The 56,785-nt window shown below is 43.3% G+C and carries 56 protein-coding genes (1 of these 56 cut by a window edge); 47 read left to right on the top strand and 9 right to left on the bottom strand.

Going from position 1 to position 56,785, the window contains the following annotated elements; all coding sequences use genetic code 11:
* A protein-coding gene (locus H7T92_RS06245) for a rhodanese-like domain-containing protein (protein ID WP_023917445.1) crosses the window boundary here: on the top strand, positions 1 to 173 show its end. The gene continues 211 nt to the left of window position 1, outside the view; the window shows 173 of its 384 coding nt (coding positions 212-384); the start codon falls outside the window, past its left edge; it ends in the stop codon at positions 171 to 173.
* Between the two features lie 182 nt (positions 174 to 355).
* Here the strand turns inward: H7T92_RS06245 and H7T92_RS06240 are convergent, their stop codons facing one another.
* Positions 356 to 1,081, bottom strand: coding sequence for a 16S rRNA pseudouridine(516) synthase (locus H7T92_RS06240; protein ID WP_201037352.1), 726 nt, complete (start codon positions 1,079 to 1,081; stop codon positions 356 to 358).
* Between the two features lie 178 nt (positions 1,082 to 1,259).
* Here H7T92_RS06240 and typA point away from each other — a divergent pair, with 178 nt between their 5' ends.
* The 14 genes from typA (at position 1,260) to H7T92_RS06170 (ending at position 16,669) form a co-directional block, all read left to right on the top strand.
* On the top strand, positions 1,260 to 3,107 hold the full coding sequence (gene typA, locus H7T92_RS06235; protein WP_070465406.1) for a translational GTPase TypA: 1,848 nt from the start codon (positions 1,260 to 1,262) through the stop codon (positions 3,105 to 3,107).
* A 23-nt stretch (positions 3,108 to 3,130) separates the two neighbouring features.
* Complete coding sequence (locus H7T92_RS06230) at positions 3,131 to 3,379, top strand: DUF3165 family protein (protein ID WP_049507003.1); 249 nt, start codon at positions 3,131 to 3,133, stop codon at positions 3,377 to 3,379.
* A 90-nt stretch (positions 3,380 to 3,469) separates the two neighbouring features.
* Complete coding sequence (murD, locus tag H7T92_RS06225) at positions 3,470 to 4,819, top strand: UDP-N-acetylmuramoyl-L-alanine--D-glutamate ligase (protein ID WP_201037351.1); 1,350 nt, start codon at positions 3,470 to 3,472, stop codon at positions 4,817 to 4,819.
* Position 4,820: 1 nt separating this feature from the next.
* Positions 4,821 to 5,903: a UDP-N-acetylglucosamine--N-acetylmuramyl-(pentapeptide) pyrophosphoryl-undecaprenol N-acetylglucosamine transferase gene (locus H7T92_RS06220; protein ID WP_155200235.1), complete on the top strand. Its 1,083-nt coding sequence runs from the start codon at positions 4,821 to 4,823 to the stop codon at positions 5,901 to 5,903.
* Positions 5,887 to 7,098 carry a cell division protein FtsQ/DivIB gene (locus tag H7T92_RS06215; protein WP_155200234.1) on the top strand — a complete coding sequence of 404 codons (1,212 nt, stop codon included), beginning with the start codon at positions 5,887 to 5,889 and terminating at the stop codon, positions 7,096 to 7,098. The genes H7T92_RS06220 and H7T92_RS06215 overlap by 17 nt, the downstream gene beginning before the upstream one ends.
* Positions 7,099 to 7,240: 142 nt before the next feature.
* Positions 7,241 to 8,629: a cell division protein FtsA gene (gene ftsA / locus H7T92_RS06210; protein ID WP_155200233.1), complete on the top strand. Its 1,389-nt coding sequence runs from the start codon at positions 7,241 to 7,243 to the stop codon at positions 8,627 to 8,629.
* Between the two features lie 15 nt (positions 8,630 to 8,644).
* Positions 8,645 to 9,910 (top strand): cell division protein FtsZ, encoded by a 1,266-nt coding sequence (gene ftsZ, locus H7T92_RS06205; protein WP_049474213.1) that lies wholly within the window; start codon positions 8,645 to 8,647, stop codon positions 9,908 to 9,910.
* 2 nt (positions 9,911 to 9,912) lie between these two features.
* On the top strand, positions 9,913 to 10,581 hold the full coding sequence (locus H7T92_RS06200) for a YggS family pyridoxal phosphate-dependent enzyme (protein ID WP_155200232.1): 669 nt from the start codon (positions 9,913 to 9,915) through the stop codon (positions 10,579 to 10,581).
* 9 nt (positions 10,582 to 10,590) lie between these two features.
* Entirely contained in the window at positions 10,591 to 11,226 is a 636-nt protein-coding gene (locus H7T92_RS06195) for a cell division protein SepF (RefSeq protein ID WP_049483056.1), read from the top strand.
* A gap of 1 nt (position 11,227) precedes the next feature.
* Entirely contained in the window at positions 11,228 to 11,491 is a 264-nt protein-coding gene (locus H7T92_RS06190; RefSeq protein ID WP_024055397.1) for a YggT family protein, read from the top strand.
* A gap of 6 nt (positions 11,492 to 11,497) precedes the next feature.
* Positions 11,498 to 12,289 (top strand): YlmH family RNA-binding protein, encoded by a 792-nt coding sequence (locus H7T92_RS06185; protein ID WP_155200231.1) that lies wholly within the window; start codon positions 11,498 to 11,500, stop codon positions 12,287 to 12,289.
* A gap of 9 nt (positions 12,290 to 12,298) precedes the next feature.
* Positions 12,299 to 13,126 carry a DivIVA domain-containing protein gene (locus H7T92_RS06180; RefSeq protein ID WP_155200230.1) on the top strand — a complete coding sequence of 276 codons (828 nt, stop codon included), beginning with the start codon at positions 12,299 to 12,301 and terminating at the stop codon, positions 13,124 to 13,126.
* A 255-nt stretch (positions 13,127 to 13,381) separates the two neighbouring features.
* The gene (ileS, locus tag H7T92_RS06175) at positions 13,382 to 16,174 is read left to right on the top strand and encodes an isoleucine--tRNA ligase (RefSeq protein ID WP_201037350.1); all 2,793 of its coding nucleotides are present in this window, start codon (positions 13,382 to 13,384) and stop codon (positions 16,172 to 16,174) included.
* A gap of 60 nt (positions 16,175 to 16,234) precedes the next feature.
* Positions 16,235 to 16,669: a GNAT family N-acetyltransferase gene (locus H7T92_RS06170; protein ID WP_155200228.1), complete on the top strand. Its 435-nt coding sequence runs from the start codon at positions 16,235 to 16,237 to the stop codon at positions 16,667 to 16,669.
* A gap of 81 nt (positions 16,670 to 16,750) precedes the next feature.
* Here H7T92_RS06170 and H7T92_RS06165 read toward each other — a convergent pair whose 3' ends face one another.
* On the bottom strand, positions 16,751 to 17,053 hold the full coding sequence (locus H7T92_RS06165) for a DUF1827 family protein (protein ID WP_021152773.1): 303 nt from the start codon (positions 17,051 to 17,053) through the stop codon (positions 16,751 to 16,753).
* A gap of 67 nt (positions 17,054 to 17,120) precedes the next feature.
* The gene (locus tag H7T92_RS06160) at positions 17,121 to 17,570 is read right to left on the bottom strand and encodes an NUDIX hydrolase (RefSeq protein WP_201037349.1); all 450 of its coding nucleotides are present in this window, start codon (positions 17,568 to 17,570) and stop codon (positions 17,121 to 17,123) included.
* A 177-nt stretch (positions 17,571 to 17,747) separates the two neighbouring features.
* Between H7T92_RS06160 and H7T92_RS06155 the strand changes: the two genes are divergently transcribed.
* Positions 17,748 to 18,650 (top strand): helix-turn-helix transcriptional regulator, encoded by a 903-nt coding sequence (locus H7T92_RS06155; protein WP_201037348.1) that lies wholly within the window; start codon positions 17,748 to 17,750, stop codon positions 18,648 to 18,650.
* A gap of 54 nt (positions 18,651 to 18,704) precedes the next feature.
* Positions 18,705 to 19,319 (top strand): GyrI-like domain-containing protein, encoded by a 615-nt coding sequence (locus H7T92_RS06150; protein ID WP_049472952.1) that lies wholly within the window; start codon positions 18,705 to 18,707, stop codon positions 19,317 to 19,319.
* A gap of 48 nt (positions 19,320 to 19,367) precedes the next feature.
* On the opposite strand, the gene H7T92_RS06145 is transcribed toward H7T92_RS06150, so the two are convergent.
* On the bottom strand, positions 19,368 to 21,632 hold the full coding sequence (locus H7T92_RS06145) for an ATP-dependent Clp protease ATP-binding subunit (protein ID WP_201037347.1): 2,265 nt from the start codon (positions 21,630 to 21,632) through the stop codon (positions 19,368 to 19,370).
* A 247-nt stretch (positions 21,633 to 21,879) separates the two neighbouring features.
* On the opposite strand from H7T92_RS06145, the gene H7T92_RS06140 reads away from it, so the two are divergent.
* The 5 genes from H7T92_RS06140 (at position 21,880) to H7T92_RS06120 (ending at position 26,308) form a co-directional block, all read left to right on the top strand.
* The gene (locus H7T92_RS06140) at positions 21,880 to 22,110 is read left to right on the top strand and encodes a DUF1797 family protein (RefSeq protein ID WP_003005989.1); all 231 of its coding nucleotides are present in this window, start codon (positions 21,880 to 21,882) and stop codon (positions 22,108 to 22,110) included.
* A 165-nt stretch (positions 22,111 to 22,275) separates the two neighbouring features.
* Positions 22,276 to 23,130: a bifunctional methylenetetrahydrofolate dehydrogenase/methenyltetrahydrofolate cyclohydrolase gene (locus H7T92_RS06135; RefSeq protein ID WP_041826248.1), complete on the top strand. Its 855-nt coding sequence runs from the start codon at positions 22,276 to 22,278 to the stop codon at positions 23,128 to 23,130.
* 13 nt (positions 23,131 to 23,143) lie between these two features.
* Positions 23,144 to 23,917: an HAD-IIB family hydrolase gene (locus H7T92_RS06130; RefSeq protein ID WP_201037346.1), complete on the top strand. Its 774-nt coding sequence runs from the start codon at positions 23,144 to 23,146 to the stop codon at positions 23,915 to 23,917.
* A 52-nt stretch (positions 23,918 to 23,969) separates the two neighbouring features.
* Complete coding sequence (locus H7T92_RS06125; RefSeq protein ID WP_070673765.1) at positions 23,970 to 24,845, top strand: NAD(P)H-hydrate dehydratase; 876 nt, start codon at positions 23,970 to 23,972, stop codon at positions 24,843 to 24,845.
* Between the two features lie 8 nt (positions 24,846 to 24,853).
* The gene (locus tag H7T92_RS06120) at positions 24,854 to 26,308 is read left to right on the top strand and encodes a glycoside hydrolase family 32 protein (protein ID WP_201037345.1); all 1,455 of its coding nucleotides are present in this window, start codon (positions 24,854 to 24,856) and stop codon (positions 26,306 to 26,308) included.
* A gap of 59 nt (positions 26,309 to 26,367) precedes the next feature.
* Here H7T92_RS06120 and H7T92_RS06115 read toward each other — a convergent pair whose 3' ends face one another.
* Positions 26,368 to 27,642: a 2-hydroxycarboxylate transporter family protein gene (locus H7T92_RS06115; protein ID WP_201037344.1), complete on the bottom strand. Its 1,275-nt coding sequence runs from the start codon at positions 27,640 to 27,642 to the stop codon at positions 26,368 to 26,370.
* 21 nt (positions 27,643 to 27,663) lie between these two features.
* Positions 27,664 to 29,286 (bottom strand): malolactic enzyme, encoded by a 1,623-nt coding sequence (locus H7T92_RS06110; RefSeq protein ID WP_201037343.1) that lies wholly within the window; start codon positions 29,284 to 29,286, stop codon positions 27,664 to 27,666.
* Between the two features lie 172 nt (positions 29,287 to 29,458).
* Here H7T92_RS06110 and H7T92_RS06105 point away from each other — a divergent pair, with 172 nt between their 5' ends.
* The 17 genes from H7T92_RS06105 (at position 29,459) to metG (ending at position 43,391) form a co-directional block, all read left to right on the top strand.
* A complete protein-coding gene (locus H7T92_RS06105) occupies positions 29,459 to 30,343 on the top strand; it encodes a LysR family transcriptional regulator (protein WP_201037342.1) in 885 nt (294 codons plus the stop codon).
* Positions 30,344 to 30,495: 152 nt separating this feature from the next.
* On the top strand, positions 30,496 to 31,836 hold the full coding sequence (gene xseA, locus H7T92_RS06100) for an exodeoxyribonuclease VII large subunit (RefSeq protein ID WP_201037341.1): 1,341 nt from the start codon (positions 30,496 to 30,498) through the stop codon (positions 31,834 to 31,836).
* Positions 31,814 to 32,026 carry an exodeoxyribonuclease VII small subunit gene (locus H7T92_RS06095; protein ID WP_003006013.1) on the top strand — a complete coding sequence of 71 codons (213 nt, stop codon included), beginning with the start codon at positions 31,814 to 31,816 and terminating at the stop codon, positions 32,024 to 32,026. Before xseA ends, H7T92_RS06095 begins: the two co-directional genes overlap by 23 nt.
* A complete protein-coding gene (locus H7T92_RS06090) occupies positions 32,023 to 32,898 on the top strand; it encodes a polyprenyl synthetase family protein (RefSeq protein ID WP_201037340.1) in 876 nt (291 codons plus the stop codon). Before H7T92_RS06095 ends, H7T92_RS06090 begins: the two co-directional genes overlap by 4 nt.
* The gene (locus H7T92_RS06085) at positions 32,891 to 33,709 is read left to right on the top strand and encodes a TlyA family RNA methyltransferase (RefSeq protein WP_155198947.1); all 819 of its coding nucleotides are present in this window, start codon (positions 32,891 to 32,893) and stop codon (positions 33,707 to 33,709) included. Before H7T92_RS06090 ends, H7T92_RS06085 begins: the two co-directional genes overlap by 8 nt.
* Complete coding sequence (locus tag H7T92_RS06080; RefSeq protein ID WP_003006022.1) at positions 33,699 to 34,133, top strand: arginine repressor; 435 nt, start codon at positions 33,699 to 33,701, stop codon at positions 34,131 to 34,133. The genes H7T92_RS06085 and H7T92_RS06080 overlap by 11 nt, the downstream gene beginning before the upstream one ends.
* A gap of 6 nt (positions 34,134 to 34,139) precedes the next feature.
* A complete protein-coding gene (recN, locus tag H7T92_RS06075) occupies positions 34,140 to 35,798 on the top strand; it encodes a DNA repair protein RecN (protein ID WP_155198948.1) in 1,659 nt (552 codons plus the stop codon).
* A gap of 20 nt (positions 35,799 to 35,818) precedes the next feature.
* On the top strand, positions 35,819 to 36,547 hold the full coding sequence (locus tag H7T92_RS06070) for a metallophosphoesterase (RefSeq protein WP_049498165.1): 729 nt from the start codon (positions 35,819 to 35,821) through the stop codon (positions 36,545 to 36,547).
* Positions 36,548 to 36,636: 89 nt separating this feature from the next.
* Positions 36,637 to 37,470: a DegV family protein gene (locus H7T92_RS06065; RefSeq protein WP_201037339.1), complete on the top strand. Its 834-nt coding sequence runs from the start codon at positions 36,637 to 36,639 to the stop codon at positions 37,468 to 37,470.
* Positions 37,471 to 37,580: 110 nt separating this feature from the next.
* A complete protein-coding gene (locus tag H7T92_RS06060) occupies positions 37,581 to 37,856 on the top strand; it encodes an HU family DNA-binding protein (protein WP_003006038.1) in 276 nt (91 codons plus the stop codon).
* Positions 37,857 to 37,959: 103 nt separating this feature from the next.
* The gene (locus H7T92_RS06055; protein ID WP_004219735.1) at positions 37,960 to 38,115 is read left to right on the top strand and encodes a hypothetical protein; all 156 of its coding nucleotides are present in this window, start codon (positions 37,960 to 37,962) and stop codon (positions 38,113 to 38,115) included.
* Positions 38,116 to 38,311: 196 nt separating this feature from the next.
* A complete protein-coding gene (locus H7T92_RS06050) occupies positions 38,312 to 38,758 on the top strand; it encodes a Fur family transcriptional regulator (protein ID WP_003006041.1) in 447 nt (148 codons plus the stop codon).
* Between the two features lie 129 nt (positions 38,759 to 38,887).
* On the top strand, positions 38,888 to 39,016 hold the full coding sequence (locus tag H7T92_RS10450) for a hypothetical protein (RefSeq protein ID WP_003006046.1): 129 nt from the start codon (positions 38,888 to 38,890) through the stop codon (positions 39,014 to 39,016).
* A 45-nt stretch (positions 39,017 to 39,061) separates the two neighbouring features.
* The gene (locus H7T92_RS06045; protein ID WP_201037338.1) at positions 39,062 to 39,862 is read left to right on the top strand and encodes a hypothetical protein; all 801 of its coding nucleotides are present in this window, start codon (positions 39,062 to 39,064) and stop codon (positions 39,860 to 39,862) included.
* A gap of 2 nt (positions 39,863 to 39,864) precedes the next feature.
* Complete coding sequence (locus H7T92_RS06040) at positions 39,865 to 40,374, top strand: hypothetical protein (RefSeq protein WP_049498167.1); 510 nt, start codon at positions 39,865 to 39,867, stop codon at positions 40,372 to 40,374.
* A gap of 172 nt (positions 40,375 to 40,546) precedes the next feature.
* Positions 40,547 to 41,239: a phosphoglycerate mutase gene (locus tag H7T92_RS06035; protein ID WP_003012031.1), complete on the top strand. Its 693-nt coding sequence runs from the start codon at positions 40,547 to 40,549 to the stop codon at positions 41,237 to 41,239.
* A gap of 160 nt (positions 41,240 to 41,399) precedes the next feature.
* On the top strand, positions 41,400 to 43,391 hold the full coding sequence (metG, locus tag H7T92_RS06030; RefSeq protein ID WP_201037337.1) for a methionine--tRNA ligase: 1,992 nt from the start codon (positions 41,400 to 41,402) through the stop codon (positions 43,389 to 43,391).
* A 260-nt stretch (positions 43,392 to 43,651) separates the two neighbouring features.
* Here metG and H7T92_RS06025 read toward each other — a convergent pair whose 3' ends face one another.
* Both H7T92_RS06025 and H7T92_RS06020 read right to left on the bottom strand, forming a co-directional pair.
* On the bottom strand, positions 43,652 to 43,858 hold the full coding sequence (locus H7T92_RS06025) for a helix-turn-helix domain-containing protein (protein ID WP_003006064.1): 207 nt from the start codon (positions 43,856 to 43,858) through the stop codon (positions 43,652 to 43,654).
* A gap of 10 nt (positions 43,859 to 43,868) precedes the next feature.
* Positions 43,869 to 44,390 carry a DUF2975 domain-containing protein gene (locus tag H7T92_RS06020; protein ID WP_201037336.1) on the bottom strand — a complete coding sequence of 174 codons (522 nt, stop codon included), beginning with the start codon at positions 44,388 to 44,390 and terminating at the stop codon, positions 43,869 to 43,871.
* Positions 44,391 to 44,638: 248 nt separating this feature from the next.
* On the opposite strand from H7T92_RS06020, the gene H7T92_RS06015 reads away from it, so the two are divergent.
* From H7T92_RS06015 to H7T92_RS06005, 3 genes are all read left to right on the top strand, one after another.
* The gene (locus H7T92_RS06015; protein ID WP_201037335.1) at positions 44,639 to 45,901 is read left to right on the top strand and encodes a DUF6287 domain-containing protein; all 1,263 of its coding nucleotides are present in this window, start codon (positions 44,639 to 44,641) and stop codon (positions 45,899 to 45,901) included.
* A gap of 345 nt (positions 45,902 to 46,246) precedes the next feature.
* On the top strand, positions 46,247 to 47,182 hold the full coding sequence (locus H7T92_RS06010) for a metal ABC transporter solute-binding protein, Zn/Mn family (protein ID WP_201037334.1): 936 nt from the start codon (positions 46,247 to 46,249) through the stop codon (positions 47,180 to 47,182).
* A gap of 7 nt (positions 47,183 to 47,189) precedes the next feature.
* Positions 47,190 to 50,462, top strand: a complete 3,273-nt coding sequence (locus H7T92_RS06005; protein WP_201037333.1) for a pneumococcal-type histidine triad protein — start codon at positions 47,190 to 47,192, stop codon at positions 50,460 to 50,462.
* Between the two features lie 239 nt (positions 50,463 to 50,701).
* Here H7T92_RS06005 and H7T92_RS06000 read toward each other — a convergent pair whose 3' ends face one another.
* Entirely contained in the window at positions 50,702 to 51,886 is a 1,185-nt protein-coding gene (locus tag H7T92_RS06000) for a DUF2974 domain-containing protein (RefSeq protein ID WP_201037332.1), read from the bottom strand.
* A 169-nt stretch (positions 51,887 to 52,055) separates the two neighbouring features.
* On the opposite strand from H7T92_RS06000, the gene H7T92_RS05995 reads away from it, so the two are divergent.
* From H7T92_RS05995 to H7T92_RS05980, 5 genes are all read left to right on the top strand, one after another.
* Positions 52,056 to 52,733, top strand: coding sequence for a response regulator transcription factor (locus H7T92_RS05995; RefSeq protein ID WP_004219907.1), 678 nt, complete (start codon positions 52,056 to 52,058; stop codon positions 52,731 to 52,733).
* Entirely contained in the window at positions 52,726 to 53,700 is a 975-nt protein-coding gene (locus H7T92_RS05990) for a sensor histidine kinase (RefSeq protein WP_201037331.1), read from the top strand. Before H7T92_RS05995 ends, H7T92_RS05990 begins: the two co-directional genes overlap by 8 nt.
* A gap of 114 nt (positions 53,701 to 53,814) precedes the next feature.
* Positions 53,815 to 53,943, top strand: a complete 129-nt coding sequence (locus H7T92_RS10445) for a hypothetical protein (RefSeq protein WP_260314290.1) — start codon at positions 53,815 to 53,817, stop codon at positions 53,941 to 53,943.
* A gap of 15 nt (positions 53,944 to 53,958) precedes the next feature.
* Positions 53,959 to 54,717 (top strand): ABC transporter ATP-binding protein, encoded by a 759-nt coding sequence (locus tag H7T92_RS05985; RefSeq protein WP_201037330.1) that lies wholly within the window; start codon positions 53,959 to 53,961, stop codon positions 54,715 to 54,717.
* Positions 54,718 to 56,703, top strand: coding sequence for an ABC transporter permease (locus tag H7T92_RS05980; RefSeq protein WP_201037329.1), 1,986 nt, complete (start codon positions 54,718 to 54,720; stop codon positions 56,701 to 56,703).
* The last annotated feature ends 82 nt before the right edge of the window (positions 56,704 to 56,785 follow it).

The raw sequence follows: 56,785 nt of genomic DNA, 5'->3' as shown, positions 1-56,785 counted from the left end.
AGTTGAGCCTTGCGGCCTTGCGCAAAGACAAACCGATTTTGCTCTATGAGAATAGCCGTAGTTCTCGTGTGACCAATGCGGCCCTCTATCTCAAGAAACAGGGCTATACAGACATTTATGTCTTGTCTTATGGTCTTGATTCTTGGAATGGGAAAGTGAAAAAAGACGCCTAATAAAAGAGAGTGGGATAGAAATCGGTCATTCGTTAGAATTCGATTTCGTCGTCCCACCTCCGCACAGTTGAGTAGGGCTGTAAAAACTGATGAAATCAGCGTAGTAGAGCCCACTCAACCACTGCGTCTTACTCGACAATCCAAAAACAATTAAGAGGCTAGGACAAAAGTCCTAGCCTCTTTTATCTCGTTTTTTCAAGGAAATCTTTGACCCAAGTGAGCTCTACCTCATTCAAAGGCCGGCTTTCGCCAGATGCTAACTGAGGATCCAAGGTGAAGGGACCAAAAGACAAGCGTTTTAAGGTCATTACTTTGACGCCAATGGCTAAGAACATCTTTTTCACTTGGTGGTATTTCCCTTCTGAGATTCGGACCTGGGCCTTGCTGTAGCTAGGGCTACTTTCTAGAATGGTTAAGGAAGCAGGCTTACAGATGGGGCCGTCTGTGAATGAAATCCCATTCTGAAATTGTTCGATGTGGGGGCCATAGAGCGGACCGTTGACTTCTACCTCATAGACTTTCTCCACATGATATTGAGGATGGAGCAGTTGAAAACCTAGGGGACCATTATCTGTGATGAGGAGTAAGCCACTCGTATCGCGATCGAGGCGACCAAGCGGATAAAGATCTGGGTACTCATGCTGGGGATCTACTAGCTCGATCACCGTTGGATGGTGTGCATCTCTTTTGGCAGTCACTGCCCCGATTGGTTTATGGAGCATGTAGTAGTGGTGACGCGGTTCCTGAATGGTCTTTGATCCTATTTGAATCTCTTGGAGTCCAGGGTCGATGTTTTGTGACAGTTTTTTAGCTGGTAGGTGATCGACCAAGACTTTCCTTCGGGCCAGAAGTTGTTTGATGTCTTTACGAGCATACTGATGGTCTGCCATCAATTGATCTAATCTCATGGGCGCCTCTTTTTCTGAAAGTTTTGTAACCAGTGTATCATGAAAAGAAAAGGAAATCGAGTCGGAGAAAAGAAATAAGGATGAAAACATTTACAACTAGCTGAACTGTGTTTTTTAAACGGGACTGTGGTATAATTGTTCAGTTAGAAATATTATTTAAAATTATATAGAGGAAATCATGACAAAATTAAGAGAAGATATTCGTAACGTTGCGATCATTGCCCACGTTGACCATGGTAAAACAACCTTGGTAGACGAATTGTTGAAACAATCGCACACCTTGGATGAACGCAAAGAATTGCAAGAACGTGCAATGGACTCAAACGATCTTGAAAAAGAACGTGGGATTACCATTCTTGCTAAAAATACAGCCGTTGCTTATAATGGAACTCGGATCAATATCATGGACACACCAGGACACGCGGACTTCGGTGGAGAAGTGGAACGGATCATGAAAATGGTTGACGGGGTTGTATTGGTCGTAGATGCCTACGAAGGAACTATGCCTCAGACTCGTTTCGTATTGAAAAAAGCCTTGGAACAAGACCTTGTGCCGATCGTTGTAGTTAATAAAATCGATAAGCCATCTGCTCGTCCAGCAGAAGTAGTAGACGAAGTCTTGGAACTCTTCATCGAGCTAGGTGCGGATGATGACCAGCTTGACTTCCCAGTTGTTTATGCATCAGCGATCAACGGAACATCATCCTTGTCAGATGATCCAGCAGATCAAGAAAAAACTATGGCACCGATCTTTGATACCATTATTGATCACATCCCAGCTCCAGTTGATAACTCTGATGAGCCCCTTCAATTCCAAGTGTCTCTTCTTGACTACAATGACTTCGTTGGTCGTATCGGTATCGGACGTGTCTTTCGTGGTACAGTTAAGGTTGGGGACCAAGTTACCCTTTCTAAACTGGATGGTACAACTAAAAACTTCCGTGTGACCAAACTCTTTGGTTTCTTTGGTTTGGAACGTCGCGAGATTCAAGAAGCTAAAGCTGGTGACTTGATCGCTATTTCTGGTATGGAAGATATCTTCGTTGGAGAAACCATCACACCAACTGACGCAGTAGAAGCACTTCCAATCCTTCACATCGATGAGCCAACCCTTCAAATGACCTTCTTGGTCAACAACTCACCATTTGCAGGTCGTGAAGGGAAATGGGTGACCTCTCGTAAGGTCGAAGAACGCTTGCAAGCCGAATTGCAAACAGACGTCTCTCTTCGTGTTGACCCGACTGACTCACCTGATAAATGGACAGTTTCAGGACGTGGGGAATTGCACTTGTCTATCTTGATTGAAACCATGCGTCGTGAAGGATACGAATTGCAAGTATCTCGTCCAGAAGTGATCATCAAGGAAATTGATGGTGTCAAATGTGAACCATTTGAGCGTGTGCAAATCGACACACCAGAAGAATACCAAGGATCTGTTATCCAAAGCCTTTCTGAACGTAAAGGTGAAATGTTGGATATGATCGCAACTGGTAACGGTCAAACTCGTTTGGTCTTCCTTGTTCCAGCGCGTGGGTTGATTGGATACTCAACAGAGTTCTTGTCAATGACACGTGGTTACGGAATCATGAACCACACCTTTGACCAATACTTGCCAGTGATTCCAGGAGAAATTGGTGGACGTCACCGTGGTGCTCTTGTTTCCATCGATAACGGAAAAGCAACGACATACTCGATCATGTCTATTGAAGAACGTGGTACGATCTTTGTCAATCCAGGTACAGAAGTTTACGAAGGAATGATCATTGGGGAAAACTCTCGTGAGAACGACTTGACTGTCAACATTACGAAAGCAAAACAAATGACCAACGTTCGTTCAGCTACCAAGGACCAAACAGCGGTTATCAAGACTCCTCGTATCTTAACTTTGGAAGAATCTCTTGAGTTCTTGAACGACGATGAGTACATGGAAGTAACACCTGAATCTATCCGTTTGCGTAAACAGATCTTGAACAAAGCAGAACGCGAAAAAGCAAATAAAAAGAAAAAATCAGCAGCTGCTGAATAATACGAAAAGAAAGGAGAAACAAAATGGTCTATTTTATCTTAGGGATTTTGATTCTCCTTTTTTACCTTTTTATGACCCCAAAGAGTATTCGTGGTACCTTAAACAGTGTCACAATGGTGGTCTTGATCGTCTCTTTTATCGTCCTTGCTTGTCTCGCCATTTTTCAGATATTTCAACTACCGTCCGAGTTTTTTGTCGGAGCCTTTCTAGCCTTTGTTGGCTACCTGGCTTTGGTAGATATTTCCAAAATGACGACCAAACAGAAAAAATAAACGGTGACGTGATTTTTAAAGCCCTTTGGGCTTTTTAATTTTGCTAAAAAAAGGTAAAATAGAGAGTGATAAAAATGGAGCGAAGAAATCATGAAATTTGTGAAACAATTTGAAAATAAAAAGGTTCTTGTATTAGGTTTGGCTAAGTCAGGCGAGTCAGCTGCCCGTTTGTTGGATCGCTTAGGAGCGATTGTGACCGTCAATGATGGCAAACCTTTTGAAGAAAATCCAGCAGCACAAAGTTTACTGGAAGAAGGGATTAAAGTTGTGACAGGAGGCCACCCTCTGGAGTTGTTGGATGAAGACTTTGCGGTTATGGTCAAAAATCCTGGAATCCCTTATACGAATCCGATGGTCGAAAAAGCACTTGAAAAGGGTATTCCAGTCCTTACTGAAGTGGAATTGGCCTATCTGATTTCGGATGCGCCAATTATTGGGATTACAGGATCAAACGGAAAAACGACGACGACAACCATGATCGGGGAAGTTTTGACGGCTGCTGGTCAAGGTGGTCTATTGTCTGGGAATATTGGTTTTCCAGCCAGCCAAGTTGCACAAACAGCAACAGAAAAAGAAGTTCTGGTCATGGAATTGTCTTCTTTCCAATTGATGGGCATTGAAGCCTTCCATCCAGAAATTGCAGTGATTACCAACCTCATGCCAACCCATATCGACTACCATGGTTCTTTTGAAAATTATGTAGCTGCCAAATGGAATCTTCAAAAGAATATGACAGAAAAAGATGTCATTGTATTAAACTTCAACCAAGACCTGGCTAAGGAACTGGCTACAAAAACCAAGGCAAGGGTCCTTCCATTTTCTACAATCGAAAAAGTGGACGGTGCTTATTTGGAAGATGGACTTCTCAAGTTTAAGGGAGAAGCTGTCATGCGTGCGGATGAACTGGGTGTTCCAGGGAGCCACAATGTAGAAAATGCCTTGGCGACGATTGCTGTTGCAAAAGTTCGGGGAGTAGAGAATGAGGTCATTAAAGAAACCTTGTCAGCCTTCGGGGGCGTTAAACACCGTCTACAATATGTGGATGAGATTCAAGGTGTCAAATTCTACAATGACAGTAAATCGACCAATATTTTAGCGACACAAAAAGCTCTTTCTGGTTTTGATAACAGCAAGGTTATCTTGATTGCAGGAGGGCTCGATCGTGGCAATGAATTTGATGAATTGGTGCCTCACATTACTGGTCTAAAGGAAATGGTGATTCTCGGGGAATCAGCTCCTCGAGTGAAACGTGCAGCCGATAAAGCGGGTGTTTCATATGTCGATGCGACAGATGTAGCAGATGCTACAAAGAAAGCCTTCGACTTGGCTAGCCCTGGAGATGTTGTGCTCTTAAGTCCTGCCAATGCCAGCTGGGATATGTATCCGAATTTTGAAGTGCGTGGGGATGAATTCCTTGCTACAGTAAAAGGGTTGAAATAAGATGAAAAAAATAATGTTTACTGGTGGGGGAACCGTGGGACATGTGACCCTTAATCTCCTCTTGATTCCAAAATTTATCGAAGATGGATGGGAAGTTCATTATATTGGGGACAAAAAAGGAATCGAATACCAAGAGATCAAAAAGTCTGGCTTAGAGGTACGATTCCATTCGATTGCAACAGGGAAATTGCGTCGCTATTTCTCTTTCCAAAATATGATGGATGTGTTCAAGGTGGCTTGGGGAACGCTCCAATCCATAGCGATTCTGCTCCGTGTGCGTCCACAAGTTCTCTTCTCAAAAGGGGGATTTGTCTCGGTGCCACCAGTGATCGCGGCTCGTCTCACTCGTGTTCCTGTCTATATCCATGAGTCCGATCTCTCGATGGGATTGGCCAATAAAATTGCTTATAAATTTGCTACCAAGATGTACACGACTTTTGAGCAAGCACATGGTTTGACAAAGAGTGAGCATATCGGTGCGGTAACCAAGGTCACAGATCATATTCCGCCGACTTCAGAAGTTTTAGAAGAAAAAACAAAAGGTTTCCGAAAAGAGTTGCCGACCCTTCTCTTTGTCGGAGGATCAGCTGGTGCGCGTGTCTTTAATGAATTTGTAACAGAGCATCAAGCAGAGCTCTTGCAGCACTACAATATCATCAATTTGACGGGCGATTCAACATTGAATCAGGCTGAGGGTGGCTTGTATCGAGTGGATTATGTAACCGATCAGTATTTGCCCATGCTCCAGAAGGCTGATTTAGTGGTGACTAGGGGTGGAGCCAATACCTTATTTGAACTCTTGGCTATGAACAAACTCCATTTGATTGTACCACTTGGAAAAGAAGCCAGCCGTGGCGATCAGATTGAAAATGCCCAATATTTTGTGGATAAAGGTTATGCAGAGCAATTGCAGGAAGATCAATTGACCCTCGAAACCTTTAATGAAACCATTCAAGAAATGTTGAAGCAAAGCCAAGTTTACCACCAAGCAATGGAAAAATCGACAGAACTCCTTTCACTAGACGATTTTTATGACCTGCTTCAAAAGGATATCAGTAAGGGAAAAGATGACGGACGACAATAAAAAAACACCAACGGATGACAAAATTACAGAATTGTCAGCCTGGCAAAAAAGAAACAAAGAATATTTAGAAAAAAAAGCGCTTGAAAAAGCGGAAGAAGCTGAGACAGAGGAAACTGAAAGCGAAGAAGCAAAAGAAGACGAAGACCTTTCAGAAAAAGAAACAGCTTCTGTCTCAGAGGAAGAATCTGAAGAAATAGAAGAGTCTGAAGAGGAAGATGAATCTGAGGCCAAAGAGGATCCAGATGCGGATGGAGAAAGTTCAGAAGGAGAAGAAGTTGATCCGGCTAAAGAGGAGCTAGATCCTTCAGAGAAACAAGAGAAAAAGCCTTCATTTTTTAAAGGCTTGAAGACGAAAAAACCAAAGAAGGAACCGACAGTGGCAAAACGCCATATCTATCGTGCCCTTCCGGTAATCGGAATCAGCTCGATTGTCGCCCTTCTCTCAATCTATTTTTTAAGTCCCTTGTCCACACAGAAAGTGATTGAATTTTCAGGGAACAAGGCGGTTGATCAGCAACTCTTGTATGAAAAAAGTCGCATCAAAGAAGAAGATTATACTCTGACGACCTTCCTTCATAAATCGGTCTATGAACAAAATATGAAAACGGCTAGTCCGTGGATCAAAGAAGTGCACATGCATTATCAATTCCCAGTGACCTTTAAAGTCAATATCGTGGAACACAAAGTGGTTGCCTATTATGTGACGGGAGAAGACCACTATCCAGTATTGGAAAATGGAGAAGTAGTGGAGACAGTAACTCCAGCTTCGGAATTGCCGTCCTCCTATATTAGCTTAAAATTCTCAGATCGAGAATTAGTTAGACAATTTGTCCAAGAAATGAAGTCTATTTCTTCGTCCATTACGGATAAAATTGTTTCGGTAGATCTGACTCCGAGCAAGGTCACCAAGGATCTGGTGACCATCACTATGAAAAACGATAATAAAATCTTGGTGCCTGTTTCCCAAATTACCCGCAAGCTTCCTTACTATAAAGCCATTAGTAAGCAATTAGACGATGATTCCACCATTGATATGGAGGCTGGAGTCTTCAGCTATAGTGAACAATCCATTGCAGATGCCAAAGAGCAAGCTGAAAAAGAAAAGGCTGAAAGTACAGAAAAGCAAGAAGAACATTCTGAGGAAGCAAGCCAAGAACAGAATCCAGAAGGAGAGAATTCTTCTGGGAATGAGTAAAGCCCATAAATTATCTCAAATAATTGAAGAAAAAATGTCCATTTTAGGCTTCTTTGTGATATAATGAAGTTTGGATAGTTCCAACTAAAAGGGCTATAAATAGATGTAAAGTGAAAACAAATAAAGAGAGAGGACTGGTGTAATGGCTAGAGACGGCTTTTTTACAGGTTTAGATATCGGTACTAGTTCAATAAAAGTATTGGTGGCAGAACATGTCAATGGAGAAATGAATGTAATTGGAGTCAGCAATGCAAAAAGTGCTGGCGTCAAAGATGGAATTATAGTAGATATCGAAGCTGCTTCAAATGCAATTAAAAATGCAATCAGCCAAGCTGAAGAAAAAGCAGGGATTTCAATCAATCTAGTCAATGTTGGGTTGCCTGCAAACTTACTACAAATCGAAGCAACTCAAGGAATGATTCCAGTCACAAGTGATTCAAAAGAAATCACAGATGCAGATGTTGAAAATGTTGTCAAATCTGCACTCACAAAAAGTATGACACCGGATCGTGAAGTAATCACCTTCATTCCTGAGGAATTCACAGTTGATGGTTTCCAAGGAATCCGCGATCCACGCGGAATGATGGGGATTCGACTTGAAATGCGTGGTCTTCTTTATACAGGACCTCGTACAATCTTGCACAATTTGCGTAAAACCGTTGAACGTGCAGGCTTACAAATTGAAAACATCATCATTTCACCGCTTGCGATGATCAAAACAGTCTTGAATGAAGGCGAACGTGAATTCGGAGCAACGGTGATCGATATGGGTGGTGGCCAAACAACGGTGGCATCTGTTCGTAGCCAAGAACTTCAATTTACAAATATCTACCAAGAAGGTGGCGATTATGTTACCAAAGATATTTCTAAAGTATTGAAAACTTCCCAAAAATTAGCAGAAGGCTTGAAGTTCAACTATGGTGAAGCCTATGTACCATCTGCTGGAAACGAAGTCTTCCATGTAGAAGTCATCGGTGAAGTAGAGCCAGTTGAAGTGACTGAGAAGTACTTGGCTGAAATCATTTCAGCACGTATCAAACACATCTTTGAGCAAATCAAGCAAGACCTTGAAAGAAGACATTTGTTGGATCTTCCTGGTGGTATTGTCATCATCGGTGGAGGTGCGATCCTTCCAGGTGTTGAAGAATTGGCTCAAGAAGTCTTTGGTGTAAATGTGAAATTGTTTGTTCCAAATCAAATTGGAATTCGCAATCCAGCTTTTGCCCATGTAATTAGCTTGTCTGAATATGCAGGCAATTTGACAGATGTGGATATTATTGCTCAAGCTGCGGTTCATGGAGACGAAGTCTTGCGTCAACAACCGATTCAATTTGATCGACCTGTGCAACCACAAGTACAACCACAACCTGCTGCTCCAGCACAACCGGTAGTACCTGCGTACAATGCTGAGAAGATTGAATCTCCAGTAGATGCTCAAGAAATTCCAGTAGCAAGCAATGATAGCAAACAAGAACCAAAAACTACATTCACAGACCGAATGAAAAATTTGATCGGTAATATGTTTGATTAAGGAGTGTAAGTATTTATGACATTTTCATTTGACACAGCAGCGGCACAAGGTGCAGTAATTAAAGTAATCGGTGTCGGTGGCGGTGGCGGTAACGCCATCAATCGTATGATTGACGAAGGCGTTGCCGGTGTAGAATTCATCGCAGCTAATACAGATGTTCAAGCACTTTCAAGTGCAAAAGCTGAAACAGTTATCCAATTGGGTCCAAAATTGACTCGTGGATTGGGTGCTGGAGGTCAACCTGAAGTTGGTCGCAAGGCAGCTGAAGAAAGCGAAGAAGTGTTAACAGAAGCTTTGCAAGGTGCAGACATGGTCTTCATCACTGCAGGGATGGGTGGAGGATCTGGTACAGGTGCTGCACCAGTCATCGCTCGTATTGCTAAAGCAGTTGGTGCTTTGACAGTAGCAGTTGTTACTCGTCCATTCGGGTTTGAAGGTTCAAAACGTGGGAACTTTGCTATTGAAGGGATTAATGAACTTCGCGAACATGTAGATACATTGTTGATTATTTCTAATAACAACTTGCTTGAAATTGTGGACAAGAAGACACCGCTTCTTGAAGCGTTGAGTGAAGCTGACAACGTTCTTCGTCAAGGTGTTCAAGGGATCACTGACTTGATCACAAGTCCTGGATTGATCAACCTTGACTTTGCAGACGTGAAGACTGTTATGGAAAACAAAGGAAATGCCCTCATGGGTATTGGTGTTGGTAGCGGTGAAGAACGCGTTATCGAAGCAGCTCGTAAAGCTATCTACTCACCACTCCTTGAAACAACCATTGACGGTGCTGAAGACGTGATCGTCAACGTAACAGGTGGTTTGGATATGACTTTGATCGAAGCTGAAGAAGCTTCAGAAATTGTGAACCAAGCTGCAGGTCACGGAGTGAACATCTGGTTGGGTACATCTATTGATGAATCTCTTAAAGATGAAATCCGCGTGACGGTTGTTGCAACCGGTGTCCGTCAAGACAAGGTAGAACGCGTCAGCGGAATTGCTTCCTCACAACGTCCTTATAAAACAGGACCACGTGAACAACGCCCACAAACGGCACCATTTGACCGTGAATTTGATTTGAAACAAGATGTTGAATTGCCAACAACTCCAAGTCGTCCAGCGGTAGAACCAAACCGTGGCTCAGCTTTTGGTGATTGGGATATTCGCCGTGAGAATATCGTTCGCCAAACTGAACCAACATCAACACATCAAGTTGATCGTTATGTAGATTCATCTTCAGATGATGATGAATTGGAAACACCACCATTCTTCCGGAATCGTTAATCATGAATCTGGAACAGAATGCTGATCTTGTACGGCAACAAGTAGAAACAGCAAGAAACAAAGCTAACCGCCAAGATCAAGTTAATGTGATAGCTGTCACCAAGTATGTAGATGTTGCAACAACAGAAGCACTGGTGAAAACAGGTATCCAACATATCGGTGAAAATCGTGTTGATAAATTCCTAGAAAAGTATCAAGCTCTAAAAGAGTATGACCTCACTTGGCACTTGATTGGGAGCCTCCAACGGCGAAAAGTAAAAGACGTGATCAATCTCGTCGATTACTTTCATGCCTTGGATTCGGTGAAGCTAGCTCAAGAAATTCAAAAGCGAGCAGAACACCCGATCAAGTGTTTCCTCCAAGTGAACATTTCTGGTGAAGAAAGTAAGCATGGATTTGCACCCGATGAACTGGATGATGTTTTAGCGGAAATCGCACAGCTGGACAAAATTGAAATTGTTGGTTTAATGACGATGGCTCCTTTTGAGGCTAGTCAAGAAGAGTTGCAGGATATTTTTTCAAAAACTCACCAACTTCAGAAACAACTAGAAAAGAAACAATTAAAAAATATGCCTTTTTCAGAACTAAGTATGGGTATGAGTCGTGACTTTGAAGTAGCCATTGCGAACGGTGCGACTTATGTTAGAATTGGGACATCATTTTTTAAATAGGAAAGAACTATGTCATTAAAAGATAAATTTAACAACTTTATTGACTACTTCACAGAAGACGGTGAAGAAGTAGAAGTTCGCGAGGCAAAAGCAGCTGGTGCGGAAACACAACCAGTTCCACAGCCACAGCCGACTCCTCAAGTGACTTCTCCACGTCCACAGATTAGTCAAAAAGAACCGGTAAAACCAAAACCAAAACCGACTCCTGTCGCACCTGTTACAACTCCTGTATCTACAGCAGCTGTGAAGGAATCTGTGTCTACAACGAAAAATACATCTGAAAATATCACTCGCTTGCATGAACGTCAACGTGAATTGGCTGCTAATCGTGCGAATACAGATGAAAAGATTACCATTGATGTACGCTATCCCCGTAAATACGAGGAAGCGACTGAAATTGTCGATCTATTACTATCTAATGAGAGTATCTTGATTGACTTCCAATATATGACAGAGGTACAAGCCCGTCGTTGTTTGGATTATTTGGATGGGGCTCGTTATGTTTTGGCAGGAAATCTTCGCCGTGTTGCAAGCACCATGTACTTGTTGACTCCAATTAATGTAGTCGTTAATGTGGAAGATATTCGCCTTCCAAATGATGTGGAAGTGACAGAATTCGACTATGATATGAAACGTAATCGCTAAGATGATTATCTTTCAATATCTTTCAAATATCATTCAAATCTATTCCATCATTCTTGTCATCTATGCCTTACTTTCTTGGTTCCCTGGGGCACCTCAGAGTACTCTTGGACAAATGGTTCACCGCCTAGTTGAACCATTTTTGAGCCTTTTTAGAAAGTTACCTTTGCAGGTTGGAGGCTTGGATTTTACGGTTCTTGTAGCACTTTTGGTCTTGAACCTAATGAATCAGCTATTAGCCCGGTTGTTTCTATTTTTGATTGGTTAGAATACGATGGGACAGAAAGAGATTTATCAACATTTCAATCGCGAAGATCACGAATTTATTGATCGTTGTATTGAATTGTCAGAAAGAGTAATTGAACGCTATTCTGTTGAAGTGACGGGTTTTTTAAACCCTCATCAGGTCGCTATTTTACGAAATGTTGCGGCAAGCTATCAATTACAGGTCTTTGCTTCCAGTGATGAGCAGAAAATGGAGTATGCCAAGGTCATTGTGGCTCCGGATTATTATCAATTGGATCCAAGTGACTTTGATCTGGCCTTAATAGAGATGGCCTATGCTTCCAAATTTCATCACTTGACCCATTCCCAGGTTCTGGGGACCATTGTTCACCAATTAGGAGTGGAGCGCAAGTCTTTTGGAGATATTCTAACGAGTGAAGGAAAGATCCAAGTATTTGTTGAACAGCGTTTTGTTCCCTATTTCATGGATCACATCCAGAAAATTTCTCGTGTGCCTGTTAAGCTTAGGGAAGTTCCTCTATCTGAACAGATTGTTGTAGAGGAAGAAAGCCAGCAGCGAGATATTCTCGTGTCAAGTTTTCGGTTAGACAAGGTGATTGCTGGGACCTTCAGGCTTTCGCGCTCACAAGCCAGTCAGTTGATTAGTTCTGGCTTGGTGAAAGTTAATTATGCGACAACTTCTAATGTTAGCTATGCTGTAGGTTTGAATGATTTAGTCAGTGTCCGACGCTTTGGGCGTCTTAAAATTGTTTCTGAAAATGGTATTTCAAAGAGTGGAAAATATAAAGTAACTGTTGAAGTACTCTTAAGTAAAAAATGAGGAGGAGTTATGGCTCTTACTGCTTTAGAAATTAAAGATAAAACTTTTGGCGTTAAATTTAGAGGGTATGATGCGAACGAAGTAGAAGAATTTCTAGATATCGTTGTTCGCGATTATGAAGATCTTGTTCGTTTAAATCATGATCAAGAAGCAAAAATTCAAGCTCTTGAAGAACGCTTAAACTATTTTGATGAAATGAAAGATTCATTGAGTCAATCTGTTTTGATTGCACAAGATACTGCTGAACGTGTAAAACAAGCAGCTAACGAACGTTCTGAAAATATTGTTCGTCAAGCTGAACAAGATGCACAACATTTAGTAGATGAAGCAAAACAAAAAGCAAATGAAATCCTTCGTCATGCAACGGATAACGCCAAGAAGGTTGCCGTTGAAACAGAGGAGTTGAAGAACAAGACACGCGTCTTCCATCAACGTTTGAAATCAACAATCGAAAGCCAATTGAGCATTATCGATACGCCTGAATGGGATGAAATTCTTCGCCCAACAGCTATGTATATTCAAACAAGTGATGAAGCTTTCCGTGAAATTGTTGAGAAAGCTTTGGGTGAATCTGTTCACCATCATCATGCAGAAGATGAGAACATTGATTTGACTCGTCAATTCTCTCCAGCTGAAATCGAAGAATTGCAAAAACGTATTGAAGCAGCTAACTTAGAATTGGGTGCGACACAAGCGTTTGAAGGTTTGAATGAAAAAGTTCAATCCGCTTTAGAAGAAGCAGAGCACGCTCGTCATGAAAATGAGGAAGTTGTTGCGGTTGAAGAAACTGTTCAACCTGAAGATGATGCAAATCGTGAATCTGTCAATATTTTATAATTTTTGTAAAAACAGGTCCATTAATGATAGGTCTAGCGAGCAGATGATGGTGGAAGATCTGCACTCCCTCTTAATGGATGATCCTTTTACAGTATTCGTTCTGAATCATTGAGTAAGAACGGACGTTTCCCTCGTTACGGGATGAGAGGAGAAAGTCTCTTGCGACTTCTCGAACAAAGGTGGTACCACGAGCAATCGTCCTTTTTAGGATGCTCGTGTTTTTTTTATAGCTTTTTAAATCAATAAGGAGACACAATGAAACTTAAAGAAACATTGAACCTTGGGAAAACAGCCTTTCCAATGCGGGCTGGTCTTCCAACGAAAGAACCAGTTTGGCAAAAAGAATGGGAAGATGCAAAATTGTATCAACGCCGTCAAGAGTTGAATGAAGGAAAACCGCATTTTACACTTCATGATGGCCCTCCCTATGCCAACGGAAACATTCACGTAGGACATGCCATGAACAAGATTTCAAAAGATATCATTGTTCGTTCTAAGTCTATGTCAGGCTTTTATGCCCCTTATATCCCAGGTTGGGATACCCATGGTTTGCCAATTGAGCAAGTCTTGGCTAAACAAGGCGTGAAACGTAAAGAAATGGACTTGGTTGAGTACTTGAAACTTTGCCGTGAATACGCCCTTTCTCAAGTAGATAAACAACGCGAAGACTTCAAACGCTTGGGTGTTTCAGGTGATTGGGATCATCCTTATGTCACCTTGACGCCTGACTATGAAGCAGCGCAAATCCGAGTCTTTGGTGAAATGGCCAATAAAGGCTATATCTATCGTGGAGCGAAGCCAGTTTACTGGTCTTGGTCTTCTGAATCAGCCCTTGCTGAAGCAGAGATTGAATACCATGATTTGGTATCAACTTCTCTTTACTATGCTAACAAAGTTAAAGATGGTAAGGGTGTCCTAGATACAGATACCTACATCGTTGTTTGGACAACAACTCCATTTACGGTTACAGCTTCTCGTGGATTGACAGTAGGTGCAGACTTTGATTATGTCGTAGTGAAACCTGCTGGATCTGATCGTAAGTATGTCGTAGCGTCTGAGCTTTTGCCAAGCCTTTCTGAAAAATTCGGTTGGGAGAATGTTGAAGTCCTTGCTACTTACCAAGGGAAAGAATTGAACCATATCGTTACAGAACACCCATGGGATACGGAAGTTGATGAATTGGTGATCCTTGGTGAGCATGTAACCCTTGATTCAGGTACTGGTATTGTCCATACGGCTCCTGGTTTTGGTGAGGATGACTACAATGTAGGGATTGCAAATGGCCTCGAAGTAGCCGTTACGGTTAACGAACGCGGTATTATGATGGAGAATGCTGGTCCTGATTTTGCAGGTCAGTTCTACGACAAGGTTGTACCAACGGTTATTGAGAAACTTGGCGATTTACTTCTTGCTCAAGAAGAAATCTCTCACTCCTACCCATTTGACTGGCGGACGAAAAAACCAATCATCTGGCGTGCCGTGCCACAGTGGTTCGCTTCTGTATCAAAATTCCGTCAAGATATCTTGGACGAAATTGAAAAAGTGAAATTCCACTCAGAATGGGGGAAAGTGCGTCTTTATAACATGATTCGTGACCGTGGTGACTGGGTCATCTCTCGTCAACGTGCATGGGGAGTTCCACTTCCAATCTTCTATGCTGAAGATGGCACACCAATCATGACAGCTGAAACCATCGAACATGTAGCTGAACTCTTTGAAGAGCACGGATCAATCGTCTGGTGGCAACGTGATGCCAAAGACCTCTTGCCAGAAGGATTTACCCATCCAGGTTCACCAAATGGTGAGTTCAAAAAAGAAACAGATATCATGGATGTCTGGTTCGACTCAGGTTCATCATGGAATGGGGTCGTGGTTAACCGTCCAGAACTCAAATACCCAGCAGATCTTTACCTAGAAGGTTCAGACCAATACCGTGGTTGGTTTAACTCATCACTTATCACCTCTGTAGCGAACCATGGCGTAGCACCTTACAAGCAAATCTTGTCTCAAGGTTTCACATTAGATGGTAAAGGTGAGAAGATGTCTAAATCTCTTGGGAATACCATTGCTCCAAGCGATGTTGAAAAGCAATTTGGTGCGGAAATCTTGCGTCTCTTGGTGACTAGTGTAGACTCAAGTAACGACGTACGTATCTCAATGGATATCTTGAGCCAAGTCTCTGAAACTTATCGTAAGATCCGTAACACGCTTCGTTTCTTGATTGCTAACACATCTGACTTTAACCCAGCTGAGGATGCAGTCGCTTATGAAGAACTTCGTTCTGTTGATAAGTACATGACCATCCGCTTTAACCAGCTTGTTAAGACCATCCGTGACGCTTATGCAAACTTCGAATTCTTGACGATTTATAAGGCTTTGGTTAACTTTATCAATGTTGATCTGTCAGCCTTCTACCTTGATTTTGCCAAAGATGTTGTCTACATTGAAGGAGCTAAATCACTTGAACGCCGTCAGATGCAAACAGTCTTCTATGACATCCTTGTGAAAATCACTAAACTCTTGACGCCAATTCTTCCTCACACTGCTGAAGAAATCTGGTCATACCTTGAGTTTGAAGCAGAGGATTTTGTTCAATTATCAGAATTGCCAGAAGCAGAAACGTTTGCCAACCAAGAAGAAATCTTGGATACTTGGTCAGCCTTCATGGACTTCCGTGGTCAAGCTCAAAAAGCCTTGGAAGAAGCACGTAATGAAAAAGTGATTGGTAAATCTCTTGAAGCTCATTTGACAGTTTATCCAAATGAAGTGGTGAAAACACTTCTTGGAGCTGTTGATAGCAATGTCGCTCAACTCTTGATTGTTTCTGAGTTGACCATTGCAGAAGGTTCAGCTCCAGAAGGTGCAGTGGCCTTCGAAGATGTTGCCTTCACTGTTGAACGTGCAGCTGGTGAAGTTTGTGACCGTTGCCGTCGTATCGATCCATCAACTGCAGAACGCCACTACCACGCAACCATCTGTGATCACTGTGCAAGCATTGTCGAAGAGAACTTTGCGGACGCAGTCGCAGAAGGATTTGAAGCAAAATAATAAGAAGTGAAAAATCGCAGGGAGAGAGTCTCCTTGCGACTTTTCAATAAAGAGGAAGTTATGTGGTACCAGAAAGAATTTAAGGAACTAGAACTGAAAGAGTTTTACGAGATCGTTCAGCTGCGATTAGAGACCTTTGTCGTGGAACAAACTAGGATCTACAATGATCTCGATGATATTGATTATCGATCTATCCATCTTTTTCATCAAAATAGGGAAGGACGTGTGGATGCCTATGCACGTATCTTTGAGACAGGGGCTACGATTCATTTTGGCAGAGTGGCTGTTTCCAAAGGTAGCCGTGGTCGAGGACTGGGAAAAGACATGGTAGAGCAGATTTTGGACCTGTGTGAACAGAGATTTCCTGGACGGACCATTGAAATTGAGGCTCAAGAACAGGTGGTCGGCTTGTATGAAAAATTAGGTTTTCAAACGGTGAGCAAGCCCTTTATCTTGGCTTCTACCTCCCACGTAAAAATGGTCTTTCAGAAATAAAGAATCCTTTCATCTCATAATCGAGGTGAAAGGTTTTTTTTTGGAAAAAGATACCAAAGAAAAAAGCAAGGCAAATTGGCCTTACTTAGTAATTGGAAAGGAAATTTCAATTAGTTTATCGGAGTAGAGGGTTTTAATAGCGGATTGGTCAATGTTTTGAAGATCAATCTTACGTTTTAAAAAGAACTCACGAATTAATTCTACTTCAGTTTCACGAATAGCACGGTGTTTGTTACTGATCAATAATTCATAGTGGGTTGGGGCTTGTGTAAAAACAACATCAGTATTGCCCGCGGAATAAACCTCGACAAGCAAGGCGTCAGTGCTGGCAAGTTGGCTCTTGACCAGTGCAGCATGACTATTGGTGGTATTAATGAGCTTCATATGAGTTCCTCCTGACCTCTATCTTCATTTATTATAGCACTTTTTTTTATTTTGTGAAAGAAGTCCTTTAGTTTTTATGGGCAATTTTCCACTGTTCAATGCCCCATTTATGACTGCCTCGTTTGAGTTTTTCGATCGCTGCCTCTACTGGGAACCAAGCAAGATTGTTAAAATCTTCCAGTGGTTTTTGAGTTTCTGTGTAGTCGACGACTTCATAAATATAGGCAGGATTGTAGTAGTAGGTATCCCGGTGGCTAGAATAAAAATACTCGTCTGCTTGGCCATAGTATCGCCCTAAAATAGCAGTAAAGCCTAATTCTTCGATCAGTTCCCGCTTCAGAGCTTGCAGGTGATCTTCACCCGCCTCGATTTCCCCGCCAGGTAAGAACCAAGCTCCATTTGGAGCTTGAACGAGGATGATCTGATCCTTGTCCTTATTGGGAATAACAGCGTAGACACCATAGCGATTGACGTAGGTCACATCTTGTTTCTTTTCACCAAAAGTAGGATTTGTCATTGAATTTTCCTCATTATCTAGTATCTTTATTATTATCATAATGGACGAGGTGAAAGCTGTCAAGAATAAACTGCTGAACTTGTGCAAAAAAAGCTACTTTGTCTGAAGTATAAATTTGTTTAGTTAAACACTCCTATCAAATTAGTTTAATTGATATAATAAAAGGGAGGTGATTTTATGGCTGAATCAAGACTATTTCGTATTTTATACATACTTTTAGAAAATGGGAGAATAACCGCTCCTGAACTTGCTCGATTATTTGAAGTCTCAGTACGTACAATTTATCGTGATATTGAGAGATTAAGCATAGCAGGTATTCCTCTTTATTCTGTTCCTGGAAAGGCTGGAGGGACCTTTTTAATGAAAGACTTCGTTCTTGATCGCACCCTTGTATCAGAGGAGGAAAAAATAGAACTTTTATCTGCTTTACAAGGTCTCCAGACTTTGACAGAAGATAAACAAGATTTTTTACTGACAAAAATGGAATCTATTTTTAAAGTTTCAGCTAGATCTTGGGTAGAAGTCGACTTAACAGATTGGAGGAAACGAAAAGGGCAAAAAGATCTCTTTGATACAATTAAACAAGCTATCTTAGAGAAAAGACGACTTTCGATTACTTATATGAGTGGGAATGGTCAGAAAACGATTCGTACAGTTGAGCCTTTTAAACTAGTATTTAAAAAAAGAGACTGGTATCTTCATGCTTATTGTTGTTCAAAAGAAGATTGGCGTTTTTTTAAATTATCTAGGATTAATGACTATCAACTACTGGAAGAAACAATTAATCAAAAAAATGTGATTGAACCTATTGATACTTCAATTAAGATGGAAAATCTAATGGAAGTATCATTGAAGTTTAGTCAAAAGCTCGCTTTTAGAGTTTATGAAGACTTTTTAGAAGAAGAGATTTTTCAGTGTGAGGATGGATGTTTATATGTTAAAACCCAATTGCCAGAGCACGAGAGTATTTATACTTACTTATTGTCTTATTTAGATGGGGTAGAGATTATTGAACCGGATCATCTGAGAAGATCAATGATTTCAAGATTAGAAAAAATACAAAAGATTTATAAACCTTGACAAAAGATGTCAGGGTTTTAATGTTAGAATTGAGATAGAAAGGAGATAGGTCAAATGAAATATGAATGGAGAAAAATAGAGAAAGTTCTCTATCAAATCAAGGATAAGCCCACTATCCTGCAAGTACCTTCTAAATCCTATATCATAATTGACGGCAAAGGTGATCCAAATGAAGAAGATTTTTCTCAACGAGTGAGTGCCTTATATGCGTTAGCATATGCTATTAAGATGAAGTATAAAAAGTCTCCTCTGGATCAAGACTACATGGATTTTACTGTTTTTCCATTAGAAGGTTTATGGAAACAGGAGAATGAAGGGAAACTAGTTAAAAGTGAACTGTCTTATAGTATTATGATTGGTCAACCTAATTTTGTTACGAGTGACTTGTTTGATAAAGCTTTGGAAGAGGTTAAAATCAAGAAGCCCAATCAGCTCTATGATGCTATTCGTTTTGAAGAACTAGAAGAAGGCTACAGTCTTGCCATGCTTCATGTAGGACCTTTTGATACAGAAAATCAGACTTTTGATGAAATGGAGCGTTTTTGCAAACTCCATAAACTTAAAAGACTTTCGAAAGTTCATCGTGAGATTTATCTAAACAATCTCCATCGAACAGATCCATATAAATTAAAAACAATTCTTCGTTATCAGATTCAAGAAGAGAATTAAAAAGAACAGGAAATAAGAATTCCTGTTCTTTTTATAAAACTAGAAAATTTAGTCTTCCTTTTCAGAAGTGTTCTTTTCTACTTTTTTAGCAGCTTTGATACTAATATTCCCATTGCTGGTCATGACTGCTTTGAGTTGTTTCTCACTTGGATGTTCCAGGTAATAATCGGTAATGGCATCTTCGATATGGTCTTGGATGGTACGACGGAGTGGGCGGGCCCCCATTTTTGGATCGTATCCCAGATCGACCAGTTTTTCTTTGACCTTCTCTGTCACATCCAGATGAATCTCATTTTGTGCGAGACGTTGATTGACTTCATCGAGCATAAGGGTAACGATTTGGAGAAGGTTTTCTTTTGATAGAGGTTGGAATTCAATGATGCCATCAAAACGGTTCATGAATTCAGGGCTAAAGAAGTTACCGAGTTCTCCAAGTACAGAGTTGGTTCGACCTTCGCGAGCAGCTCCAAAACCAACATTGGCCTCAGCTTTGCCGGTTCCAGCATTAGAGGTCATGATGATAATAGTATCTTTAAAGCTGACGGTACGACCTTGACCATCTGTCAAACGGCCATCATCCAAGACTTGCAAGAACATGTGCATGACATCTGGATGGGCTTTTTCCACTTCATCCAATAACACGAGGGAGTAAGGATTGCGACGTACCTTTTCTGTTAGTTGTCCGGCTTCATCGTAGCCAACATAGCCCGGAGGAGCTCCGACTAGTTTCGCTACGCTATGTTTTTCCATGTATTCGCTCATATCAAAGCGGATCATATTGTCTGCAGAGCCAAAGAGCTCGATCGCCAATTGTTTAGACAATTCGGTCTTTCCGACACCGGTTGGTCCGACAAAGAGGAAGCTTCCGATTGGTCGATTTGGAGATCCTAGGCCGACACGATTGCGTCGAATGGCTTTCGCGATTTTATCTACTGCATCATCTTGACCGATTACATGAGCTTTCAAATCAGAAGCCAGATTGATCAATTGAGACTGTTCTTTTTCTTTCAAATCGCCAACAGGAATATTAGTCTTTTGTTCAACGATGTGTTCAATCGTTTTTTCACTGATGACAGGGGTCTCCTGATCAGTGACATGTTGACCTTGCATTTCCTTGTATTTCGCGATTTGGTCACGGAAGTAGGCTGCTTTTTCAAAGTCTTCTTCGCGGGTTGCTTGAGCTTTGAGGTTTTCAGCTTCAATCAAGCGCTGATCAATCACTTTTGGATCCACAAAGTTCAGAGTCAGGTTCATTTTAGAACCGGCTTCATCCAACAAATCAATGGCCTTGTCTGGCAGGAAGCGATCTTGGATGTAGCGGTTTGAAAGAATAGCTGCTGCTTCGATAGCTCCGTCTGTATAGTGGACGTGGTGGTAGTCTTCGTATTTTTTCTGGATACCCTTGAGGATGGTGATGGTTTCTTCAACCGTTGGTTCATCGACCTTAACGGGCTGCATCCGACGTTCCAAGGCCGCATCTTTTTCAATGATACGGTATTCATTGAGGGTAGTAGCACCGACTAATTGGAGTTCACCGCGCGCTAAGGCTGGTTTGAGGATATTTCCAGCGTCCATATTGCCTTCGCCAGCTGATCCTGCACCAACAATTTCATGGATTTCGTCGATGAACAGAATAACATCTTCGCGTTGACGAATTTCATCCATTAATTTTTGCATGCGTTCTTCGAATTGACCACGAATGCCTGTGCCCTGAACGAGGCTCACGACATCTAGGCGGATGACTTCTTTTCCTTGCAATTTATGTGGAACGTCGCCATCGACGATTTTTTGAGCCAGGCCTTCCACAACGGCAGTTTTTCCGACCCCAGGCTCTCCAATCAGAACCGGGTTGTTCTTGGTTCGACGGTTGAGAATTTCGATGACACGGATAATCTCCTCGTCACGGCCAATGACAGGGTCAATATCTCCTTTGCGGGCAATTTCTGTGACATTGATGCCGAACTCTTCTAAAAGACCTTTTGGCTTTTGAGGACGGGCTTGACGAGGGTCTTGACCGCCACCACGGTTATTGTTTTGGCCGTAGCCGCCACCTCCATAACTGCCTCCGGATTGAGTTGGAGGGGTTTGAGGTTCTTGCGGACTTTGGAAGTTTCCAAGGTTATTGAAGAAATCTTCAAAAGGATCTCCAGTGAGTTGGCTCCGTTGGGTCATGCCTTTCAAGAAGCTGTTATTTGGGTCTGTTTTCATAATTTTATAGCAATTTTGACAGAGGTCTACTTGCTGCTGACGTCCATTTACATTTGTATATAAATGGATGGTTGATTCATTTATTTTACAATTTTGACAAAGCATATACATACCTCACAGTAGGTTTTTGATGGTTTTCCATCAAGAGACGAGCCTATTTTTGAAAGGTCAAAAATAGTCAAAGATTTATAGTTTCATTATATCAGTATTCTAGAAGTTTGCAAGAATTTGCTACGGAATGTCGCTAAGGATTGAAGAAAGAGCAAATCAATGGAAAAATGTGAATTTTTATTGGAAGAGCTTTCTCTTTTATGATAAAATAGGAGAGTAGAAAGTAAAGAGGAGAAATAAAATGGAATCACATTTAGTACGGATTATCAACCGTTTGGAGACAATGACAAAAGACGGTGGAAACTTGAAACGTAATTTTGAACGTGACGGTGTTGTTGTCGCTGAAGTAGCCTACAACCACAATGAAGAAGAAGGTTCAACCTTTACACTTCGTGATGTTGAAGCGCGTGAAACCTATACATTTGATAGCATTGATTTAATTGCAATGGAAATTTATGAATTGCTTTACTAAGTAGCTGTGTGGATGAGTTTGGGGTGGTCTCAAGCTCATTTTTTGTCCATCTGGCTATAGTTTTCGTCTATAAGAAATTCTAATTAGGAACAGTTAGGTTTGAGAGTTGAAATCTGCTATAATAGAGAGGACTATTTTCATTACTTGACTAGAAAGAGAATTGATATGACGACACTCATTGATGGGAAGGCGCTCGCTACAAAATTACAGGGTGAGATTGCAGAGAAAACAGCACGATTAAAAGAAGAGACAGGAGTTGTGCCTGGCCTCGTTGTCATCGTGGTAGGAGATAATCCAGCTAGCAAAATCTATGTAAGAAATAAAGAGCGTTCTGCTATTGCGGCAGGCTTTCGGAGTGAAGTGAGACGACTTCCTGAAAGCATCAGCCAAGCTGAATTATTAGAAGTGATCGAACACTACAATCAGGATCCCCTTTGGCATGGGATTTTGGTGCAGTTACCACTGCCTAAGCATATCGATGCGGATGCAGTCCTTTTAGCGATTGACCCGGCAAAAGATGTGGATGGCTTTCATCCATTGAATATGGGACGCTTGTGGGCTGGAAATCCTATTATGGTGCCATCGACGCCTGCTGGGATCATGGAGATGTTCAAAGAGTACGGGATTGATCTAGAAGGGAAGCGAGCAGTCGTGATTGGTCGTTCCAATATCGTTGGAAAACCAATGGCGCAGTTGCTTCTCGCCAAAAATGCAACGGTAACCTTGACCCATTCCCGGACCCATCATCTGCCTAAAATTGCTAGAAGAGCAGATATCTTGGTTGTTGCGATCGGTCGTGCGAAATTTGTAACAGCAGACTTCGTGAAAGAAGGTGCCGTCGTCATTGACGTCGGAATGAATCGCGATGAGAATGGCAAATTGTGTGGGGATGTCGATTTTGACTCCGTCGCCCCTTTGGCCAGTCATATTACCCCGGTACCAGGAGGGGTTGGGCCTATGACCGTCACCATGCTGATGGAGCAGACCTACGAAGCAGCTGTTCGTGCCTTAAAAAAATGAAAGTGTGAACAAGATGAAGTTTGTATTTGATTTAGATGGAACCCTGTCATTCGATGGTGTCACAATCGATGATGAAATCAAACAGGTCTTATTGAGAGCAGAAGAATTTGGCCATGAAGTCGCCTTTGCTTCTGCACGTTCTTACCGGGACTGCTTGGGCCTTTTAGGGGACCCATTGAGTCAGCAACTCGTGATAGGCTTAAATGGTGGATTGGCCTATAGCCAGGGGCAATTGGTATATGAGGAACAATTGGACAAGGATGTGTATCGGGAAGTCCTTGGCTTTTGCCGCCATTACAATCTACCATTTTTTGTGGATGATACCTTTGATTACAGCGGACAGATTTTGGAAAAGATTCCTTTTGTTGCTAATGTAGAACCCCTCAAGAAAGCCCAGTATCGTTCATTAGAGGAGCTGACAGATCCGATTAAGGTCGTGATCTATATGGGTGGCCATGAGGAGCTCGTGGATGAGATCATCGAGCGGATCGAAAAGACAGACAAGGCCCATATCCGCTATCATGCGCATGAAAAATGCATCTATCTCAATCCAGCAGACACGCATAAAGCGACAACCGTAGAAGAACTCTGTGGAGAGAATTTCGTGGCTTTTGGCAATGATCAAAATGATATCGAGCTCTTTGAAAAAGCTCTTTATGCAGTTCAAATTGGTGATTTTCCAGCCCTTCGGCCTTATGCGGATGATCAATTGGTAGCCAAACAAAATCAACCACAAGCTGTGGCTGCTAAGATCTTGCAAGTCTTCGCAGAATTCAGAGGAAAATAAAAGAAGGAGGGGGAGTCGTGGCTTCTCGTTTTTCGCTAGAAATGAGGAAGGTATGAGAACAGTTCAAAAAGAAGAGATCCAGCGTGTCATTGCAAAGCGAAAGGCGAATTCTTATAAAGGGGATTTTGGTCGCCTGCTCTTGATTGGAGGGACTTACCCCTATGGGGGAGCCATCATTATGGCGGCGCTTGCTGCGGTTCATAGTGGTGCGGGGCTGGTTACTGTCGCAACAGATCCTGATAATCTGACAGCCCTTCATAGCCATCTTCCTGAAGCCATGGGCTTTGATTTGGCAGATCACGAACTCCTTTGTGAGCAGCTCCAAAAAGCCAGCGTGATTCTTGTCGGTCCAGGCTTAAAGGAAGCAAGAGAAAACCATGCAATCTTGCACATGATTTTTGAACAAGTCTCTAGCCAGCAGGTCTTGATCTTAGATGGCGGAGCTATTAGTCTTTTTGCAGCCTCTCAGTTTGACCTGCCAGAGGCTCAGTTGGTCTTTACCCCTCATCAAAAAGAATGGGAAAAACTGTCAGGACTTGATCTAGCAAGCCAGACTGAAGACAAGAGTCGAAGAGCAGTACAGAACTTTCCTCAAGGGACTGTCATTGTAGAAAAAGGGCCTCATACCCGCATTTGGACAAGTGGGCAAGAAGAGGGCTATCAGCTAGATGTTGGTGGTCCCTATCAAGCCACAGGTGGAATGGGGGATACCTTGGCAGGGATGATCGCAGGGTTTGCGGGTCAATTTCCACAGGTCAGTCTCTATGAGCGCGTGGTGGTTGCGACCTACCTTCATTCAGCCATTGCAGAAGACTTGAGTAAAGAAGCTTATGTGGTTCTACCCACGACCATTAGTCAAGAAATCCCAAAATGGATGAAGAAATGGAGTGACCAAGATCAGGTTACTAGCACTGAAAATAGGGAGTAGGTAAAAAAATGAAGGAAAGCATTCGGAAAGCAAATCAGTATATCGATGAAAACAGGAAGAAGGTTAACCAGCAATATCGAGGAGCATTTCATTTGTTACCTCCAATCGGCTGGATGAACGATCCAAATGGCTTTGTTTATTTCCGTGGGGAATACCATTTGTTCTACCAATTCTATCCCTATGATAGTGTTTGGGGTCCCATGCATTGGGGGCATGCCAAATCAAAAGATCTTCTCCATTGGGAAGAACTGCCAGTAGCTTTAGCACCAAGTGAAAGCTATGATAAGGATGGTTGTTTCTCGGGTAGTGCTATTGTGAAAGATGACAAGCTCTATTTGCTTTATACTGGTCATGTAGACGATGAGGAAAAGCGAGAAGAGACTCAATGTCTTGCGGTTTCGTCAGATGGCATTACCTTTGAAAAGTTGCCTACTAATCCAGTGATCCATGCTCAACATATTGAGGGGATCGCAGATATTGCAGATTTTCGTGATCCTAAAATTTTTGAATACCAAGGAAGCTATTACGCTGTCGTTGCTTCTAAGACGCCAGATGATAGAGGTCAAATTCTCCTATTTGCATCAAGTAATCTAGTAGATTGGGACTTTACATCAGTTCTTTTAGAAGGTGAAAAAGGGCAAGGGATTATGTGGGAGTGTCCCGATTTCTTCCCTTTAGATGGCAAATGGGTCTTGATCCTGTCACCCATTGAAATGGAAAGGCAGCAAGAAAAATACTGGAACTTAAATTCGACGGTTGCCTTTATCGGTGACATGAATTGGGAAACGGGGCACTTTCGTGTCGATTCCTATGATGAATTGGATGGTGGTTTGGATTTCTATGCCCCTCAAACTTGTCAAGGACCAAATGGCGAACGATACATGGTTGCCTGGATGCAAATGTGGCACCGGTCTATCCCCAGTCATGATTTAGCTCATGGGTGGGCAGGTAGTATGACTCTTCCAAGAAAATTGTCTCTGAAAGACGGACGATTGGTTCAGGAGTTACCTGAGTCAGTGAAAGAACACTTTCTTGTAGAGCATGCGTCAGAAACCATTGTTCAGGGCAATCAGATCACGATCCCAGCGAGAGGGAAACAAACCTTGTTTGAACTAGATGCCAAACCGGGTTGCTCCTTTATCTTAGGTTATGGCGATGAAACTGATCCTGATAGTGTCTTGCAATTGGTTTATGACGCCTCTCAAAAACGCTTTAGCTTAAGTCGAGACCAATTTGGGCACCCCATTTCTGGAAAAGAAAATCCAGCATTTCAATCGAGATGGATTCAGTTGGATGCTGAAAAGGATCATCATTTTTCGATCATTCGCGATACCAACTCAATCGAAGTATTCGTGGATGGTAAAACTCTCTCGATGACCTTTTATGAAACGACTGAGAATCCCGTCTATACTCTCACGGCAGATGAAGGGATCGATTGGGTCGTGAAAACCTATCAAAAATAGGAAATCAATAGCCTCCTAAAGAATAAAAAGACAAGTCTTGTGACTTGTCTTTTTATTCTTTAGGAGAGGACAGAAGCGAGGAGCCCTCCGAGAATGAGGATGATAGCCCCGCTCAGTCGGTTGGCCATTTGGGCGAAGGCGATCATTTCCATACGATCAGATGCGGAGAGAACAGCGATATTTCCGGTTCCTCCCATCGAGTTATTGATCATACCAGATCCGATAGCAGTCTCGACTGGATACAATCCAACCAGTTTTCCGATCACAGCAGATGCAAGCCCCATAGCTACCACAGAGGTCAAGCTTAGGAGAATGAATTGCCAGGTCATCGCCTTAGCTAGAGTTGAAAGGTCAATCAAGGAAAGACCGATCCCAGCTAGGACTGCATGGGTGAGGTTGGTCATAATGACTTGGTTGAACATGACCACACAGTTTTCCAAAGGTTTTGGGACAGCATTGAAAGCTTTCAGGATAAAGACGATGATAATCATGAAGGCATAACTGTGGATTTTTGGAACAAAGGCATTGCAGATGACCCCGAGAAGAAAAATACTAAAGGCAAACATCATTCCAACTCCGATTTGGGTCGGATCAAGTGTGAGTTTTTCTTTCTTCAATTCATCTTTATTGACGGGAATCAAGACACCGTGACCATTGTAAGGACTGTCTGCAAAGATTTTGACGATCAAAACAGCTCCAATGATGGCAAGGATATTACCAAGTGTGGTAGCGGGTGCCAATTGAGAGAAGATGGCTGCTTGGCTTCCATGGAGATTAGCAGCGTAGATCTTTGAAAGAGGCAGGATTCCAGCTCCCATTCCTCCGACCATTTGTGGAAAGGAAACATAGAGAATCGAATGTCCAAATCCTTGTCCCAAAAGGCTTCCAACGATCCCAACAGAGAGAGCACCAATGACCATGGTGACCAAGGAAACAGGAATAAAGCGAGCGGAAGCTTTTACCAAAAGATTGCGATTCATCCCTAGAATAGCCCCACAAATCAAGGCTGCGATATAAAAATCCAGAAAGCCAAAGGAATCTCCCAAAAAGCCCTTGGTGGCTGTGATAATATTTGCTGGAATAACATGGAAGGTCGCTAGAAGAGTAGCTCCTAGTAAGGTGAAGACGGATCCTCCACCTAGGTAAGAATTCATAATTGGCAGTTTCTCACCGATAAAGTAGAGAAGATGCCCCATGACGACCAAAAGGAGGGTTAGTCCAAGCATATTGAGTGGGAGTTTCCCCATAGCAATCGTCACCGAAAGAACGATGACGATGAATGCATATAGAGGAAGACTGACACCGGAAATTTTGATTTCATTCAATTTTTTCATGGTTGTTCAGTCAGCTCCTTATTAGTATTTAGGATACCATTTAAGGTCACGTACAGCTTTGGCCATATCTGTTTCTTTAGCTTGTGCAAGCCCTTGTTCTTGAGCTTTCTTGGCAACAGCTTCTGCTACCTTGATAGACACGTCAGCTACATATTGGAATGGTGGAAGGACTGGAGCACCTGGTTGACCTGGATTGACGATGCCTGACAATGAGTGAGCAGCTGCCCCGATCATTTCATCTGTCAACAATTTGGCTTCAGAGGCCAACATACCAAGACCAAGCCCTGGGTAGATCAAAGCGTTATTGGCTTGACCGATTTCGTAGTCCACACCTTTGTAGCTGATGGTTCCTGAAGGGACACCGGTAGCGACAAAGGCTTTACCGTCTGACCATTCAATGACTTGTTGGGCTGTTGCTTCCAATTTCTTGGTTGGGTTAGAAATTGGGAAGATCACTGGGCGTTCAGTGTTTTCACACATGGCTTCAACCACTTCTTTAGTGAAGGCACCTGGGTTTGTAGAAGTTCCGACCAAGATCGTTGGTTTCACTGTTTTGATCACTTCAAGAAGATTGGTCATATCGCCTTTACCTTCGAAGTCAGCACGTTTTTTAGCAAATGGTTTTTGAGCTGGCGTCAAATCTTCCATATCGTCAAACAAAAGACCTTGTTTATCGATCATGAAGAAACGTTTGTAAGCTTCTTCTGGAGAAAGTCCTTCGGCAACCATTTCAGCGTGAACACGGTCTGCGATACCAGCACCAGCAGAACCACCACCATAGCAAAGGTAAACTTGGTCTGTTAATTTTTCACCAGTGATATCCATCGCTCCAAAGATACCACCCAAGACAACGATCCCAGTTCCTTGAATATCATCGTTGAAAGTTGGGATTTCTTTCTTGTAACGGTTCAAGATATCAGCCGCATTTGAACGACCGAAGTCTTCCCAGTGAAGGTACAATTTAGGGAAAAGTTTTCCAGCTGTTTGAACAAATTGATCGATAAAGGCATCGTATTTTTCACCACGGACACGTTCATGACGGTTTCCGAGATACATTGGATTATTCAACAATTCTTCACGGTTGGTACCAGCATCGATGACAAGAGGCATAACGCAAGCTGGATCAATTCCGGCTGCAGCAGTGTAGACCATCAATTTTCCGACAGAGATGTCGACCCCTTGGACACCCCAGTCACCGATACCAAGAATTCCTTCTGCGTCAGTTGCAACGATCAAGCGGATATCGCGATCGCCAGCCGCATTTTTCAATGTTTCTTCGATATTTTCTGGGTGGTTAATATCAAGGTAAGCGGCATATTGTGGGTCTACAAAGAGTTCAGAATATTGTTCAATGGTGTCTGCGATCACTGGATCATAGACGATTGGGTTGAACTCAACGATGTGTTGGTTAAAGAGGTAGTAGAAAAGAGTACGGTTTGTATTGAAAATTTCCATCAAGAAAAGACGTTTTTCAAGGTCTGATGGTTTGCGCAAGAAATGTTGGTAAGCTTGTTCAGCTTGTTCTTCGATGGTTTGAACATATGGAGGAAGAAGACCGATCAGGCCAAGTTCTTTACGTTCTTCCATTGTGAAAGCAGTTCCTTTATTTAAGAAAGGATTGTTTAAAATTTCATGTGATTTCATTGCGAAATACTCCTCATAAATAATTTATCTGTAAGATTTTTTCTCACGCAAGCCATTATAGTCTTCTGTATTTCTTATAGTCAACTTCCCTTATCCTTATAAAAAATTTTTATAAGTAAGGCTTTTGTGTTAGAATGAAGGAAATGGAAATTGTAGAAATAGAGGGATAGAGATGAATATCCGGGACTTGGAATATTTTTATCAACTGTCGAAATTAAAGTCTTATACAGACGTAGCACATTATTTTCAAGTGAGTCAACCGACCGTGACCTATGCCATCAAGCGTTTAGAGGACCACTATGCTTGCCAGTTGGTAGAAAAATCGTCTTCTAATCGTGTCTTGCACCTAACTCAGCCGGGGAAGGTTTTAGCCAATCACGCGCGAGAAGTTTTAATCGAAATCGAAAAGACAGAAAAAGCTGTTGAACGAAGTAAAAAGAATCTGTTGCGCATTGGACTACCGCCATTGATCACCAGCGATATCATGAAAAAATTTGGGACGCATGATGAAGAGCTTGAGATTTTTCGTCAATCGCAATTGGTGCAACTAGGTTCCAGGGATTTGATGCGTTTGTTGGTGCGTGGAGATTTAGATTTTAGTCTGTTGGGAAGCTTAGAGCCCATTTCGCACGCGCATTTGACCAGTCAGCTCTTGTATAAAAAAGAATTTTTTGTGATTGTTTCAAAGGATCATCCACTAGCAGATCGCAAGGAAATTTCTTTTAAAGAGGTGTTAGAGGAGACCTTCATTCTGTTAGATGAGCATCATGTCCACATGACGGCTTTTAAACGCTTGAATGCTCGCTTTGATGATTTGGCCCAGTCTACTGTTGTCTTGACTGATTCCAACTTGGTCTTGAGTTTCATCGAAGAAAATTTGGGAATTGGTCTCATGACGGATCTGACTCTCTTTCCAGAATATCCAAATCTTGTCAAAATTCCGCTGGTTGAAGAGGAAAAAACAGTCTTCTATATTAGTTATGCCTATTCAAATGAAGGGGAACCCCAAGCGCTTCTAAGCTCTTTTATTGAACGGTTAGAGAAGTGTGAAAAATAAGGAAGCTGGTGTCAAACAGACAAATAGAAAGTGTCTTGAATAAAATGAGGCTTGTAGAGAAAGGAAATTCATGATTTCGCTTTGTCTGCCAGCCTTTTTTGGTGTTTTTTGGTATAATTAAACTTGATCATATTCTGCAGAAAGGAGTTCCTATGTCCAACTATTTATCCGTATCAAGTTTGACCAAATATTTGAAATTAAAATTTGATAAGGATCCCTATTTGGAAAGGGTTTATCTGACAGGGCAGGTCTCCAATTTCCGAAAACGTCCCAACCACCAGTATTTTTCATTAAAAGATGAAAAAGCGGTCATTCAGGCAACGGTCTGGGCTGGAGTTTATCGAAGCTTTGGTTTTGAGCTAGAAGAAGGCATGAAGATCAATGTCATCGGTCGCATTCAGCTCTATGAGCCAAGTGGGAGTTATTCCATTGTCATTGAAAAGGCTGAGCCAGATGGGGTAGGGGCCTTGGCCATCCAATTTGAGCAACTCAAGAAAAAGTTGACTGAAGAAGGGCTCTTTCAGGACCGGTGGAAGCAAGCTCTGCCACAATTTCCAAGAAAGATCGGGGTCATCACCAGTCAAAGTGGGGCCGTGATTCGCGATATTATCACAACGGTGAGCCGACGCTTTCCTAGTGTAGAGATTGTGCTCTACCCGACCAAGGTTCAGGGTGAAGGCGCATCTAGTGAGGTGGTTGCTAATATTCAAAGAGCCAACCAACGGGATGATTTGGATGTCTTGATTATCGGTCGTGGGGGTGGTTCGATTGAAGACCTCTGGGCCTTTAATGAAGAAGCAGTGGTGCGAGCCATTTTTGAATCGCGGATTCCGATTATCTCCAGTGTTGGACATGAGACAGATACGACTCTAGCCGATTTTGTAGCAGACCGACGAGCTGCTACTCCGACAGCCGCTGCTGAATTGGCCACTCCAGTAACGAAGTTGGATCTCTTGTCCCATTTGCAAAAGCAGGAAAATCGCATGGCAACAGCCATGTCCAATCGCTTGGCCTATAATCGTGAACGCTTGGCCAAATTAAGTCAATCGGTTATTTTTAGACAGCCTGAAAGACTCTATGATGGCTACATGCAAAAGATTGACCAGTTGCAATTGCGCTTGAAACAAGGAATGCGGGATGCTTATGGACAAGGGGCTAATCAACTGCAAGGTCTGCGTCATCGCCTAGAAGCCATGTCTCCTTTGCATCGCATCGAGCGCTACCAAGACCGCCTGCTCCAAGATAAGAGAATCTTAACCAACCGAATGGAACAAGTCCTAAAAGAGCAAAAGATCAAGGTGCAAGGCTTATCAGAAGCCCTCTTGATGCTCGATACCAGTCGGATTATTGCGCGTGGCTATGCCATGGTTAAGGAAGGGGATCAGGTTCTAGATTCCGTTGCGAAAGTAACAGAAGGGGACCCGCTGTCACTCATCATGAGAGATGGCCAGTTAGAAGTAGAGGTAAAACATGTCGAAAGAAAAGAAATTTGAAGAAAACTTAGCAGATTTGGAAGCCATTGTCCAAAAATTGGAAAGTGGGGACGTGGCTCTTGAAGAAGCTATTACAGAATTCCAAAAAGGAATGAAATTGTCAAAAGAATTGCAAGATACCTTGGATCAAGCAGAGAAAACCTTGGTCAAGGTCATGCAAGCAGATGGTACTGAAGCGGATCTAGCATGAGACAAGAAGAAAAACGAAATAGAGTAGAGCAAGCGGTTCGCTCTTTTTATGAGGAGAAAGCCGTTGCCCCCCATTTAGTGGAGTCGGTCCTTTATTCCATCCAGGCAGGTGGAAAACGCCTGCGCCCCTTGCTCCTTCTAGAATTGTTAGAGGCCTTTGGACTGGAATTAACGGAGGCTCACTTTCAAGTGGCAGGGGCTTTAGAGATGATCCATACAGGAAGCCTTATTCACGATGATCTGCCTGCCATGGACAATGATGATTACCGTCGGGGGCAATTGACCAATCATAAGAAATTCGGAGAAGACCTGGCGATTTTAGCAGGGGATGCGCTTTTTCTCGATCCCTTTGGGATGATTGCTGCGAGTGCCCTTCCCGATGCGGTCAAGGTCTCTTTGATTCTTGAATTGTCAGATGCTTCCGGTAGTCGTGGAATGGTAGCTGGCCAAGTCCTTGATATGGAAGGGGAGCACAAACAGCTCACACTAGCAGAGTTGAAGACCATCCATGCCAATAAGACAGGACGCCTCCTTGCCTATCCTTTCATCGCAGCAGGTTTGATTTTAGAGTTGCAAGCAGACATTGCTCAGCTCTTAGAAAAAATCGGGAAAAAATTAGGCCTGGCTTTTCAAGTGCGGGATGATATTTTGGATTTGGTCGCTGATTTTGAAGCTTTGGGTAAGACTCCTCAAAAGGACTTAGTAGCTGAAAAATCGACCTATCCAGCCCTGTTGGGATTGGAAGAATCAAAAGCTTTGCTGACAAGTGAATTAGACGCTTGCGAGGACTTGTTGGATCAGATTACAGCTGCTTGCGACTTTGATCCGCGAGCGATCAAGAAATTAATAGAAGGATTACGAATAGATGGCTAAGGAAAGAGTGGATGTATTAGCCTATAAACAAGGCCTATTTGATACCCGCGAACAAGCCAAAAGAGGGGTGATGGCAGGTCTTGTCGTTGCCGTTATCAATGGTGAGCGCTTCGATAAACCGGGTGAAAAAATTGATGAAGCGACCGAGTTGAAATTAAAGGGCGAAAAGCTCAAATATGTCAGCCGAGGCGGTCTTAAATTAGAAAAAGCCCTGAACCAATTTGGTTTGTCTGTAGAGGGTAAAATTGCGATTGATATCGGAGCTTCTACAGGTGGCTTTACAGATGTCATGCTGCAAAATGGAGCCAGCCAGGTCTTTTCGGTGGATGTCGGGACCAATCAGTTGGCCTGGAAATTACGTAATGATCCTCGGGTGGTCTCGATGGAACAGTTCAATTTCCGCTATGCCGAGCCAGATGATTTTGAAGCGACACCGAGCTTTGCGAGTATCGATGTCAGCTTTATTTCCTTAGACTTGATTCTGCCAGCCCTTCACCGGATTTTGGCAGAAAATGGACAAGTCGTGGCCTTGGTGAAACCTCAGTTTGAGGCAGGACGCGAACAGATCGGGAAAAATGGGATCATTAAAGATCCTAAGATTCATTTAGCCGTCCTTGAAAAGGTCGCTGCATTTGCAGGGACACATGGCTTTGCGGTAATGGGAGTGGATTATTCCCCTATCCAAGGAGGCCATGGCAACATCGAATTTTTGATGTATCTAGAAAAAAAAGAAGAGAAAACAAAGCCAACTTCAGAGCAGCTGGAGGCTGTTGTGGAGCTGGCACACAAGGAATTTAAACATGAAGAGTAAGAATATCAGATTAGAAAAAATTCGCCGCTTCATTCGCGATCATGAAGTGGGGACTCAAGAAGAGATCGTCGAACATTTGAAAGAAGAAGGCATCTCAGCAACCCAAGCGACGGTGTCACGGGATATCAAAGAATTGGGCATCGTAAAACGCCCTCTGAAAGACATGACCTATGTCTATGAATTGCCACGTAAGCACCACCAAGGGATCGGGATGATCGAAAGCAATATTTTATCTCATCGTCGCATGGGAGAATATGTCAATTTCACCATGGTTCCAGGGACAGCGCCTTTAGTTAAACGTCGCTTGCGGGAGATTTATAAGGAGCATATCTTTAGTATTGTTGCAGATGATGACACGATCTTACTGATCGCCTATTCAGCTCCAGAAGCAGAGAATATCCTCAAATCAATTTTTGGGTGGTAAGAGCCTATGCTATTAGAAATTTCGATTAAGAACTTTGCCATTATCGAAGAGATTTCCTTAAATTTTGAAAAGGGAATGACGGTACTGACAGGGGAAACAGGTGCAGGGAAATCCATCATTATCGATGCCATGAACATGATGCTGGGAAGTCGCGCAACGACCGATGTCATTCGACACGGAGCCCCAAAAGCAGAAATCGAAGGGCTCTTCACCGTTGAGAGCAATCGCCACTTGACGGCTCTTTTTGAAGAGCAAGGACTAGAGTGGACCGATGAATTGATCATTCGCCGAGAGATCTTGCAAAATGGACGAAGTGTCAGCCGGATCAATGGTCAGATGGTGAATTTATCTGTCTTAAAGGCAGTCGGTCAACATTTGGTGGATATCCATGGGCAGCATGATCAGGAAGAACTTATGCGGCCCCAATTGCATATCGCTATGCTGGATGAATTTGGAGACACAGCCTTTTTCCAAACCAAAGACGCTTATCGTCAGACCTTTGAAGACTACAAACGCCTGCGCAAACAAGTGGTGGAACTCCAGCGCAACCAGCAGGAAAACAAGGCTCGTATCGAGATGTTGGAGTTTCAAATCGCAGAGATTGAGGCGGCTGCCTTGGAAGTGGATGAGGACCTGCGTCTGGAGCAAGAACGCCAACGCCTGCTCAATCACAAGATGATTGCAGATACCCTAACCAATGCCTATACCATGCTGGATGCAGAAGAATTTTCGAGTCTAGCCAATGTTCGCTCAGCCATGAATGATCTGGAGAGCATCGAAGAATATGATCCCAGCTACAAAGAGCTCTCAAGCCAATTATCTGAAACCTTCTATGCCCTTGAGGATATTACCAAGCGCTTAGAAGATGTGGTCGATGGTCTGGAGTTTGATGGCAATCGCCTCATGCAGGTGGAATCGCGTTTGGACTTGATTCACTCTATCACGCGCAAGTATGGTGGCCAAGTCAAGGACGTATTGGAATACCTGGCGCAAATCACCAAAGAATATAGCCTCCTCACCGGAAGTGACCTCTCGTCTGAGGACTTGGAAAAAGAACTCAAACGTTTGGAAAAGAGTTTGGTCACCTTGGCTCAAGATTTGAGTGATCAGCGGCATACTTTGGCCCAAGCCTTGGAAAATGAAATCCAGCAAGAATTGGCAGATCTCTACATGGACAAGGCGCGTTTTCAAGTGCGTTTTAGCAAGGCTAAGTTTAATCGTGAGGGAAATGAAGCTGTCGAATTTTACATTTCGACCAACCCAGGTGAGGACTTTAAACCCCTTGTCAAGGTAGCATCTGGTGGAGAATTGTCACGCTTGATGTTGGCCATTAAGTCTGCTTTTTCTCGAAAAGAAGGAAAAACCAGTATCGTCTTTGACGAGGTGGATACAGGGGTCTCTGGGCGCGTGGCCCAAGCCATCGCAGCGAAAATTCATAAGATTGGTCAAAATGGCCAAGTGCTTGCCATTTCTCACCTGCCTCAAGTCATCGCTGCAGCAGATTATCAATTCTATATTGAGAAAATCAGTGATGAACACTCAACTGTATCTACTGTGCGTTTGCTCAATAGAGAAGAACGAATCGAAGAAATTGCCAAGATGCTGGCAGGAGAGGATCTAACGGAAGCTGCCCGTCAACAAGCAGAGCAACTTCTCAAGCGTTAAGAGAAAGAAGGTTTGAAACAATGTCAACATACTTTGTAGTCGGAGATATTCACGGAAAAGCACAAATGCTAGAAGAGCTCATGACAGAGTGGGATGGAAAAGCTCAATTGGTCTTTTTAGGGGATCTGATAGATCGAGGCGAAAACAGCAAACGATCAATTGAAATCGTAAAGGACTACGTAGACCATCACGGAGCTGTTTGCCTTTCCGGGAATCACGAGTACATGTTTTTAGCCTGGTTGGACAATCCAGAAGAGCGTTATGACCACTACCGAAGAAATGGTGGCGATACGACCATCAACTCTCTGTTAGGCCGGCCACTCGATGCTCCTGTAGATGGCATTGCGGATGCGCAAGCAGTAGAAAATGCCGTTCCTGACTTGGTGGCTTTCATCCGTAGTTTGCCTTTTGACTACGAGACTGAGACCTATTATTTTGTCCACGCTGGTGTGGATCTAACCCTTGAAAATTGGCGAGAAACCAGTGATTACCAAAAGGTCTGGATCCGAAAACCATTCCATGAATCGGAGAATCATACAGGTAAATGGATCGTCTTTGGCCATACACCAGTCTATGGACTGCTCAATGAGCCAGTCGGCACCGAAAATCTTTGGATTTCAGATCAGAAGATGGGTGTCGATGGGGGCGCTGTCTTTGGTGGAGTCCTCCATGGATTGCTCTTGGATGATCAAGGCATTGTCCATGACCATGTCCTTCATAATACAGGTTTTTCTGCCGCAGACGACTGAGGAAGCAGGAATGGATATCTTTCACTGCAAAACCCCGTGTTTTTTGATATAATGAAAGCAGAACATTCTTAGGAAGAGTATAGAAATATATGGCAAATATTAAAATAGTTACAGACTCATCTATTACAATTGAGCCTGAAGTGGTTGAAGAATATGGCATTACCATTGTGCCACTTTCTGTTATGGTGGATGGAGTCCTTTATTCCGACAGTGAGTTGGGCGAAGGGGACTTCTTGCGCTTAATGCAGTCTAGCAAAAATCTTCCAAAGACCAGCCAACCACCCGTTGGAGTCTTTGCGGAGGTGTATGAAAAGTTAGCAGCAGACGGAGCTCATATCGTTTCGATTCATATGTCTCATGCCTTGTCAGGAACCGTAGAGGCGGCTCGTCAAGGGGCAACCTTGTCAGGGGCAGAAGTAACTGTGATTGATAGTGGCTTTACAGACCAAGCTATGAAGTTCCAAGTGGTTGAGGCAGCCAAGTTGGCCAAAGACGGAGCTGATTTAGACACTGTCTTGGCTCGCATCGAAGAAGTCAAAGAAAAGACAGAGTTGTATATCGGTGTTTCTACCTTGGAAAATCTGGTTAAAGGTGGGCGCATTGGCCGTGTTACAGGACTTTTGAGCTCCCTTCTCAATATCCGTGTCGTGATGCAAATGAAGGACCATCAGTTAGAACCAATCGTCAAAGGGCGCGGTAACAAGACCTTTAAGAAATGGTTGGATGAATTGGTAGAGAAACTTTCCCATAGTAAGGTGGCTGAGATCGGGATTTCTTACGCAGGGACACCAGAGTGGGCCAATGAAATGAAGGCTCAGTTGCAATCTCTCGTTGAAAAAGCAATCCCAGTTCTCGAAACTGGATCGATTATTCAAACCCATACAGGTGAGAATGCATTTGCAGTTTTGGTACGCTACGAATAAGCTGAATAAATATTTGAAAAAACAGGTTTAGTACTTGACCTAAAGGCTTTTTTTAGATATTATAGTACTGTTAAGGCGTAAAGCCTAAAAAAATTTGGAGGATTTGTTAAATGGCTAACAAACAAGATTTGATCGCAAAAGTGGCAGAAGCTACAGAATTGACTAAAAAAGATTCAGCAGCAGCTGTTGATGCTGTATTCGCAGCAGTTTCAGAATACCTTTCAAAAGGTGAAAAAGTTCAATTGATCGGTTTCGGTAACTTCGAAGTTCGTGAACGTGCAGCTCGTAAAGGTCGCAACCCACAAACTGGTAAAGAAATCAAAATCGCAGCTTCTAAAGTTCCAGCATTCAAAGCTGGTAAAGCTCTTAAAGAAGCAGTTAAATAATTGCATTTTGAAAAGCCATCCTAGATTTCTAGGATGTTTTTTTTGTTGGACAGCTCTATAGGATAAGGGTATAATAGGAAAAAAGAAGGAGAGAGAAAAGACCATGCGATTCATTTTAGGCCTCTTTGCCTTGTTGTTTATCCGACCTATTTTGTATCTACTGAAAGGGCTGTGGTTTGTACTGGAATTTTGCTTTATGATCCTCGTGGTCAAAATGATCCTAGGAACCGTGCGCTGGATGACCAGTTGGATCGGTTGAGAGTAGATGAATCTATTTCAGGCTCGTGAATCAATGTCCCCTGGACATAAGCTCGCTTTTCCATTTTTAGGCTCGTGAATCAATGTCCCCCGGACATTTTTTTTAATTAAAAGCATTCTAAATAGTGATTTATTTTGAAACATGATATAATAAGGGTAACGAATCGGTTAAATCATATTGGAAAGGGGGAATCATAGTGAACGCATTGCATCGTCATGAAGAAGAGCGCGTGGAAGAAGTCTTGCAAAATTTGCGTGCTAAGGGCATTCGGATTACCGATACCCGCAGAGCAGTTCTTTCCTATTTAGTGGCGAGTCATGAACATCCAAGCGCTGAGAAGATCTATCGTGATTTATTGCCTCAGTTTCCAAGCATGAGTCTAGCAACTGTCTACAACAATATCAAGGTTTTAATTGATGAGGGGGTTGTCTCTGAGATCAAGGTTCGCAATGATACCACGACCTATTTTGATTTCATGGGGCATGACCATTTGAATGTGGTATGTGAAAAATGTGGTCGTATCGCAGATGTGGACATTGAAGTCCCAGATCTTCGCGAAGAAGCAGCCAGTCAAAGTGGCTACCAGATCACCAAGACCCAGATGACCGTCTATGGCATTTGCCCCGACTGTCAGAAAAATTAGTGTGAGAGAAAGCAGAGCCGTCAGGCTCTTTTTTGATGCAATGAAAGCCTGCCTATATTTTATACCGGGAGAAAAATAGGGAAAATCATGATATAATATACTTTTACGATCAAACAAAAGGAGAACGAGATGAAGAAGCTGGAGAATTTTTCTTGGAAGATGTGGCAGGTCTATGCCTTAGCGGCAGTGACCATTTTTATGATTGGTGCTATATGGTCTTTCTTTTTCTTGAAAACGGCCCCTCATATAGTTGGATAGAGTAACAATGTTTGTGAGATAAGGACTTATAGAAAGATTTAAAAAATGAAGATAAAGAGTGAAAAACTAAAAAGTTTACTGGTCATTGTTGGTTTTTTTATCCTTTTAACTATTTGTTTTTATAAAAATTTAGAATCAAATATCAAGGAAATCTACAAGAATAATCATTATTCAGGAGAGGTTCGGATCACGGGCCTTTCGATTACAAGTGAATCAAAACTAGTGATTAATGCTAATTATACCTATTCTGAAACGATTAATGGGAAAGTCATCTCTATTCCATTGAAGAAACAAATGATGTTGGAACAAGTCATTTTGCCATATTATCCACCTGTAGCTAAAGAAGTACGTTTTGGATTGCTTGGTGATTCAATAGGAATGTATAGTGAGCCTCCTAGCACGTATGTACCCATTCTTGAAAAAGCCCTAGAATTGAATCCTGAGAGAAAAAAGTTGGAGCAGGAATTAAAGAAAAAAATAGATCAAAATTCTATCTTAAAAGGATCGAAGGTTGAATTAAAACTTGGTATTTCAAGTAAAATAAAGTATATTGGCGGGATACATTGGCTTGAAGATTACGAGAAACAATCGGCGAAGAAGGGACGGACTGTTCTTGGAGGATGGTATGGTTTTCCGGTAAAAGAAGCTTTAGATAATGATGTCCTATATGTTCAAGTGACATTACCTAAAGGTGTGAAGAGGGATCATATCCGATTTAAGGATGAATTAGAAGCGATTGTACAAACATCGAGTTTGCCAAATGGTCTCTATGTCTTAGGAACTGTGACAGATTCGAATTTCGATGAGGTTGAGATTGAAGACAGAGTGGTTAAGGAAAGGAATTAAAGATGTCAGAAACAAAACAAGAAAGTAATCTTAGTTTAGTCTGGGAGCTTGCGTTGTATATTGTTCTAGTTCTATCAATTGTTGGATTTCCATTTTTGAATGGTCTTTATTATTCGTATTCAGATGATTCACAGGTTTTTCTATTTCGAAAAAGCAACTCAGTATTTTGGGGGCAAGAATTTAAAGGTGTGGTGAATTCTTACTTTATTATTTCTCTCATACTATTAATTGTTTTACCTGTTATAGCCTATATTATTCATGATTCTTTTGAAAAAAAGGGGTATCCATTTTTGGCTAGCCTGCAATCTTTTTTGATTCACCTATCTTGTAGTGTTATTCTAATATATGCTGCATTTTCATTAACAATTCAAAAAGTTTATTATAATTTGGGGTTTGGTGTTTATCTTTGTCTGCTAATTTATATGGTTCATATGTATAGTGATTTAAAAGATTTAAGAAAAATGATTGAACAACGAAATTCCTTGACTGAAGAGAATCAAGCAACAGAGTAGCCTGTCTAAGTGAAAGAAGAAACATTCCTCATTTTCAAACCAGAGCCGTCAGGCTCTTTTTTGTGAGAAATTGCACTTTTCTATGGTCGCCACTAGATTTTTTACTGAAAATCTAGTAGAATAGAATAGATAAACGGGGGAAACCTCGGAGAATAAAAAGGAGATCCATCTAATGGTAAAATTGGTTTTTGCTCGCCACGGTGAGTCTGAATGGAACAAAGCTAACCTTTTCACTGGTTGGGCTGATGTTGATTTGTCTGAAAAAGGTACACAACAAGCGATCGACGCTGGTAAATTGATCAAAGAAGCTGGTATCGAATTTGACCAAGCTTATACTTCAGTATTGAAACGTGCGATCAAAACGACTAACTTAGCTCTTGAAGCTTCTGACCAATTGTGGGTTCCAGTTGAAAAATCATGGCGCTTGAACGAACGTCACTACGGTGGTTTGACTGGTAAAAACAAAGCAGAAGCTGCTGAACAATTTGGTGATGAACAAGTTCACATCTGGCGTCGTTCTTACGATGTATTGCCTCCTGCAATGGACCGTGATGATGAACACTCAGCACACACTGACCGTCGTTACGCTTCACTTGACGATTCAGTGATCCCAGATGCTGAAAACTTGAAAGTTACTTTGGAACGTGCCCTTCCATTCTGGGAAGATAAAATCGCTCCAGCTCTTAAAGACGGTAAAAACGTATTCGTAGGAGCACATGGTAACTCAATCCGTGCTCTTGTAAAACACATCAAACAATTGTCAGACGACGAAATCATGGATGTGGAAATCCCTAACTTCCCACCATTGGTATTCGAATTTGACGAAAAATTGAACGTTGTAAAAGAATACTATCTTGGAAAGTAAGATAGCGTGATTCGTTATCAATCATAGAAAGCTGACTTCGGTCAGCTTTTTTGCTTGTCTTCCTTAGATCCTAGCTGGTTTTGGGTTTTCAGGGTCTCCTAAAAATGTTATAATAGAGTGTTACTAAATTGGGTTCCATTAGCCCTGAAAGGAAAAGAAAATGACAAAATCATTCTACATCACAACCCCTATCTATTACCCATCTGGTAAATTGCATATTGGTTCAGCTTATACAACAATCGCCTGTGACGTCTTGGCACGTTACAAACGTATGATGAACTATGATGTTTTCTACCTGACTGGTCTTGATGAGCACGGTCAAAAGATCCAGCAAAAAGCAGAAGAAGCTGGGATTACGCCGCAAGCTTATGTAGATGGGATGGCCGTTGGAGTGAAAGAACTCTGGCAATTACTCGATATCTCATACGATAAATTCATCCGTACGACAGACGATTACCATGAAAAAGTGGTGGCTCAGGTCTTTGAACGCTTGCTTGCGCAAGACGACATCTACCTGGGTGAGTACTCTGGCTGGTATTCAGTCTCTGATGAAGAGTTCTTTACAGAAAGCCAATTGGCTGAAGTATTCCGTGATGAGAATGGCAAGGTCATCGGTGGGGTAGCCCCATCAGGCCACGAAGTAGAATGGGTCTCCGAAGAATCTTACTTCCTTCGCCTCAGCAAATACCAAGACCGTTTGGTTGAATTTTTCAAATCCCAACCTGATTTCATCACGCCAGACGGCCGTCTCAATGAAATGTTGAAAAACTTCATCGAGCCAGGTTTGGAAGATTTGGCGGTATCTCGGACAACCTTTACTTGGGGAGTTCCAGTTCCATCTAATCCAAAACACGTGGTCTATGTATGGATTGATGCCCTTCTCAACTACGTGACAGCTCTTGGTTATGGTCAAGAAGATCATGAAAACTTTGACAAATTCTGGAACGGAACCGTCTTCCACATGGTTGGAAAAGACATCCTTCGTTTCCACTCGATCTACTGGCCGATCCTTCTCATGATGTTGGATATCAAATTGCCAGAACGTTTGATTGCCCATGGTTGGTTTGTCATGAAAGACGGTAAGATGTCTAAGTCTAAAGGAAATGTCATCTACCCAGAAATGTTGGTGGAACGCTTTGGCTTGGATCCACTTCGTTACTACCTCATGCGCAGTTTGCCAGTTGGTTCAGATGGGACCTTCACACCAGAAGACTACGTGGCTCGCATCAACTATGAATTGGCCAATGACCTTGGAAACCTCCTCAACCGGACGGTAGCCATGATCAATAAATACTTTGGTGGTCAAGTTCCAGCTTATGTCGAAAATGTCACAGTATTTGATGCCGATTTGGCTAAGGTAGTTGAAGAAAACATCGCTGAATACCACAAGCAAATGAACGCGGTTGATTACCCACGCGCTTTGGAAGCCGTATGGAACATCATCTCTCGGACCAACAAGTACATCGATGAGACAGCTCCTTGGGTCCTCGCTAAAGAAGATGGGGACAAGGAACAATTGGCAGCGGTCATGGCTCACTTGGCAGCTAGTCTTCGTGTCGTGGCTCATTTGATCCAACCATTCATGATGAACACTTCAAATGCCATCATGGAACAACTTGGCTTGGGCTTGGACTTCGATCTTGAAAACTTGACCCTAGCAGGCTTCCCTGAAAATGTCACAGTGGTTGCTAAAGGAACTCCAATCTTCCCACGTCTCGACATGGAAGAAGAAATTGCCTACATCCAATCTCAAATGACTGCTGGAAAACCACAAGAAAAAGAATGGATTCCAGAAGAAGTGGAACTCAAGTCTGAAAAAGATGAGATCAAATTTGAAGACTTTGACAAGGTTGAAATCCGTGTAGCAGAAGTCAAAGAAGTGGAACGCGTCGAAGGATCAGACAAATTGCTTCGCTTCCGCCTAGATGCAGGAGATGGCGAAGACCGTCAAATCCTCTCTGGTATCGCGAAATTCTATCCAAACGAACAAGAATTGGTCGGCAAGAAACTCCAAATCGTGGCCAACCTCAAACCACGTAAGATGATGAAGAAATATGTCAGCCAAGGTATGATTCTTTCTGCAGAACATGGAGATCAATTAACGGTCCTAACCGTTGATCCATCTGTACCAAATGGAAGCATTATTGGTTAAACATATATAAAAAAGCACTCCCGCGGGAGTGCTTTTCTTGTATTGATATAGTTCCCATCATTGAATTTTACAAGGATAGAAGATGGGTCCTATTAGTAATGAATGTTAATGGAGACTTCCGCAGTGAGAAAAGAGTCTGAAACATTTTTGTTTCAGACTCTCGGAAGATTTGAGACAGTGGGCTCAAATCTAAGGTATGGAATCCCAAAGGGATTCGCTACCGTCCGTCCTCACCCAAGGAAAGTCTCCGAATATAGTTCCTATTCATCTGGCCGGTATTCCAGGATATCTCCGGGCTGGCAGTCGAGTTCTTTGCAGATGGCTTCAAGGGTGGTGAAGCGGATGGCTTTGGCCTTGCCGGTTTTGAGGATGGAGAGGTTAGCAGTCGTGATGCCGATTTTGTCGGCTAGCTCGTTGGATTTCATTTTCCGCTTGGCCAGCATGACATCTAGATTGACGATAATCATGGCACCCTCCTTAAATGGTTAGCTCATTTTCTTCAGCAATCTCAATACCTCTCTCTAAAATCTTGCCAGAGACCCAGACGATTGGAACGGCAAGGAGAAGCCCTGTGTTAAAGGTAAATTGGAAAGTGAAGGGAAGGAGATAAGCATTTCCACTGGTTTCAAGTGTGCCAGACATAAAGGACAAGACCAAGAGAATCTTCCAAGCTCGGTTGCAAAGATCAATGTTGGAGTGAGAAAAGATCTTTTCTTGGTAGAGATTTTGGAGGAAGCTGCGAATGGTGATGAGAAGGTAAATATAGATAGCGCTTGAGGCTAGTGGGAAGAGCAACTGCCAGAGAGGTTGCGGATGTTTGGGGAAGAGCTGGATGCCATTCACATCAAAGGACAAGCGTCCAGTTTGAATGAGATCTTTGAAAAGGCCCATGCGGGAAAGCAGATGGACGACCAATGCAGCCACGGTCATAAAGCCACAGAAGTAAATGAAAGCCGTTAAGACTTCAATGACATTTTTTAAGGTTTTTGAGTTTTTCATCGCAAGCCTCCTTGAAGTTTATTTATTTTTCACTTATAGTATACTCCTTATAAAAAATTAGTCAATAAAAAAGTATCGAAAAACGATAAAAAAATAATGATAAACAAAATATTATTTTTGAGAAACAGGTATTTTCTACTCAAACTAGTCAGTTCAAACCTGGGAAACCACTACATAGAGGGGAATTTTACTATACTTTCGATTTAGGGTATACTAGTGTAAAGATCTTATTCCATGGAGGTAGTAAAATGAATCTTAAGTGGAAGAAAAAATACCTGGGGCCGATTTTGGGGCTGGTCGGAGCAGTTGTTCTGATCGGTGGAGTCTATCTCTACTCTAGCTCCAACATCCAACCAGACCATCAAAAGGAATTTAAGCAGACCAGCAAGAAGGTCACCAAGCCAAAGGAAAAAGCTATTGACTTGAGTGGTGACTATGTCTCAAATGAACGGGATGAAGCCAAAATCGAGAAAAAAGGCAAGGCCTGGAAGATCGATTACCAAACAGCTGACGGCAAGGTATCTGCTGAATTTAGCACGGATTGGAAGGTCGAAGGGTCTAACAAAGTTTCGACAGGCAAGATGAAAAAGTCCGATGGCAATACAGACTTTACAGTCACTGTTCGTGTTTTCAAATACAAGACAGATAAGAAGCCTTTGATAACGGTCACCATGTCTGACAAAAATCCCGACCACGAGATGGTCTTTGCCAATCGGGAGGATTTTTTCAAATCGACAGATCCAAATGATATCGTCCTTGATGGCAATCTCTCACCGTTTGAAGGTGCTTATTCCAATGATACCTATGAAAAGGAAATTGCAGATTCCGGTTTTAAACTTTATGGCTATACTCCAGAAGAATATTACCAAAACAAGACCAATGCCTTTCCAAGTATTGTAAATGGGGAGACTGGCTGGACTTTCTGGAGTGGAGGCACTCGGGCAAGTTACTTGTTCAATAAAGAAAAAGAGCCCAAGAAGCGAAAAGGCTATTATGAAGTTTATTTCACTGGGGCCAATGCGACTGCGATCCAAGGGCAAGAGCAAACCTTGTACTTAATCCCAGCGGGTGTGACAGGTCCTGATGGAGTAGCTTCCCAAGAACGTCGGATTCTCTTTGGGGATGTGGCCTACCGTGATTACCATCTAGAGTGGTGGAAAGCTTACCCACAACCGAAAAAAGAGAAAGACTTGGATATTGCGGCCATTAACGGAGGCGATTTCTCAAGCTTAGCTGGAACCTGGCGCAATGGCAAGGGAGCTGAAATCGTCATCCAAGCAGACGGAAAAGTTAAGGGTCAAGGCAGCCTCAAGGCTGTTGCGGATTCGGATAAGAAGAGCAAGATCCCTTATGTTGAGATGAAGATGGGTGATACTGGTGCTGCGATTGGACTGCTGAAAATCGGTTTCCAAAATCCAGATGGAGACCAGTCTGATACCAGCAAGCCACGTCTAGTGGTCACTCAATCTGCAGGCAACTACCCAGCTGATCAATATTTCTACCGTCAATAAAAGAGAGTGGGACAGAAATCGGTAATTCGTTAGAATTCGATTTCGTCGTCCCACCTCCGCACAGTTGAGTAGGGCTGTAAAAGCTGATGAAATCAGCGTAGTAGAGCCCACTCAACCACTGCGTCTTTCTCGACAATCCAAAGACAATTGAGAGACTAGGACTTTTGTCCCAGCCTCTTTTTTTACTGTAAGAAAGGCTCGTGGGGTCTAGGAAATTGTTAGTCTCTAGCATTAAAAGGAAAAATATGCAAAAAAGACTTGACAAAGCAAATGATTAGCAGTATTATTAACTAGTTAATTAACTGATTAATAAACTGGTTAACAAAAATAAAAAAGAGGTGAAGGATGAAAAGGAGAAAAATGAAGGTGCTGGGAATCTTGTTCCTCGGTTTCTTTCTGCTTGTAGCTTGTGCTAGTCAAGGAAATTCAGGCAAGCCCCCTTCTAAAAAAGGTCTCAAAATTGTCACGAGTTTTTATCCCATCTATGCTCTGGTTAAGGAAATCTCTGGCGATCAAAATGACATCTGGATGGTTCAGTCCGGTGCAGGGATCCATGATTACGAGCCCTCAACCAAGGAAGTGGCCCAAATCTATGATGCGGATGTATTTGTCTATCATTCTCAGACCCTGGAATCATGGGCTGGTCGCTTAGATCCTAACCTACAAGGTTCCAAGTTACAGGTGATCGAAGGTAGTCAAGGAATGACACTTGATAAGGTGACTGGATTAGAGGATGTCGAGGCTGGTCAGGGAAAAGAAGCCAAGCACCTGTATGACCCGCATACCTGGTTGGACCCTGCGAAAATTGCAGAAGAAGGAAAGATCATCGCTCAGCGCCTGGGCGAGATCGATCCAAAGAACAAGGAGCTCTATCAGGCCAATGCTCAAAAGCTTGAACAGAGCTGTGAGGAACTAGTAGCCCGCTACCAGCCTCTCTTTGCCAAGGCCAAGCAAAAGACCTTTGTAACCCAGCATACGGCCTTTTCTTATCTAGCCAAACGCTTTGGTCTCAAGCAGTTAGGAATTGCAGGGATTTCTCCAGAGCAAGAACCAACCGCCCGGCAATTGGCGGAGATCCAGCAGTTTGTTAAAGATTATCAGGTGAAAACGATCTTCGTAGAGAAGCACACGTCGTCAAAGGTGGCAGATAGTATCGCCAAGGCAACAGGGGCGCGTGTCAAGGTCTTGGATCCACTGGAAGCTGATCCGCAAAACGATAAGGATCTATTAGCAAATTTAGAAGAAAATATGGCGAGTTTAGCCAAAGAATTAGAGGAGTAAATCAAGAATGAAGAAAAAGGGAACGATTGGAATTGTAGCAACTTTGGGAATAGGGCTATGTGCCTATGCGCTCAGTCAGCAACCACAAGCTAAGGAAGAGAAAAAGAATCAGATTCAGTATCTACAGGCAGAAAAGAAAGCGTCATCGACTGCCTCCAGCAAAAAGGAAGACAGCATCGAAGCAGTCAATGCCAAGGAAAAGACTCAGGCGGAGCAGATTGTCATCAAAATTACGGATGAAGGCTTTGTCACTTCTCATGGGGATCATTTTCATTACTATAGTGGTAAGGTCCCATTTGATGCCATCTTTAGTGAGGAGTTGATTTTGCGAGATCCAACTTATCAGCTCCAAGAAGCTGATATTGTCAGCAAGGTCAAGGACGGCTATATCATTAAACGCGCTGGCAAATACTATCTCTACTTAAAGGATGCTCAGCATACGGTTAATGTGCGCTCGATCGAAGAGATCGCTCAACAACAAAAAGGAGGCGCTAAAGAAGAAGGGGAAACGGGATCGGTACAGGCGAGCTCCTCGCACAAGGCAGGCAAAACCCGTGACTTCCGTCAACCTAGTCAAGCGCTAAAAGAGGGGAAGACCCTTGAAACGCTGACTGCTAAAAATCATTCAGGAGGAGGCTATCGTACGGACGATGGTTATGTCTTTAGCCCTGGAGATGTCATTTCAGATACAGGGGATGGCTTCATTGTGCCCCATGGTGGACATTACCATTATATTCCAAAGAGTGCCTTATCTGCTGGCGAGTTAGCAGCGGCCCTCTCTGTCCTAGGCGGTCAAAGTGGCCACCAGGCTGGAAGCTCGTACTTAGCTAGCCCAAGTGTAGAAGCAGGTAAGAATCAAGGGATTCCAAATCAAGCCTCTCCAAGCTTAGGAAAACAAGCGAGCAACCAGCCGTCAGCCAGTCCAACCCCTACACAGACGACCCCAACGACTTCTAAACCGGCTACCTCTAAACTGAGTCCAAGCCTGAGCAATTTGATCGAAGAATTGCAGAAAGCCCCTCTAACTTCTCGTCATATGGAGTCTGATGGTTCTGTCTTTGATCCAAGTAAGATTACCAAGTGGACCGATCAAGGGATTGTCTACCCTCATGGGGATCATTTCCACTTTATCCCATACAGCTCCCTATCTCCTTTAGAGCGTGAGTTGGCGCGGCAATTCCAATTGCTTCGTGCTCAAGGAACTAATAGTCCAACCGAAGCAAACCCAAGCTTGCCTTCAAATCCAAGCACAAAACCTGTTGATCCTGATCACGAGCATGGCGACAGTCACGATCATGAACATGAACATGGGGACAGTCATGATCACGAGCACGAAGAGGAGCACGACCATGGCTTCCACGCAGACAAGGTCATCAGCAAGGATGAGGAAGGCTATATGGTCGCTCATGGCAACCATGCCCATTATTTCTATAGAAAGGACCTCTCTCCTCAAGAGATTGCAGCAGCAGAGGCAACTCTAGCTGGTAAGAAAGAAGAGGACAAGGGTCAGCCCCTGACAGATGACGTTGCGACCTATTCTCGCGATGCCTCAGATGAGGAAAAGATCCAGTACATCAGCAAGACCTATGGTGTCCCTCGTGAGGCCATTAAGATTTCCAATGGTTTCTTTGTCTTTAACAATCCAGACCAAGAATACGATCCGACCCACATCCATCCTTATGCCGTTCGGAAGGAACATGTCCGGATCCCACTTGAAACTGGCAATCCTGAACTAGACTTTATCAATGAACTCTATGCAACAGCGCTTCGTTCGGGGATTTCTCCTTATAGCCTCCAGATTGAAAATGGTCAGTTTGTCATCCCGCATGGCGATCATAACCACTACATCAAGGTGCGCTCAGCAGGTCTAGCAGACTACTTAGCCCACCGTCTTCCAACCATCCAATCTTCATACAAAAAAGGAGACTTGGATAAGAAAGTCGTAGAGGACAAGGTCAACCAGCTCTTAGCAGAAAGCCGAAGCCTCTATGCTTCTGATCCATTGCAACAACGACGGATTGAGCTGATCTTGGGTCATTTCTTGGAAAATGTCAAGAGCTTCCCAAGTAACTCAACAGAGGGCTATCTAGCCAGTCTCAAACAGGTTGATGAGCAGTACATTCATGCCACTCAAGCGGTCAAGCCAAAAGAAGAGACAGCCTTGGATCGTCGTTACCAAGAATTGCTGGAACAAGTGCGCTTGCTAGATACAGAGGCCTTCCAATTGAAGAAGGAAGAGTTGGTCTCTCAACTGCAGGAAGCCTATACTGCCAAGGACAGCAAGCGTATAGAGCAGGAAGGGAAGCTATTAGAAGCTGTTCAGGAGATGCAAGATCGGACGGGTGTGACATCTGTCGATTACCTCAAGTATTTCTACCAAAGCTTGAGCGATGCGCGCTTGACACCAGAACTCCGCACTAAGGCAGCAGATCTAGCCTTGAAGCTCTACCGAGCTCAAGCCTTTGAAGAAGCTTGGGATTCCAAGTCTCACTTTATGGAGCTCTACCAAACTAAGCAAGCTATTGACCAGCTCTTCTCCCAAGAAAAAGGCCAAACCTATCCTATTGAAAAAACAGTTTTGGATCAAAAAGGAAGTCAAACCCCATCCTACAATGTAGCGGTTTATGATTTCCTCAAAGGCTTGTATGGAGAGTTGGATAAGGCAACAGAAGCCCGTCAACAGAACAAGATTTTGACAGCCCTCTTAGAGCAAATCCAGTCGCTCTTGCCACAAGTCGAAGACCAAGGTAAACGAACAGCTTTTGAAGTAGGCTTGGCTCAACTTGGAAAAGAATCTGATCCAGACAAGGCTATTCCAAGTGGGGAAGCACTTCTACGCGAAATCAGTGATACCATTGAAAAGCAAAAACAAAAGCAAACGGAAGAGCCTCAAATTGGGGATGTCGCTCTTTACCAACAGCTCTATAACCAGTTGATGGCCCTACACCAACAATTGCAGGACAAGGGAGCTAGTGATGCTGTATTTGATCGCTTAGAAGCTCTCTTTGACCAATTGTCTAATCCAAAGAGTGATAAAGCAGCCTTACTACAGGCCATCCAAGCCTTCCAGGCAGAATTAGCTGCAGCACCATCTGCAAGCGAAGCGAGCAAATCAGCTTCCACAGCTGAAACGCCTGTCGCTACAGAAACTCCGGTGGAAAAAGAAGCAGCAGCTTCAGAAGGAAGCAAGCCTGCCACAACTGAGACAGAAACAGAGCCTGCAAGCGCAGCTGTAACAGAAGCAAGCACACCAGATGCTCCATCTCCTCAGAACCAATAGAAAATAGAAAAGAGAGTGGGACAGAAATCGGTAATTCGTTAGAATTCGATTTCGTCGTCCCACCTCCGCACAGTTGAGTAGGGCTGTCAAAGCTGATGAAATCAGCGTAGTAGAGTCCACTCAACCACTGCGTCTTGCTCGACAATCCAAAAATAATTGAGAGGCTAGGACTTTTGTCCCAGCCTCTTTTTGCATTCTAGTGAATAGAAGAAGTGGTCTCTTTTTTCAGTTTTTGAGTCTCACTCCTTGTGCTCCAGGAGCAGTGGTGAGGAAAGCTCGACTGCTTTTTTTCGCTTGAAAAATGCGGCCATTTGAACCAGGATGCGGGGAACCGTCTGCCATTTTTTCCAAGCTTGAAAGCGGGTGTCGATGAGCTGCTTGGCCAAGCGTTCCAGCATCTCCTGCTCGGTTGGATCCAAATCCTGGGCATTTTGGAGGATTTCTTTGGCCTTGGCTAGCTGCTTGAGATCGGTTAGATCATTGATGGAGGTGATGCCGGCATCCAGAAAAATGCCAAAAAAGGTGTCAAAAAACTTCTTGCGCTCCTCTGCCGAGGTCTCACGAACCCATTGTTTCAAGGTGAGATCCGTCTGTTGGCTATCTGGGCTGGTCTCAGTAACAGTCAAAAAACTGAGGTCCTTAGTTTCCCAAGTAAAGGCGTCGTGCTGGGCAAAGCCACCCAAGGCGCGACTTTTGACAATGGTCGTTGGTTCTGGCACTTCCAACATCATGCCAACGATGGATCCCTGAGGGACAAAGCGACGAATATTTGGAGACGTGCGCTGGTAGCCTTCGGTTTCAATAATGGCCTTGTTGAGGCCAGGAGCATCGTAGCTGTAGATCACGTCTACCCGTTCAAATAAGGAATCAGGTAGGTACGAGCAGGCATAGGTTGCAAGGTTGCCCCCTTTGGAGTGACCGGCCACTAAGAAGCGTCCTTTCGGAAATTCCTTCATGACATGTTGCAGGTAGCTGGCTGCGCGCTTCTGAGCTGGTACATGGTCCATATAGGTCATGTGGAAGTCTTCCTTCCAGCCAATCAAGGTGTCATCCGTCCCTCTGAAAACGACCAAATACACATCCAAGGTGAGGCGATAGGTCATGGCCGCGAACTGTTTTTGCACATCGGGATCGTACTCATCGACATAGTTAAGGAGTTTGATGTTCTTAAAGCGCTTTGAAGTAGCCAACTCATCGACTAATTGGAGGTGCTGGTTACTCACGATGAAATCGGTTGTCTGGTCGATCAGTTCCATCGCATCAGACAGGCGCACTGGGATTCCTGTTGTATCTCCTTGAGGCACAATGTGTCCAAAGGGCAGATAGGTCAGCTCTGTCAAGGCGAGAACATCCAGCTCCTTGAATGGGCGGTCATATATAGAATCGTAGGTCACTTCTTTTAGGTAATCAAAAATAGTTGACATCTGTGCCTCCCGTGTCTTATTTCTTTCAGTATAGCACAAAAATGGATGTAGAAAAAGCGACTCCCATCAAGAAAGTAGGCCCCAGCTCTTCTTTCCCTCTGAAACAGCCTTTTTCTCTGCTTCTTAATCTGTTATAATAGGAAGAAGAAAAAAAGAAGGAAAGAAAGCCATGCATAAAATTCTCTTAGTCGAAGACGATGACATTATCCGCCAACAGGTCAAACAATTATTGGAACAATGGGGCTATGAAGTGGTCGCAGTCGAGGATTTTATGGATGTCCTCGGGATCTTTGTCGAAAGTGACCCCCACTTGATTCTCATGGATATTGGCCTGCCTCTCTACAATGGTTACCACTGGTGCCAGGAAATTCGCAAGGTTTCAAAGGTTCCGATCATGTTTCTTTCTTCACGGGATCAAGCCATGGATATTGTCATGGCTATCAATATGGGTGGAGACGACTTTGTCACCAAGCCCTTTGATCAAAATGTCCTCCTTGCCAAGGTTCAAGGGCTCTTACGCCGCTCCTACGAATTTGGGACAGATCAAAATCTGCTGGAGCACCGGGGAGCCATCCTCAATCTCAAGTCCACGGACTTGGTGTATGAAGGGGAAGTCATCAAGCTGACCAAGAATGAATTTCAGATCCTGCGCGTCTTGTTTGAGCATGCAGGCAGTATCGTGGCGCGCGATGACATGATGAAGGAGCTCTGGAATAGCGACTTCTTTATTGATGACAATACCTTGTCTGTCAATGTGGCCCGCCTTCGTAAGAAATTAGAAGAGGCTGGCTTGTCAAACTTCATCGAAACCAAGAAAGGCATCGGTTACGGGTTGACCCATGAATAAATTTGGAACGATCTTCTGGCAGTATGTGGTATCCCGCAGGCGCCTACTCTATCTATTGGTCATCTTTTTGATCGTCGATTGGGTCTTTGCCTATCTCTTTCCAGAGACGGGGACGGTTTTCCTCTATGCGACCCTAGTGCTAGGCTTTTTTGCCTTCTGTGTCTTGATCTGGGATTTCGCCATGACCTTTCGGGACTACCGCAAAGCCGCACTTTATGAGGAAGTTGAGGTTGCTTCGCCTCTGGAACACCTCCTTTATGAAAAATACACGGAAGAACAGCAGGCGCGCTTAGAGGAAGGGAAGATAGCCCAGGCCAAGTTCAATGACCTGATGGATTACTATACCCTCTGGGTTCACCAGATTAAGACGCCCATTGCGGCTAGTCAGCTCTTGGTGCAAGATGTCGAGACGCCCATTGTCAAGCAGCAGATGGAGCAGGAGCTTTTTAAGATTGACTCCTATGCCAATCTGGTTTTGCAGTATCTGCGACTGGAGAGTTTTCATGATGATCTAGTCTTAAAGCGCGTGTCGGTAGAAGACTTGGTCAAAGAAGTAGTCCGCAAGTATGCCCTCTTTTTTATCCAAAAGAATTTGACAGTGGATCTGCATGATTTGGAGCAGGAGGTCATCACCGATCGCAAGTGGCTCCTGGTCATCATCGAGCAGCTCTTATCTAATAGCCTCAAGTACACCAGCACAGGGGGAATTGAAATCTATTTTAAAGACCAGACTCTCTATATAAAAGATAGCGGGATTGGGATCAAAAATAGCGATGTCCTCCGCGTCTTTGAGCGGGGCTTCTCCGGCTACAATGGCCACCTGACCCAGCAATCTTCAGGGCTGGGGCTCTATCTATCTAAGAAAATCGCAGAGCAATTGGGCCACAGGATCACCCTCCATTCAGAGGTCGGCCAAGGCACGACCGTTGCCATTCGCTTTGAAGAGAAGAAGTTGGTCATGGATTAATTTTCCCCATCTTACAAAAATGTAAGAAATAAAGGTCAAAATGAAAGGTTAGGTTATGGTAGCCGCCTTTTATTTTTTATACAATAGTCTCATCAAATGAAGGAGGTCAAGAAAATGAAACTCTTGAAATGGATGAAACAACCCAAAAAGACTGAGAAACCAAATAACCAAACCGATCTGGAAAAGACGGAATTTGGTCTCCAAGTCCTGCAACAAACCCAAGAATTTTTCTTGATCTACTAGTAAAAGGAGAAAAGTATGTCATTACTAGATGTTCAACATATCAAAAAGATCTACAAAACCCGCTTTCAAGGAACGCAGGTTGAAGCCTTAAAGGATATCCACTTCACCGTGGAAAAGGGTGAGTACGTGGCTATCATGGGGGAATCAGGATCCGGGAAATCGACCCTTCTCAATATCCTAGCCATGCTGGACCAGCCGACCGAAGGACGGGTCTACCTCAATGGCACCGATACCTCCACCATCAAGAACAAGGATGCGTCGAGCTTCCGTCGGGAAAAACTAGGCTTTGTCTTTCAAGACTTCAACCTGCTCGATACCTTGTCTGTCAAGGATAATATCCTCTTGCCACTGGTCCTTTCTCGCAGACCGGTCAAGGAAATGATGAGCGAGGTCGATAGCGTGAGTCGGGAGTTGGGCATTCACCAACTTCTTGAAAAATACCCTTACGAAATCTCTGGTGGGCAAAAACAACGGGTAGCCGTAGCACGGGCTATCATCACCTCGCCAGAAATCCTTCTTGCCGATGAGCCAACAGGGGCGCTGGATTCCAAGTCTTCAGCTGCTTTGCTGGATGTCTTTGAAGATATCAATACCATGGGCCAAACCATTCTCATGGTGACCCACTCAACCGCAGCGGCAGCGCGTGCCAAGCGCGTGCTCTTCATCAAGGACGGGATTCTTTACAACCAGATCTTCCGCGGGGAAAAAACGGAGCGTCAGATGTTCCAAGAAATCTCGGATACTCTGACGATCATGGCAAGTGAGGTGGAGTAGATGTTTCGATTAACCACTAAACTAGCTTGCTCTAATCTCATCAAGAACCGCAAGCTCTATTATCCCTTTGCGATTGCGGTCATTCTCGCAGTGACCATCGCCTACCTCTTTGACTCCCTGACCTTTAATCCTCACATTCATGAGCTTCGAGGGGGAGATCCCATGATATTTACCCTGGTCTTGGGACTGTTCGTGGTCAATGCTGCGGGAGCTATCATCGTGCTCTATGCCAATAGCTTCGTCATGAAAAATCGCTCCAAGGAGCTGGGGATCTACAGCATGCTAGGCCTTGAAAAACGCCATCTCATCAGCATGATCTTCAAGGAACTCTTGCTTTTTGGCTTTCTAACCATCTCAGTCGGTGTCTTGATTGGAGCCCTTTTTGACAAGCTGATCTTTGCCTTTCTCTTGAAACTCATGAAGATGAAGGTCCAGCTAGTGTCCACCTTCCAACCTGGGATTGTGGTCTTAGTTTTTGTCACCTTTGGTCTCATCTTTGCCCTTTTGGTTCTTCTCAACGCTTGGCGGATTCTTCGTTTGAATGCTCTGCAACTGACACGTGAGAAAGCGAGTGGTGAAAAGAAAGCTCGCTTCTTGTGGCCCCAAACCATCCTGGGCTTAGCCTCTCTCGGTTTTGGCTACTACCTGGCTTTGTCTGTCAAAGACCCCATGTCTGCGATTTTGATCTTCTTTCTAGCCGTTATCTTGGTCATGATCGGGACCTACCTGCTCTTTAATGCTGGGATCACCGTCTTCTTGCACCTGCTTAAGAAAAAGAAGGGGTATTATTACCAACCTAACAACATGATCTCGGTCTCTAACCTCATCTATCGTATGAAGAAAAATGCAGTGGGGCTTGCGACTATTGCCATCCTCTCGACCATGGTGCTTGTGACCATCTCTGCAGCCACCAACATCTATGTCGGTAGCGAAATGGTCAAGAAAATCATGGCTCCTCATGATTTCTCTGTCCAAGGAAAAGGGGTCGATCTGGAGCAGATCAATCAGAAATTTGATGAATTTGCCTCTGAGCACCATCTCAAGATCAAAAATCGAGACCTGATGACCTATGCCAACTTTGGGGTTAAATCACAAAAGGGCACAGACTTCACCGTCTATCCAGCTGATGAACGCAGCGTCACTCCTAAAACTGTCTTTCTGGTCTTTGATGCAGCTAGTTATGAACAAATGACAGGAGAAAAGGTTGATCTGACCGGCAACCAAGTCATCCTCTTTGCTCATAACAAGGCTCTTAAGGGGCAAAAGCAGTTCACTATCAATGGCCAAGACTTCCAAGTCAAGGAAGAAGTGACCAAGGATTTTATCACCGATCACGTGCCCAACATGTATAACATGATAACGGAGGATTTCAATTACCTAATCGTACCTGACCTCTCAGCCTTTATCGCCCAGTTTCCAAATCTTGCCATCTATACCAATATCTATGGTGGTTTCAATGTCAATGTCGATGAAGACCAGCAGCTCAAGCTAGCAGCTAGTTATGACAAGATGATCGATGAATTGAGCAGCCAACAGGGCCAAGGAACATTTATCTATGGAGGTAACCGAGCCAATGATGTGGCAGAGTTGAATAGCCTCTTTGGTGGCATTTTCTTTATCGGAATTTTCTTGTCACTGATCTTTATGGTCGGAACGGTCATCGTCATCTACTACAAGCAAATCTCAGAAGGCTATGAAGACCGTGATCGCTTCGTCATCCTCCAACAGGTGGGGCTCGATGAACACGAGGTCAAACGAACCATCAACCGTCAAGTGCGGACCGTCTTCTTCCTCCCTCTCATCTTTGCCTTTATCCACCTGGCCTTTGCCTACCATATGATCCGCCTCATTCTTAAAGTCCTCGGTGTCATCAATAGTGGCCAAGTCCTCGTCGTGACCTTCAGCGTCTGCGCCGTCTTTCTTATCACCTACCTGATCGTCTTTTGGATCACCTCTCGGAGCTATCGTAAGATTGTGCAGATTTAAGGAAAAAGAAGAGAGTGGGACAGAAATCGGTAATTCGTTAGAATTCGATTTCGTCGTCCCACCTCCGCACAGTTGAGTAGGG

The sequence above is a fragment of the Streptococcus parasanguinis genome, from assembly GCF_016648855.1.
GTDB classification, from domain to species: domain Bacteria; phylum Bacillota; class Bacilli; order Lactobacillales; family Streptococcaceae; genus Streptococcus; species Streptococcus parasanguinis_L.
Note: the sequence above shows the minus strand (reverse complement) of the source record. Positions and strands in the feature narration are given on the sequence as shown.

Excerpts from the sequence above, each read along its gene's own strand:
- H7T92_RS06105 (WP_201037342.1), top strand. The coding sequence starts at position 29,459 with ATGAATATCCGGGACTTGGAATATTTTTATCAACTGTCGAAATTAAAG.
- H7T92_RS06010 (WP_201037334.1), top strand. The coding sequence starts at position 46,247 with ATGAAAAGGAGAAAAATGAAGGTGCTGGGAATCTTGTTCCTCGGTTTC.
- H7T92_RS05990 (WP_201037331.1), top strand. The coding sequence starts at position 52,726 with ATGAATAAATTTGGAACGATCTTCTGGCAGTATGTGGTATCCCGCAGG.
- H7T92_RS06170 (WP_155200228.1), top strand. The coding sequence starts at position 16,235 with ATGTGGTACCAGAAAGAATTTAAGGAACTAGAACTGAAAGAGTTTTAC.
- H7T92_RS10445 (WP_260314290.1), top strand. The coding sequence starts at position 53,815 with ATGAAACTCTTGAAATGGATGAAACAACCCAAAAAGACTGAGAAACCA.
- H7T92_RS06200 (WP_155200232.1), top strand. The coding sequence starts at position 9,913 with ATGAATCTGGAACAGAATGCTGATCTTGTACGGCAACAAGTAGAAACA.
- H7T92_RS06020 (WP_201037336.1), bottom strand. The coding sequence starts at position 44,390 with ATGAAAAACTCAAAAACCTTAAAAAATGTCATTGAAGTCTTAACGGCT.
- H7T92_RS10450 (WP_003006046.1), top strand. The coding sequence starts at position 38,888 with ATGAAGAAGCTGGAGAATTTTTCTTGGAAGATGTGGCAGGTCTATGCC.
- H7T92_RS06005 (WP_201037333.1), top strand. The coding sequence starts at position 47,190 with ATGAAGAAAAAGGGAACGATTGGAATTGTAGCAACTTTGGGAATAGGG.
- H7T92_RS06215 (WP_155200234.1), top strand. The coding sequence starts at position 5,887 with ATGACGGACGACAATAAAAAAACACCAACGGATGACAAAATTACAGAA.
- H7T92_RS06035 (WP_003012031.1), top strand. The coding sequence starts at position 40,547 with ATGGTAAAATTGGTTTTTGCTCGCCACGGTGAGTCTGAATGGAACAAA.
- H7T92_RS06230 (WP_049507003.1), top strand. The coding sequence starts at position 3,131 with ATGGTCTATTTTATCTTAGGGATTTTGATTCTCCTTTTTTACCTTTTT.
- H7T92_RS05980 (WP_201037329.1), top strand. The coding sequence starts at position 54,718 with ATGTTTCGATTAACCACTAAACTAGCTTGCTCTAATCTCATCAAGAAC.
- recN (WP_155198948.1), top strand. The coding sequence starts at position 34,140 with ATGCTATTAGAAATTTCGATTAAGAACTTTGCCATTATCGAAGAGATT.
- H7T92_RS05995 (WP_004219907.1), top strand. The coding sequence starts at position 52,056 with ATGCATAAAATTCTCTTAGTCGAAGACGATGACATTATCCGCCAACAG.
- ileS (WP_201037350.1), top strand. The coding sequence starts at position 13,382 with ATGAAACTTAAAGAAACATTGAACCTTGGGAAAACAGCCTTTCCAATG.
- H7T92_RS06180 (WP_155200230.1), top strand. The coding sequence starts at position 12,299 with ATGGCTCTTACTGCTTTAGAAATTAAAGATAAAACTTTTGGCGTTAAA.
- H7T92_RS06150 (WP_049472952.1), top strand. The coding sequence starts at position 18,705 with ATGAAATATGAATGGAGAAAAATAGAGAAAGTTCTCTATCAAATCAAG.
- H7T92_RS06025 (WP_003006064.1), bottom strand. The coding sequence starts at position 43,858 with ATGATTATCGTCAATCTAGATGTCATGCTGGCCAAGCGGAAAATGAAA.
- H7T92_RS06165 (WP_021152773.1), bottom strand. The coding sequence starts at position 17,053 with ATGAAGCTCATTAATACCACCAATAGTCATGCTGCACTGGTCAAGAGC.
- murD (WP_201037351.1), top strand. The coding sequence starts at position 3,470 with ATGAAATTTGTGAAACAATTTGAAAATAAAAAGGTTCTTGTATTAGGT.
- ftsA (WP_155200233.1), top strand. The coding sequence starts at position 7,241 with ATGGCTAGAGACGGCTTTTTTACAGGTTTAGATATCGGTACTAGTTCA.
- xseA (WP_201037341.1), top strand. The coding sequence starts at position 30,496 with ATGTCCAACTATTTATCCGTATCAAGTTTGACCAAATATTTGAAATTA.
- H7T92_RS06190 (WP_024055397.1), top strand. The coding sequence starts at position 11,228 with ATGATTATCTTTCAATATCTTTCAAATATCATTCAAATCTATTCCATC.
- H7T92_RS06140 (WP_003005989.1), top strand. The coding sequence starts at position 21,880 with ATGGAATCACATTTAGTACGGATTATCAACCGTTTGGAGACAATGACA.
- H7T92_RS06065 (WP_201037339.1), top strand. The coding sequence starts at position 36,637 with ATGGCAAATATTAAAATAGTTACAGACTCATCTATTACAATTGAGCCT.
- typA (WP_070465406.1), top strand. The coding sequence starts at position 1,260 with ATGACAAAATTAAGAGAAGATATTCGTAACGTTGCGATCATTGCCCAC.
- H7T92_RS06090 (WP_201037340.1), top strand. The coding sequence starts at position 32,023 with ATGAGACAAGAAGAAAAACGAAATAGAGTAGAGCAAGCGGTTCGCTCT.
- H7T92_RS06135 (WP_041826248.1), top strand. The coding sequence starts at position 22,276 with ATGACGACACTCATTGATGGGAAGGCGCTCGCTACAAAATTACAGGGT.
- H7T92_RS06115 (WP_201037344.1), bottom strand. The coding sequence starts at position 27,642 with ATGAAAAAATTGAATGAAATCAAAATTTCCGGTGTCAGTCTTCCTCTA.
- H7T92_RS06110 (WP_201037343.1), bottom strand. The coding sequence starts at position 29,286 with ATGAAATCACATGAAATTTTAAACAATCCTTTCTTAAATAAAGGAACT.
- H7T92_RS06125 (WP_070673765.1), top strand. The coding sequence starts at position 23,970 with ATGAGAACAGTTCAAAAAGAAGAGATCCAGCGTGTCATTGCAAAGCGA.
- H7T92_RS06240 (WP_201037352.1), bottom strand. The coding sequence starts at position 1,081 with ATGAGATTAGATCAATTGATGGCAGACCATCAGTATGCTCGTAAAGAC.
- H7T92_RS06080 (WP_003006022.1), top strand. The coding sequence starts at position 33,699 with ATGAAGAGTAAGAATATCAGATTAGAAAAAATTCGCCGCTTCATTCGC.
- H7T92_RS06070 (WP_049498165.1), top strand. The coding sequence starts at position 35,819 with ATGTCAACATACTTTGTAGTCGGAGATATTCACGGAAAAGCACAAATG.
- metG (WP_201037337.1), top strand. The coding sequence starts at position 41,400 with ATGACAAAATCATTCTACATCACAACCCCTATCTATTACCCATCTGGT.
- H7T92_RS06145 (WP_201037347.1), bottom strand. The coding sequence starts at position 21,632 with ATGCTTTGTCAAAATTGTAAAATAAATGAATCAACCATCCATTTATAT.
- H7T92_RS06000 (WP_201037332.1), bottom strand. The coding sequence starts at position 51,886 with ATGTCAACTATTTTTGATTACCTAAAAGAAGTGACCTACGATTCTATA.
- H7T92_RS06045 (WP_201037338.1), top strand. The coding sequence starts at position 39,062 with ATGAAGATAAAGAGTGAAAAACTAAAAAGTTTACTGGTCATTGTTGGT.
- ftsZ (WP_049474213.1), top strand. The coding sequence starts at position 8,645 with ATGACATTTTCATTTGACACAGCAGCGGCACAAGGTGCAGTAATTAAA.
- H7T92_RS06155 (WP_201037348.1), top strand. The coding sequence starts at position 17,748 with ATGGCTGAATCAAGACTATTTCGTATTTTATACATACTTTTAGAAAAT.
- H7T92_RS05985 (WP_201037330.1), top strand. The coding sequence starts at position 53,959 with ATGTCATTACTAGATGTTCAACATATCAAAAAGATCTACAAAACCCGC.
- H7T92_RS06160 (WP_201037349.1), bottom strand. The coding sequence starts at position 17,570 with ATGACAAATCCTACTTTTGGTGAAAAGAAACAAGATGTGACCTACGTC.
- H7T92_RS06195 (WP_049483056.1), top strand. The coding sequence starts at position 10,591 with ATGTCATTAAAAGATAAATTTAACAACTTTATTGACTACTTCACAGAA.
- H7T92_RS06095 (WP_003006013.1), top strand. The coding sequence starts at position 31,814 with ATGTCGAAAGAAAAGAAATTTGAAGAAAACTTAGCAGATTTGGAAGCC.
- H7T92_RS06120 (WP_201037345.1), top strand. The coding sequence starts at position 24,854 with ATGAAGGAAAGCATTCGGAAAGCAAATCAGTATATCGATGAAAACAGG.
- H7T92_RS06085 (WP_155198947.1), top strand. The coding sequence starts at position 32,891 with ATGGCTAAGGAAAGAGTGGATGTATTAGCCTATAAACAAGGCCTATTT.
- H7T92_RS06055 (WP_004219735.1), top strand. The coding sequence starts at position 37,960 with ATGCGATTCATTTTAGGCCTCTTTGCCTTGTTGTTTATCCGACCTATT.
- H7T92_RS06060 (WP_003006038.1), top strand. The coding sequence starts at position 37,581 with ATGGCTAACAAACAAGATTTGATCGCAAAAGTGGCAGAAGCTACAGAA.
- H7T92_RS06040 (WP_049498167.1), top strand. The coding sequence starts at position 39,865 with ATGTCAGAAACAAAACAAGAAAGTAATCTTAGTTTAGTCTGGGAGCTT.
- H7T92_RS06185 (WP_155200231.1), top strand. The coding sequence starts at position 11,498 with ATGGGACAGAAAGAGATTTATCAACATTTCAATCGCGAAGATCACGAA.
- H7T92_RS06220 (WP_155200235.1), top strand. The coding sequence starts at position 4,821 with ATGAAAAAAATAATGTTTACTGGTGGGGGAACCGTGGGACATGTGACC.
- H7T92_RS06130 (WP_201037346.1), top strand. The coding sequence starts at position 23,144 with ATGAAGTTTGTATTTGATTTAGATGGAACCCTGTCATTCGATGGTGTC.
- H7T92_RS06015 (WP_201037335.1), top strand. The coding sequence starts at position 44,639 with ATGAATCTTAAGTGGAAGAAAAAATACCTGGGGCCGATTTTGGGGCTG.